Origin of the sequence: Oceaniferula marina, from assembly GCF_013391475.1 — a bacterium.
In the GTDB taxonomy this organism is placed as follows: domain Bacteria; phylum Verrucomicrobiota; class Verrucomicrobiia; order Verrucomicrobiales; family Akkermansiaceae; genus Oceaniferula; species Oceaniferula marina.
In genome coordinates, this window is sequence record NZ_JACBAZ010000003.1 from 57,672 (window position 1) to 115,342 (window position 57,671).

At 48.6% G+C, this 57,671-nt stretch carries 47 protein-coding genes and 1 tRNA gene (2 of these 48 cut by a window edge); 30 read left to right on the forward strand and 18 right to left on the reverse strand.

The genetic code is table 11. The features are described 5' to 3' along the window. Positions 1–436, reverse strand: partial view of an HzsA-related protein gene (locus HW115_RS08435; protein ID WP_178932183.1) — the 5' portion only. Its footprint begins 2,087 nt before the window's first position; 436 of the gene's 2,523 nt are visible here — the first part of the coding sequence; the start codon lies at positions 434–436; its stop codon lies off the left edge, out of view. 180 nt (positions 437–616) lie between these two features. Further along, entirely contained in the window at positions 617–5,122 is a 4,506-nt protein-coding gene (locus tag HW115_RS08440) for a lamin tail domain-containing protein (protein ID WP_178932184.1), read from the reverse strand. Between the two features lie 486 nt (positions 5,123–5,608). Between HW115_RS08440 and HW115_RS08445 the strand changes: the two genes are divergently transcribed. From HW115_RS08445 to HW115_RS08480, 8 genes are all read left to right on the forward strand, one after another. Next, the gene (locus tag HW115_RS08445; RefSeq protein WP_178932185.1) at positions 5,609–8,116 is read left to right on the forward strand and encodes an alpha-amylase family protein; all 2,508 of its coding nucleotides are present in this window, start codon (positions 5,609–5,611) and stop codon (positions 8,114–8,116) included. Positions 8,117–8,427: 311 nt separating this feature from the next. Beyond that, on the forward strand, positions 8,428–9,660 hold the full coding sequence (locus tag HW115_RS08450; RefSeq protein ID WP_178932186.1) for a GDSL-type esterase/lipase family protein: 1,233 nt from the start codon (positions 8,428–8,430) through the stop codon (positions 9,658–9,660). 33 nt (positions 9,661–9,693) lie between these two features. Beyond that, on the forward strand, positions 9,694–10,791 hold the full coding sequence (locus HW115_RS08455) for a sialidase family protein (RefSeq protein WP_178932187.1): 1,098 nt from the start codon (positions 9,694–9,696) through the stop codon (positions 10,789–10,791). A gap of 400 nt (positions 10,792–11,191) precedes the next feature. Continuing rightward, positions 11,192–11,689, forward strand: a complete 498-nt coding sequence (locus HW115_RS08460; RefSeq protein WP_178932188.1) for a hypothetical protein — start codon at positions 11,192–11,194, stop codon at positions 11,687–11,689. Next, entirely contained in the window at positions 11,686–12,510 is an 825-nt protein-coding gene (locus HW115_RS08465; RefSeq protein WP_178932189.1) for a RecB family exonuclease, read from the forward strand. Before HW115_RS08460 ends, HW115_RS08465 begins: the two co-directional genes overlap by 4 nt. Then, positions 12,507–12,707, forward strand: a complete 201-nt coding sequence (locus HW115_RS08470; protein ID WP_178932190.1) for a hypothetical protein — start codon at positions 12,507–12,509, stop codon at positions 12,705–12,707. The genes HW115_RS08465 and HW115_RS08470 overlap by 4 nt, the downstream gene beginning before the upstream one ends. A gap of 245 nt (positions 12,708–12,952) precedes the next feature. Further along, positions 12,953–13,795 (forward strand): DUF932 domain-containing protein, encoded by an 843-nt coding sequence (locus HW115_RS08475; protein ID WP_178932191.1) that lies wholly within the window; start codon positions 12,953–12,955, stop codon positions 13,793–13,795. A 50-nt stretch (positions 13,796–13,845) separates the two neighbouring features. Next, positions 13,846–14,571 (forward strand): AAA family ATPase, encoded by a 726-nt coding sequence (locus HW115_RS08480; RefSeq protein ID WP_178932192.1) that lies wholly within the window; start codon positions 13,846–13,848, stop codon positions 14,569–14,571. A 134-nt stretch (positions 14,572–14,705) separates the two neighbouring features. On the opposite strand, the gene HW115_RS08485 is transcribed toward HW115_RS08480, so the two are convergent. Continuing rightward, entirely contained in the window at positions 14,706–16,466 is a 1,761-nt protein-coding gene (locus HW115_RS08485; RefSeq protein WP_178932193.1) for a DUF5131 family protein, read from the reverse strand. A 224-nt stretch (positions 16,467–16,690) separates the two neighbouring features. Between HW115_RS08485 and HW115_RS19940 the strand changes: the two genes are divergently transcribed. Then, positions 16,691–16,813 carry a hypothetical protein gene (locus HW115_RS19940; RefSeq protein ID WP_264373137.1) on the forward strand — a complete coding sequence of 41 codons (123 nt, stop codon included), beginning with the start codon at positions 16,691–16,693 and terminating at the stop codon, positions 16,811–16,813. Between the two features lie 586 nt (positions 16,814–17,399). Here HW115_RS19940 and HW115_RS08490 read toward each other — a convergent pair. From HW115_RS08490 to HW115_RS08500, 3 genes are all read right to left on the reverse strand, one after another. Continuing rightward, positions 17,400–18,413: a hypothetical protein gene (locus tag HW115_RS08490; protein WP_178932194.1), complete on the reverse strand. Its 1,014-nt coding sequence runs from the start codon at positions 18,411–18,413 to the stop codon at positions 17,400–17,402. A 206-nt stretch (positions 18,414–18,619) separates the two neighbouring features. Beyond that, complete coding sequence (locus HW115_RS08495) at positions 18,620–19,480, reverse strand: hypothetical protein (RefSeq protein WP_178932195.1); 861 nt, start codon at positions 19,478–19,480, stop codon at positions 18,620–18,622. Between the two features lie 1,015 nt (positions 19,481–20,495). Continuing rightward, complete coding sequence (locus HW115_RS08500) at positions 20,496–20,705, reverse strand: helix-turn-helix domain-containing protein (protein WP_178932196.1); 210 nt, start codon at positions 20,703–20,705, stop codon at positions 20,496–20,498. 796 nt (positions 20,706–21,501) lie between these two features. Here HW115_RS08500 and HW115_RS08505 point away from each other — a divergent pair. The 6 genes from HW115_RS08505 to HW115_RS08530 all read left to right on the forward strand — a co-directional run bounded on the left by HW115_RS08505 (position 21,502) and on the right by HW115_RS08530 (position 26,894). After that, positions 21,502–22,599: a tyrosine-type recombinase/integrase gene (locus HW115_RS08505; RefSeq protein ID WP_178932197.1), complete on the forward strand. Its 1,098-nt coding sequence runs from the start codon at positions 21,502–21,504 to the stop codon at positions 22,597–22,599. 4 nt (positions 22,600–22,603) lie between these two features. After that, positions 22,604–23,221, forward strand: a complete 618-nt coding sequence (locus HW115_RS08510; protein WP_178932198.1) for a hypothetical protein — start codon at positions 22,604–22,606, stop codon at positions 23,219–23,221. A gap of 83 nt (positions 23,222–23,304) precedes the next feature. Further along, positions 23,305–23,529, forward strand: a complete 225-nt coding sequence (locus HW115_RS20340) for a helix-turn-helix domain-containing protein (protein ID WP_178932199.1) — start codon at positions 23,305–23,307, stop codon at positions 23,527–23,529. Between the two features lie 114 nt (positions 23,530–23,643). Further along, positions 23,644–24,714, forward strand: coding sequence for a CHC2 zinc finger domain-containing protein (locus HW115_RS08520; protein ID WP_178932200.1), 1,071 nt, complete (start codon positions 23,644–23,646; stop codon positions 24,712–24,714). Positions 24,715–24,719: 5 nt separating this feature from the next. Next, the gene (locus tag HW115_RS08525) at positions 24,720–26,243 is read left to right on the forward strand and encodes a DUF3987 domain-containing protein (RefSeq protein WP_178932201.1); all 1,524 of its coding nucleotides are present in this window, start codon (positions 24,720–24,722) and stop codon (positions 26,241–26,243) included. A gap of 252 nt (positions 26,244–26,495) precedes the next feature. Next, the gene (locus tag HW115_RS08530; RefSeq protein WP_178932202.1) at positions 26,496–26,894 is read left to right on the forward strand and encodes a hypothetical protein; all 399 of its coding nucleotides are present in this window, start codon (positions 26,496–26,498) and stop codon (positions 26,892–26,894) included. A gap of 48 nt (positions 26,895–26,942) precedes the next feature. Here HW115_RS08530 and HW115_RS08535 read toward each other — a convergent pair whose 3' ends face one another. From HW115_RS08535 to HW115_RS08565, 7 genes are read right to left on the reverse strand one after another with little or no spacing between them, the layout of a single operon-like run. Beyond that, the gene (locus tag HW115_RS08535) at positions 26,943–30,008 is read right to left on the reverse strand and encodes a type I restriction endonuclease subunit R (RefSeq protein ID WP_178932203.1); all 3,066 of its coding nucleotides are present in this window, start codon (positions 30,006–30,008) and stop codon (positions 26,943–26,945) included. After that, a complete protein-coding gene (locus HW115_RS08540; protein ID WP_178932204.1) occupies positions 30,005–30,958 on the reverse strand; it encodes a hypothetical protein in 954 nt (317 codons plus the stop codon). Before HW115_RS08540 ends, HW115_RS08535 begins: the two co-directional genes overlap by 4 nt. After that, entirely contained in the window at positions 30,951–32,084 is a 1,134-nt protein-coding gene (locus HW115_RS08545) for an AAA family ATPase (protein WP_178932205.1), read from the reverse strand. The genes HW115_RS08540 and HW115_RS08545 overlap by 8 nt, the downstream gene beginning before the upstream one ends. Continuing rightward, positions 32,074–33,219 carry a DUF262 domain-containing protein gene (locus HW115_RS08550; RefSeq protein WP_178932206.1) on the reverse strand — a complete coding sequence of 382 codons (1,146 nt, stop codon included), beginning with the start codon at positions 33,217–33,219 and terminating at the stop codon, positions 32,074–32,076. Before HW115_RS08550 ends, HW115_RS08545 begins: the two co-directional genes overlap by 11 nt. Before the next feature lie 38 nt (positions 33,220–33,257). Next, positions 33,258–33,863: a hypothetical protein gene (locus HW115_RS08555; protein ID WP_178932207.1), complete on the reverse strand. Its 606-nt coding sequence runs from the start codon at positions 33,861–33,863 to the stop codon at positions 33,258–33,260. Positions 33,864–33,865: 2 nt separating this feature from the next. Beyond that, positions 33,866–35,221, reverse strand: a complete 1,356-nt coding sequence (locus tag HW115_RS08560; protein ID WP_178932208.1) for a restriction endonuclease subunit S — start codon at positions 35,219–35,221, stop codon at positions 33,866–33,868. An 8-nt stretch (positions 35,222–35,229) separates the two neighbouring features. After that, positions 35,230–37,500 (reverse strand): type I restriction-modification system subunit M, encoded by a 2,271-nt coding sequence (locus tag HW115_RS08565; protein WP_178932209.1) that lies wholly within the window; start codon positions 37,498–37,500, stop codon positions 35,230–35,232. Positions 37,501–38,315: 815 nt separating this feature from the next. On the opposite strand from HW115_RS08565, the gene HW115_RS08570 reads away from it, so the two are divergent. Then, positions 38,316–38,633 (forward strand): hypothetical protein, encoded by a 318-nt coding sequence (locus tag HW115_RS08570; RefSeq protein ID WP_178932210.1) that lies wholly within the window; start codon positions 38,316–38,318, stop codon positions 38,631–38,633. A gap of 302 nt (positions 38,634–38,935) precedes the next feature. On the opposite strand, the gene HW115_RS08575 is transcribed toward HW115_RS08570, so the two are convergent. Further along, positions 38,936–39,010: transfer RNA gene (locus HW115_RS08575), tRNA-Cys, on the reverse strand. A gap of 254 nt (positions 39,011–39,264) precedes the next feature. Here HW115_RS08575 and HW115_RS08580 point away from each other — a divergent pair. Then, positions 39,265–40,227, forward strand: a complete 963-nt coding sequence (locus tag HW115_RS08580) for a 6-phosphofructokinase (protein WP_178932211.1) — start codon at positions 39,265–39,267, stop codon at positions 40,225–40,227. A 279-nt stretch (positions 40,228–40,506) separates the two neighbouring features. Here HW115_RS08580 and HW115_RS08585 read toward each other — a convergent pair whose 3' ends face one another. Together HW115_RS08585 and HW115_RS08590 are read right to left on the reverse strand one after the other, a co-directional pair. Continuing rightward, a complete protein-coding gene (locus HW115_RS08585; protein WP_178932212.1) occupies positions 40,507–41,397 on the reverse strand; it encodes a polyprenyl synthetase family protein in 891 nt (296 codons plus the stop codon). 221 nt (positions 41,398–41,618) lie between these two features. Then, positions 41,619–42,635, reverse strand: coding sequence for an aspartate-semialdehyde dehydrogenase (locus HW115_RS08590; RefSeq protein ID WP_178932213.1), 1,017 nt, complete (start codon positions 42,633–42,635; stop codon positions 41,619–41,621). Between the two features lie 150 nt (positions 42,636–42,785). On the opposite strand from HW115_RS08590, the gene HW115_RS08595 reads away from it, so the two are divergent. The 6 genes from HW115_RS08595 to HW115_RS08620 all read left to right on the forward strand — a co-directional run bounded on the left by HW115_RS08595 (position 42,786) and on the right by HW115_RS08620 (position 46,575). Then, positions 42,786–43,091: a hypothetical protein gene (locus tag HW115_RS08595; RefSeq protein ID WP_227021382.1), complete on the forward strand. Its 306-nt coding sequence runs from the start codon at positions 42,786–42,788 to the stop codon at positions 43,089–43,091. Positions 43,092–43,329: 238 nt separating this feature from the next. Beyond that, complete coding sequence (locus HW115_RS08600; RefSeq protein WP_178932214.1) at positions 43,330–43,701, forward strand: NADH-quinone oxidoreductase subunit A; 372 nt, start codon at positions 43,330–43,332, stop codon at positions 43,699–43,701. Between the two features lie 132 nt (positions 43,702–43,833). Continuing rightward, entirely contained in the window at positions 43,834–44,163 is a 330-nt protein-coding gene (gene rbp, locus HW115_RS08605; protein ID WP_178932215.1) for an RNA-binding regulator, read from the forward strand. 158 nt (positions 44,164–44,321) lie between these two features. After that, complete coding sequence (locus tag HW115_RS08610) at positions 44,322–44,732, forward strand: Minf_1886 family protein (RefSeq protein WP_178932216.1); 411 nt, start codon at positions 44,322–44,324, stop codon at positions 44,730–44,732. A gap of 170 nt (positions 44,733–44,902) precedes the next feature. After that, positions 44,903–45,658: a platelet-activating factor acetylhydrolase IB subunit gene (locus HW115_RS08615; RefSeq protein WP_178932217.1), complete on the forward strand. Its 756-nt coding sequence runs from the start codon at positions 44,903–44,905 to the stop codon at positions 45,656–45,658. A 92-nt stretch (positions 45,659–45,750) separates the two neighbouring features. Beyond that, positions 45,751–46,575, forward strand: coding sequence for an alpha/beta hydrolase (locus HW115_RS08620; protein ID WP_178932218.1), 825 nt, complete (start codon positions 45,751–45,753; stop codon positions 46,573–46,575). 88 nt (positions 46,576–46,663) lie between these two features. On the opposite strand, the gene alaS is transcribed toward HW115_RS08620, so the two are convergent. Next, positions 46,664–49,474, reverse strand: a complete 2,811-nt coding sequence (gene alaS, locus HW115_RS08625; protein WP_178932219.1) for an alanine--tRNA ligase — start codon at positions 49,472–49,474, stop codon at positions 46,664–46,666. Between the two features lie 331 nt (positions 49,475–49,805). Here alaS and HW115_RS08630 point away from each other — a divergent pair, with 331 nt between their 5' ends. The 5 genes from HW115_RS08630 (at position 49,806) to HW115_RS08650 (ending at position 55,339) form a co-directional block, all read left to right on the forward strand. Beyond that, a complete protein-coding gene (locus tag HW115_RS08630; RefSeq protein WP_178932220.1) occupies positions 49,806–51,341 on the forward strand; it encodes a phosphodiester glycosidase family protein in 1,536 nt (511 codons plus the stop codon). 115 nt (positions 51,342–51,456) lie between these two features. After that, positions 51,457–52,071, forward strand: a complete 615-nt coding sequence (locus HW115_RS08635) for a PEP-CTERM sorting domain-containing protein (protein WP_178932221.1) — start codon at positions 51,457–51,459, stop codon at positions 52,069–52,071. A 308-nt stretch (positions 52,072–52,379) separates the two neighbouring features. Beyond that, on the forward strand, positions 52,380–53,039 hold the full coding sequence (locus tag HW115_RS08640; protein ID WP_178932222.1) for a PEP-CTERM sorting domain-containing protein: 660 nt from the start codon (positions 52,380–52,382) through the stop codon (positions 53,037–53,039). A gap of 177 nt (positions 53,040–53,216) precedes the next feature. Next, positions 53,217–53,792: a sigma-70 family RNA polymerase sigma factor gene (locus HW115_RS08645; RefSeq protein WP_178932223.1), complete on the forward strand. Its 576-nt coding sequence runs from the start codon at positions 53,217–53,219 to the stop codon at positions 53,790–53,792. A gap of 59 nt (positions 53,793–53,851) precedes the next feature. Continuing rightward, positions 53,852–55,339, forward strand: a complete 1,488-nt coding sequence (locus tag HW115_RS08650; RefSeq protein ID WP_227021383.1) for a hypothetical protein — start codon at positions 53,852–53,854, stop codon at positions 55,337–55,339. 79 nt (positions 55,340–55,418) lie between these two features. Here the strand turns inward: HW115_RS08650 and HW115_RS08655 are convergent, their stop codons facing one another. Continuing rightward, the gene (locus HW115_RS08655; RefSeq protein ID WP_178932225.1) at positions 55,419–56,378 is read right to left on the reverse strand and encodes a glycosyltransferase family 4 protein; all 960 of its coding nucleotides are present in this window, start codon (positions 56,376–56,378) and stop codon (positions 55,419–55,421) included. A gap of 209 nt (positions 56,379–56,587) precedes the next feature. On the opposite strand from HW115_RS08655, the gene HW115_RS08660 reads away from it, so the two are divergent. Both HW115_RS08660 and HW115_RS08665 read left to right on the forward strand, forming a co-directional pair. After that, positions 56,588–57,352: an IclR family transcriptional regulator gene (locus HW115_RS08660; RefSeq protein WP_178932226.1), complete on the forward strand. Its 765-nt coding sequence runs from the start codon at positions 56,588–56,590 to the stop codon at positions 57,350–57,352. A gap of 212 nt (positions 57,353–57,564) precedes the next feature. Continuing rightward, on the forward strand, positions 57,565–57,671 hold the beginning of the coding sequence (locus HW115_RS08665) for an alpha-2-macroglobulin family protein (protein WP_178932227.1). The gene runs 6,004 nt beyond the window's last position; the window shows 107 of its 6,111 coding nt (coding positions 1–107); the start codon lies at positions 57,565–57,567; the stop codon falls past the right edge of the window.

The following is a 57,671-nucleotide window of genomic DNA, read 5'->3' on the forward strand; positions in this document are numbered from 1 at the left end:
GGTTGGAAAGGGCCACCTTTCTGGTGCTCTTCTTAAGTTCACTGTAGCTCTCCAGACCAGCCTTTTTACCCTTGGCCACAGAGAGAAGCCTCTCTGCTTCAGCAAGATCGGGCGCGTTATCCATGCTTTTCAGCTTCTTGATTAGAGCATCCAAGCGGCGAATACCCACATCATTTGGATTCTTATCCGACGCCAGTTTCATGGCCTGAATATTGAAAGCCTGTTCAGGCGGGAACGAATATTTAGCGGCATTTATTTTTGCGATCTCGTTGTACTGAGAGTTCCAGTCTGCATGTATAACGTCCGACTTGCCGCATTCAACATCCTTAGTATAATCTACTAATGCGCCATCTTTTCCGTTTTCAACGGCGGAGAAGCTCCACACAGGGATACATGTCATAGCTGCGATGACAGCGGTAAGTTTCGGTCTCTTCATGGTAAGAATTTACTTTTTAGGTGAGATGATCGAGAGCATCGCGTAAGAGCGACATTGCGTTACCTCAAATAACATTGAGCGTTATCTGTAATACGTCTAAAATATCGACTCTTACTTTATTTTGAGATTGATGCAACTTTACAGTAAATCCAAGAGCACGACAACACAGGTTAGCACAATTTAGTTCACTGAGATTCTGAGGCGAAGAAACTTGTTGCCCTCTGTCATTGGCTGAACAAGACGGATGGTGACCTCTTCAGTACCATCACCATTATTTATGACAGCTCCTAATGTCGTGACGGAATCGTCCCCTGGATCAATATCCCAATCTTCGAGATTGTCACTGACTTCAATCTGATAGCTCGCATCCGTAGCCTCAATGCGCCGATTAAACGAAATCGCAGAATATTGATCTGAGTCGATTTCAACGATCTTAGCCCGCGTCATACTACTTGACGCGGGAACTACAATGTCCAGACCGAGGGCATAAGATACAATATTAGGTATGTCTGATATGTAGGTATCTCCAAGAGGGTTTATGAGATGATGTGTCGCCATCCAGGAGGCAAAAGGGCCCTCGGTTTCAAGAAATCCCGGAGTTCCCATCGTAGCGTGACTAGCTCTCCAATTGCTTGAAAGAGTGTGATCAGGTGCTGTCTCTGGCCTAATGAGTGTCAGGGATGAGCCATCTCCATCAGGAGAAGTTGGCCAGGGGGCATTGTCACTGTAAATAAAATCATGAATGGCCGTGCCTGAGCCAAAAGAGAGCTTGATCTGCTCACCTCCATTACTCAGTCTTTGATCAGAATCCCACTCGCCAGCAATGGGAAACTCGCTGCCGTAGCGGAAGGTGAAAGCAGCTGTGTTTTTCACAACCAACACAAACTCCTTGGGCCCTAAACTCGTCACACTCCCTGAAGAGAAATCAAAATCTACCCCCTTGGTGAATCGAACATCCATGAGATCCAGTGAAAGTGTCTCACTAATGTTGTGAAGTTCAATATACTCGAAATCTGAGTTGGAAAAACCTGCCGCCGTTTCAGGTCCACTCGCATCAGCAGGGTGATACATGAACTCAGAGACCATCAAATTATCTTTAAGAGTTCCGTAAGCCAGTGGTAATCCTGCCGTGAATTCAACGGGTAAAGACCAGTGCCCCCAACGGCCACTGGAGTCCTTATGACGAACACGGGCACGGTACGTATGCCCTACTTTCAATGCTCCATTGGGGATATCGATCAAACTATTAAACGACGTCAGTTCGCCAGAGCCCCAAATTAAATCATTTTCCAAAATAAATTCCTTAGCCGCTTCCCAACTGGGAGCCAAAGGGTCCTCTATTTCACCTATTCTCCATTCCATGGCGGAGAAAGTTCCATTTCCCTGAGGGTCACTAAATGCGCTACTCTGAAACTCTAAGGCGTCTGTAGGAAATCCGGCAGCGCCAGTGTAAGTAATCGATGGAGTAACGGGAAGTTTCCCCGCGTCTAGAGCGTCTGAAATTGAATCCAAAAAAGAAGCTCGACCACCATCCCCCACTCCTGGGCCGCTTCCTTCATTCCAGCCAGTAAAAGCAAAGCCCTTCATGCTTGTTACCTTTTCGGACAACGGGTCATCATTCGCAGTCCCTTCGCTACTAGGAGCATTGCGCCAACGATCCTGATCAGCCTTTGATAGCTCTGATAAAAAAACCTCAAAATGATCAAGCAAATTATTGATCTGATCAGGCTGCCAAACTAGATCTCGAAACGAACGTAACACATTACGGTGCGCAATTTTCATATCTGATTTATCAATATAGGGTTGCCCATCTATTTGAACGTGCCCGTATAGCCCATTGTTTGCATGATCCCATCCCTCGTTAAAGCTTGGCCCCCATGAGGCATCATAGTCATAGGGAAGCTGCCAGAGCTGACCGCGCGTAGGATCATTACCTACAGGGTCAAAGTACCATACTACATTCTTCAGGCGGTGCCGACCTGTTGGTTCAGGGAAAATATCGTAATGACGAATCGCTTCGCCAACCGCCGAGTAGCGATACCATTGGTCATAATTAACATGCTCATTCAGCCAGTTGGCAGTCTGTCCACCGTGCAAATTAAAGCGTATATTATCAAATTCCGATCCATCGCTAACCATATCAGAAGACTGGTAACGGCGTTGCCGATCAGCATCGAATATGAAATCTGATAGTTTATACAAATTTCCTTTGGTCATATCTCGCGACTCAAGAAACCTAACATCATAGCGTTCTTGCGCGATTTGAATCCCCCAAAAATCCCCACCATACTGATCAGGAGCCTCGGAGGCATCATCAACGACTCGGAACTGGAACCAGTGAGTCTTCTGAACAGGCACTCCCATGGTGCGGTACAGCCGCTCACCCATTTTTTCGGTCAATCCCCAAGCATTCCCACCCTTGGTACCATACATCCGGCTGACGTTCAAAACACTCCACTTGCGCTTGTAAGGTTTCCCCTCATTGTTATGAGCCGCAAAATAATATCCCTTATTAAATTTGAACTTATAGTGCCGTTTCCCCTGATGAAAACGCCCATCAAAATCACCGTAGCGACTATTCCCTCCACGTAGTCTGACCCGGACATGATCATAAACAACACCATCATAAACCATCGCTCCTTCCCAATCATAGGCACGCCGGGCGGCGAGTTCAGCATCGGTACCATTATTAGTAAACTGCTGACTCCCTTCGTATGCTTGTAAGGTCTGCATATCCTGAGGCCTAATCAGCCAATGATAAACTGGCACGCGGCTAATGGCTTCTTTAGGCCATACATGACCAGCTCCATCAGGATGAACAGAGGCCGTAGAGGCGGTGTAATCAGGAACGCCATTATAGACAAAGTACGCAAAATTTAATGAAGCATCATCTTCATAGGGCACTAGTGCAGAGGTCCCTTCACTATCAGTAATCTGAATTCGGTATCTTACCAGAGTCCGATGAGCTTGTGCTGGCAGCGAAACGGTATAAACATTGTCTCCAGCCACTGCGTCTCCGTTTGTCCCGTTATCAACCATGACTAAATGAGTCCAGTTGGCCGGATTTTCGAACTCATCATTTAGCGGCGGAGCATCTTCTGGGTTTGCTAGAATCTCCGACACGGAGCGTGGAGTACGGGACGGAACAAAAGCTCCCGGCATCACGGTTTGATAGCGAAGCTCAACACCATCAACACCTTCAGGATCAGTTACTTTAGCGGTAATAACCACAGATTCACTACTAATAGGAGCTTGAGGAGAGTGGTCAACCTGCCGAATATTGGGGGCTACACTACTCGTAAACACTCTATTCTGCTGCCCAGGAGAAGGGCCTGTTTCTGCAGTCAATGGTTGAGCTGGACGAACAACTTCAATATCAAACCCAAGGTCACTACTATCCAGCTGAGTATTAAAAACTTGGACTGTGATTGTATTGTTTCCTGCGACAAGAAACTCTGCGGCATTTTGAATCGTCACAGCTTCATAAGTACCTTCATTGAACTGGTTGGTGGCGAGCCCCCCGATCAAAGCATCTCCATCGAAACGCTTTCGCTCGACCTCAACGCCATTAATCCAAATAACCATTCCATCGTCTGAGGTGGAATTAATCCTAATAGTAGAAGGAATCTCACCTTCTGCGATAGCAAAAGTATTGCGAAGAAAAATACACCCATAATTATATCGCATCCCTGTGATCGTGGTATTTAAAGTGACCCCTGTGACATCACCGTAACCAATCGGCAATTGTTGGTTTGCAGCCCAAGAGCCATCCTCAACGAAATTAGGTTGTCGCCACTCTGATACCGGCATTGACGCCTCAGTATCGCCTGCACGCCAACTCCACCCAGTGGACTGAAACCCAAGTAATGTCGATTCACTAACTTCGGAGAACAACGGAGAAGCTCGCCAAGAACTGCCCAGATCATTATCTAACAAATGATGAAGAAGCTCCATGGAGGAGCCTTCACCTGATGACGCCACAGGCCAGGGAAAACCCACTTTATAGTCAACCTGATCAACAGTCTCCCCCAACCCGTTGAGCAACCTAACTCCTTCACCGTCACCGTTCAGATTGCCTGACCATGGCCCGTGCGCGATGACGCCAAACGCGGCCTGAATGGTCGCTGGGCTCTTCGCAAGAACTATGTAGGCCCCTGGCGCGAGTCTCGCGCCATTGGGGAACGTATAATCAATTCCCTTATCGAATCGCCAGCCCGCGAGGTTAACCGAACTTACCCCCGAATTGTAGATTTCAATAAATTCGCCATTCAGCAGGTTGTCATCAGGATCATAATGAATTTCGTTGATGACGATACTTGTCGAAGCCGTGATCACATTAAGCGTAAAGGATCTCTCAAACGATAAACCATCGCTGTCTGTGACACGGATACGGATGGAAAAGTCGTTACCAACCTCTGATGAAAAATTAGCTTGGGCCAGTAATTCATCGCCGCTAATGCTAAACAACGAATTGTGAGTGGCCCCTGATCCTGGAACCAGTGCGTAATGATGGGTATCACCGCTGTCGGTATCTTCAGCCACTATTTTAGCAACAAATGAACCTGTTCTCGTCGTCGTCGGAATTTCAATAGAGCCTAACGAAATATTTGCCGGTGCCTCCGCCGCCGCGAGATGATGAGACGTCACCCCAACGATCAGTAATATAAACAGGATAGCTACTTTCATGCGATGGTGGTGCGAGAATAAGCTGGTTTCAGCGACTACTAGCTCAAAACTAATTTGACGTCATAAGAATACGGCGGCCCCCCATCCCTAGAACATATTTGTGGAATAGAGCTCATGAGGTGAAGTATTATCACACGCATGATTAATGAAACATGACGAAGATCAACAACCTAAAACCTTTACAGTAAATCTTGCAATCATCCATGCAAACATACCTTCCCTGTCTCAGGGATTAGCCAGATCACATGCTAAGAGGTCAAGGATGAAATTTACTGTAAAGCTAGGCTTCTCATTATTGCTTTGCGCTTAATAACACCTCCTATAAAAAACATTTGAGAGATAAAATCTTTGGGGAAAATTCTCCCGCAACCCAAGAAAGCACACAAATAATCCAAAAGCTAAGCTATGATAACAACCAACAAACCGGAGCTTGCACCACCCAGAACAATGCGCTCAACCACCTCACTCAAAAACCCAAGATCTAACATGAACGAAGGCAATCTATTTATTAAATCAGCCGCAGTTTTGATGTGCTCAGTCACATTATTAGATAGTGCTCTATGTGAAGAAATGATCAACGTGCAGGCCAACACAAAAACCATTGCATCTAAGCTTTCATCAATTAATGCTACAGAAGAAAATGGAATTATTGTTTTTGAGAATCAACATAACCAAGTTTTAGTGAATCTAAACAATGGGAAGTGGTCGGTAAAAAACAGGACCGATAACTCATGGTGCTTTAAAGATGCCGACTTTCGAGTTGATCAAACAGCCTATAACTGGCAGGAACCACAGATTAAAATAGAGTGGGGAGTTAAAGCCTATCATTCAAAATTTGGCGAAGGCAAAGAGCTCACAGTGACATACACTCCGGAGCAGGGATACGATCCGTGCAGAAAATTGATTCTGAGACTTTATCAGAAGCAATCTTTTATTGAAGTCGCATGGGGAATTAAGAACCGTTTTGAATATCCAGTTAAAGTTGCCAATATCGATCTCGTTTCAAGAGGTCAGTTGTTTGAAGGGCAAACGGTTGAAAAACCGATGGTGCTACGTAGTGGCTCTGGTGCCGAAATGAACAGAATAGAAAATAAGTGGGAAATCAACGCTCTCAATGGTGCTATGCTAACATATTTGGATAGTGGCAAGCGAAGAACGATGGTAGTGGCGGGTCTTAAGTATAATGAATTTGGACGAAAGGTAGAATTAAAGAACCATCGCGGGTTTAAACACATGAACCTACAAGTGTGGGACCCACAGGGGAAACAGATTGACCCCGGCAAGACATACATTTCGCAAGATAGTGTGTATCTAGATTTTACAACAAAAGACCCTTTTAAGTCATTAGAGAGTTATGGCTTAGCGATGCGCGAAGCAAATGCGGCTAACCCCAATGTTTACAATTTCCCATCACTTTGTGGTTGGATGATTTCTACAACGCGCTTCGGAGAAGGGCTAGCGATCAACAACTCTGTTGACATGATCGGTCAGGCAAAATTGGCGAAAGATAGAGGGTTCACCAAATATGCACCACTTGCGGTCCGTCTAGAGCCTGATTTTTATGGACCTGGAGACTTTGGAAACACTCAACAAGGCTGGTGGGATGATGAACATTGGCGTAAATATGGTCCTGGAGGAATGCGCGGCCCAGAGAAACGATCGATGATCGGAACTGGTAAAGGCTCATTACGAAAGCCTTACGACACCTTTGCAAAATTTAGTAAAGGGGTCCATGACCTAGGCTGCACGGTATTAACCTATTTTCAATGCAATATCCCATCACTTGATTTCTGCCGGGCTCACCCAGAATGGATGCTCAATAATGATATTAGCCGGCTTCACCTAGACCACAGACTAAACTTATCTTATGTGAAGTATGATTACAGCGACCCTGGATTTCGTGAGTATATGCTCAAGACCTGGAAGCGTTTAAAAAATGAGGGGCTAGATGGAGTTAAATTTGACTATCCTGAGAGTTCTTGGATTGCCACTGGTGGGTTTGAAGATAAGACATTCACCACATCATCCGTTTACCGTGAACTTTTTCGACTTTGTCGAGAAGGGCTCGGAGAAAAGGCCTATATTCATGAAAGACAGTTGGGCGTAGGTGGAATACCTCAGCAGGACCTATCTGCCGGCATTGTGGATTTACAACGTGTTTGGTATGATGCAAATCACTTTGAGCCTGAAATGGCTACACGTATGGGACTACGTTGGTATAAAAGCCGCAGTGTCTTTCTCTACTATCCTGATGGTAAAACTTTCCACAATCGAGGTAAAGAGATCCCACAATATATGCAAAGAGCCTTTTTAACAGCCATTGGATTCATTGCTGGTCGTCTTGAAATTGGAACCTCCGTTGGAAAGATGACTGATGAAATGTTACATGACACTTCTCGACTCTACCCTATGTTTGGCGGGACTCAATCTCCACGTCCTGTCGATATGCTACTTGGGAAAACTCATCCGGAAACCTATGTTTATCAGGTCGATAAAAATTGGCATCAGGTCATGTTAGCAAACTATAATTCCAAAAAATCAGAGACCATTTCTGCCCCCCTTTCAGGAGACACCATTTCTACGGGATCTCTTGGGCTAGATGCCGATGCAGAATATCACGCCTTTGACTTCTGGAGTCAGAAATACCTTGGCAAGCTACAGGGCACTGACAAGCTTTCAATGGAATTACGTGTAGGAGAAGTAGCCATGATCTCTGTTCGCAAGGTCGCTACCCATCCGCAGATGGTTTCAACCAACCGTCACTTCATGCAGGGAATGATGGAGTGTCATGATATCAAATGGGCTGGCAGCACCCTTTCAGGCAAGGTCGATGTGATTGAAGGTGATGAATTTGTTCTGACAGTAGCAGGTAATGGGCTCACTCCAAAATCATGCGAAGGCGCAACAATTCGCCCACGAACTGATGGATTGATCGACCTCGTCTTCAAAACAACTAAAAGCGAGACTAAAGCGTTTAAAGTTATTTTTAAGTAATTACCTCCTCAGAAAATGGCAGCACGGACTGCCATTTTCTGAGGTCATTCTCACTGGAGGTCGACCAATTGCAGATTGGCCTGGATCGGTATCCCATCCAAAATCAGAGCTTATCTCAGCAAATCATCACAAACATGATATTTACTGTAAAGCTGCTTTCTCCAGTTGTCGTTTGTATTGCTTAACGTTTGACATAAACGATTCGAGGCAGAGTTGCCAAATCCAAGATAATCTTACAGGATTCTCTGTTACTCCCAATGACTTAGAAGAATCACAACTCAACGAGTTCCAATCAACCACCAATGCAATCAATGAAGCACACTATCCTTTTCATCCTTTTAATTGTCTTCAATCCCGTTGCCCTCATAGCAAACGAAGCCTTGCCCTCTGATTACAAATTCATAGAAAACGGCAAAGCCATCAAAATCAATCAATGTGGGAAATTTTTCGGTAAAATTACGGAGACACAAAATACACTCATCTACAAAAGAGGAGTTAGCTCCTGCGCTCTAATCGGCGGAAGACATCTCAATGGTGGATCTTACCGTATCACGGCAGAGCTGAAACAAGACTGTTCAGCTAGAATGTTTGTGGGAGGATCCTACGTCAAAGGCTTTATGGTCAACTACGGGAACTTTATCCAGTTTCACGAAGGGCTGATCAGTAGTAAGGGCTCGTTTAAATTCAAATCTTTCGAGATTTCCGGCGATGTTACTCTAGAAATTACAAGTGATCGCCGCGAAGCTCAGCTTCTGGTGAATGGCAAAAAAATAGCAACGAGCAATGACCCTGATGTGCTTAAAGGTGGCTATTTTGGTATTACTCCTGTCGGCAAAGAAGAGGTCAAACTTGTCAACTTCAAGCTCCAGGCCACATCAAGTGCTGACACCCTACCTCAGGCATACCGCCCAATGAATAGACTTCATCAATCCTACTGGACTGAGGTCTATGAAAACACCTCTAAAGCAGAACCCTGTGACGTTCTTTTTCTTGGGGATTCCATAACAGATGCTTTTGACGGTACTTGCAGCTTTACCAAAGACCCTAAACGTCTAGGAACAGCTTCCTGGGAGCGCCTTTCTAAGGACCGAGTAATCGTTAACGCAGGCATTGGCAGCGACCGCACACAGCATTTGCTCTGGCGCGTCAAGAAGATGCCTCTTGAGGTCATGAAGCCGAAAAACATCGTCTTGCTGATTGGCATCAATAATCTAGGTAGTGGGCACCACCCTGACGATGTCGCTGAAGGTATTCGTCAAATTGTTCACGAACTTGAAAAACGTAGCCCAGAGAGCCAAATTATCGTTCATGGCGTCTTCCCTCTACGTAGGACTAAAGACGTCACTACAAACAAAAACCGACTCATCGTTAATCAGAAACTTGCTGAAATGAAGTGGGGAAAAAATGTTGAACTGATGAACCTTGATACGGTCATGCTAGACGACAAGGGCTTACTCAAAGATGGATACTCCTACGACGGTTGTCATCTCTCCGAGACTGGCTTTAGAGTATGGGAGGAAGCTATTTCCAAAGAATTAAACTAAGCTCCCTATTATCAATCACACTTAAATAAAGACATGAAAACAATCATCTTCAGCTTACTTGCCACCCTCACTGTATTTTCAACGGTAACCGCCGAAACAATCACTCTCACCGAGAGCAACCCTAGAATCTGGCAAAGCACACGCGATGGAAAACCCGACCAATTTGGGGTAAGCCAATACAGAATTCCTCACCTCTTCGTTAAACCGAATGGTGATATTGTCGCCTGCTGCGTAGGGCGTCTTTCAAAACCCAGTGACCATGGAATCTCGGCCTGTTTTTTCGCATTATCCAAAGACCAAGGTAAAACATGGAAAAAGTTCAATGCTCCCTACGTGAATTGGAAAGAAAACAAACCACCCAAAGGAGTTCTACCTTTGACCAAAATAACCAACGAGGTCAATGTAGTATGGAGCCAAATTGAGAAAAAATACATCTGCATCTACATGCACGAACTACGCGTTTACGTTTCAAAAAGCCCCGATCTTGAAAAGTGGTCTGACCCACAAAAACTCGACATCGCAAAATTGGCCGATGGCTCGACCGCCAACCTCTGGCAATGCCCAACCTCCATGCTTATCGACCAAAAAACAGGAGAAGTGGGCTTTGCCATCTGTGGCATCAATAACAAACGTTGGGTCGTCCGCCTCATTTGGACCAAAGATTTTAAAACATTCGAAGAATCTCCTAACATTCCAAAAGGGAGCTGCAATGAAACCAACTTTGTCAAAATCAAAGACGGTCGATATTTCGTATCTAGTCGTGCAGGGAAAAAGCGCATTAACTGGTACTACGACCGAGTTAACAAAAAATGGAGTATCCCTCACCCGGTTACAGTACCCCACCGCGGATCGTGCCAAGCTGATGTTATCTACGACAGCAACGGCCACCTGTTTCTGTCCATGCCAAGTAATCCAGGATCAAGACTGAACGGATGTATTTATCGCAGTAAAGACCAAGGGAAAACATGGGAGAATATCAAACTCCTCAATGAAGGTTATTTCGGCTATTCCTCACTGGTTATTCTAAACGATGGGTCCAAGGCTATTCTCAGTGAACAAGAACGCTGTGACGGACCAAGTAAAGGAACCAGCCTTCATTTTAAGAACCTAGGTAAGCTTCAGGGTAAGTGATTGAGCCTCGATTGGTTTAAGCTCACCATTTTTTTAGCCCGTTCCCTTTGATGTGGAGCGGGCTTTTTCGTCAAAAGTTATTCTTGCCTTGCCGAAACTTCAGCCATTTCAAGAGTCCAAGCACTTGTAGCTCGGCAAAAAACACCATTCAAACATCTGTCCAACCGGTATAGTTAGAATCTTGATCACAACCCAGATTCAGGATGGCAGATAAATGACAGTTAGGACTATCCATGTCCAGAATCATTTATGAAAACTCGGGATCTTTCGCCACGCAATCCACAGCCATTCTGGGTTATATAATGATGAATAGCTCCGTTTATCCGGGAGCTGTTTAACCCGTCACGGAGATTCTGTGATGGTTTTTTTATTAACCATAACCAGAAAGGAACCAACTACCATGGCAGTTAAACTAATTGCAAACTACAGTAAACGACTCGGACTCCCGGGCTATTCGTCACACCAGTTCAGTGTCTCTGTAGAAACTGAGCTGAACACCACCGATGATATAGCCTATGAAGCCGAGCGCCTGTACCACAACCTCCAGACGAACGTCGACGGCCAGATCCAGCAAACAGGATTTGTGCCGCCACAAGACTACGGCATGGAGACCCCGGCCACACAGGCCGCACCACCCAACGTCCTGCCAATAGTATCAGAGGCTCATTGGCAATGTTCCCCGAAGCAACAGGAGCTTATCCTGAAGCTGATCTCGGAGAACTCGCTGGATAAGGGTGAAATCGAACAGCAAAGCCGCCAGCGATTCCGAAAGGGGGTCAAGCAACTCAACAAACTGGAAGCATCCGGCCTGATTGAGGAGCTCTTCGAGATGACTGGTGCCAATAACAACAGGAGCCGAAAACCACGGCGTAATGCCTATGGAAAGGGGGGAGCATGATTGCTGTAGCTGATCCCCCCACCAAGGTACCGGATAAGGTTCACGCCTTACCTGACCACATCAGCCCGACAGCGGCTAAAGATTACCTGGGCTGCTCGCTCAGGTTTTTCTTTGGCAGGGTACTGGCAATACCACAAGCCACCAGTCCAGCACTACACCTTGGCAAGTGCGTGCATGCGGCATTGCAACATTATCACCTCGCTGTCTGGCGTGGTGGAGATGCTTCGCCAGAAGCCGTGACCCAAGCCTACGAAGACATCTTCATGACCATGGAGAGAGACGAAGGACCAGTGTCATGGAAGGATGAGAAGGCACGGAACAAAGCGCATGCGGATGGATTAAGAGTGGTTGCCGCCTACCTCGATTCACCCGGGGTATTAAAGGAATCACCCAAGGCTGTCGAAGTCTTCCTGCGTGAAGAGATCGATGGCTTATCGGTACCGCTCACTGGTGCGATTGACCTTGTTCGCCAGGATCTGGTACCTGTGGATTTTAAAACATCCGCAAGTAAACCAGATCCGGCGACGGCCGCATTTGATCATGAGCTGCAGCTTGTCTGTTACCAACTCATGATTGAGAAGGCGACGGGTAAAACACCACCCGCACTTGACCTGTTGTTTCTGGTGAAGACCAAGACGCCCCAGGTCATCCCTGTCTCCATTGCTCCTGCCGACGAACATCGAAAGCAGCGGGCAGTGAAGATGCTGGAAACAGCCGTGCAAGGAATTGCTGAGGAGCGGTTCCATCCCCAACCCGGGATGCATTGCAGCTGGTGCTCGTTTCGTAACGAGTGTGGCAAGTGGAAGGGAGATGCTGCATGAGGTTTCTACCCTACACCCTACTGCCGTTGCTGCTCGTCAGTTGTGGCAGCAGCGCCAAAAGCCATACAACAAAACCAGTGGATCTGAAGCCCGTGGGTAATGCCGTGGAGTTCTTCAGCATCTGCATGGTTGTGGCCGTGATCGTGGTCGCGTTGACAGCGATCATTCTAGCTGCCCGGGGAGGAGACGACCGATGAACGCTGAATCATCATTTGATATGGTGATTTGGGTCGTGATAGGAACGCTTATCTTCCTCGCCCTGAGTTCACGGATACCGCTGCTGCTACTGGCTGTGGCGTTTATCTGTTTGCCCTGTGCATGGCTTTATCTGAAGTCACGCGCCCGAAAATAACAACCCCCACCCCCAAACCATTGGCCGGTTCCTCATCCCGAGGTTCCGGCCATTTTTATTAATACCCAACATTAGAAAGAACCCATAATTATGAATAACGTAATTGCATTAAGACAAGGAAACCTCGTGCAGGAAGCGGCACGTCCCATCCCGTTTGAGGTAGTCGAGAACCCACCTGAGTTAAACACTGATGTGCGCCCCAAAGGGTTGCTTTGTCACTGTGGTGCCCAGGTCGTTGACCGACAGGATCTCTTCGAGGTCATCACACCCAACGGTACTGACACATGGTATCCGATACCACATCGCAACCTACTTGCCGAGGTTGAGAACCAACTGCGTGAAACAGGCTTCATCATACAAGGTGAAACCCATGCACTGACACACGACGGGGCCCGATACTTCGGTGTCATCCAAGTGAGCTTGCCTACCCGGAATGAAGGTGACTTCAACTGGGTGGTGGGCTTGCGGAACTCGCACGATAAGTCGTTACCAGCAGGTCTCGTAGCCGGGACACAAGTCTTGGTTTGCGATAACTTGTGCTTTAACGGCGAGGTCAAACTGAGTCGTAAACACACGCGTTTTGCCATGCGTGATTTGCGGCAACTGACGGCACGTGCTGTAGGTCAGCTTGGTGACAAGTTCCGGGACCTGGATCAGAGAGTTGCTCGCTATAAGCAGCACTACCTTCCTGATAGATCTGCCCATGATCTCGTCATCCGGGCAGTTGATTGTGGAGCAGTCACCACAAGTCAGGTTCCTGCCGTGCTTCAGGAATGGCGCAAACCCCAGCATGAAGCATTCCTTCCTCGGAATGGTTGGTCACTGTTTAACGCCTTTACCGAGGTTTATAAAACAGTGAACCCGCAGACCGCAGTGAAACGTGGTCAGGCGCTGCATGGGCTGTTCGATAGTCAGGTGGCACTCGCCAGCTAGTGAACCCGGGAGGCGTGGAAATTCTGCGCCTCCCATAACCACATACCCATATGAACCTACAAAAAATAGAACATGAAGTGAGCTTCGATCAGCTCGCGGGATTCGACAACTACCGTCAGTGGATCGAACCACTGGTGCCGTTGCTCGAATCCGGTGATCCGCTCGCACCCCGTGGCGCATTACTCGCCGGTATGCCCGGGACCGGGAAGGCAAGTTGTGTGCTGGCAACAGCCAAGTTGATTGGCAGACCAGTAATTCGTTACCATCCGAAAGGGACCAAGGTCTCAGCTATCATCAGTGAGCTACCCGACGAACCCATCATCTTGTGGCTTGATGAACCGGATGAAAGCTGCATCGAACTACTACGATTCCTGGCATTACAACCAGATATCGGGGACAAGGTGCTGGTGATGACCACGACAAGTAAACCACACATGCTGCCAGCGACGTTCACGGGTGCCGCGATCTTCGATCGAATCTGGCATCTTGATCTACCTGATGTCAGTGCCCGGGCGTTCCTATGGGACTGTCTCATAGGATGCGTGGGCGGGAATCCGGGGAAATATGACAACGTGAAATTGGCTCAGGTCTCGGCACTGTTCACGCCCGCCGAGATCGAGGCCGTCGTGAGGCAAGCTCATGCCGGGGTCGAGAAGCCTCCGAGTGAGAAAAAGATACTTGCCGAAATCGTACGGAAAACGCCTTGTGCTGCGTTGCAGGACGAGGAGACTGCCAGCGTCCGATATTGGGCACGGCGTACTGCTGAGAGCGTGTGAGGGCCATTACGGGTACACTGGCGAATTAGAGGCCCGCACTCCCTGTCACCGGGGAGTGTGGGCGCTCCTTTTTTACTTACCGGGTCATTTGTATTTCTTACTCCGCATAATGGGATCAATTCGGACTGAAACCATCACAGCAAGGCTTCAAGTTCGTCCAGCATTTCCTCCACCTGCTTCCACGACCTCTTCTTCCGAGTCGCCTCCTTGAGGCGGGAGAACAGCTGGATCCGTTGTTCGGATCTTGATCTGGGTTTTTCGGGAAGCCCATCAGGATGTAAAATATCAAAGACAACTGTTTTCACTTCCTTCGCGGAGGGTTGGTCACCACCAGCCTGTTCGACGGCAGTTCCCCATGCACTCACCTGTTTTTCAGGATCTGGCAACTGCAGAAGTGGTCGCACCTGAGCTTCGTTCACCGGAAAAACGTCTCCAATTGGTGACGTTTTGAATGTCTCCATAAAACTTGCAGCACCAATAAGCCGGTGAGCGTGTGCCCGGGACATGCCTGCAACCGACTGGCAATATGCGTTCCAACTTTTGTGACCTGCCGCCCTCCAAAGCTTGCCCGATTTGATTACGGAAAGCGCCTGCCCTAAATCCCAGAATGCCTGCACACCCTTGACAACGATCTTATGCTGTTGCCTGAACTCGACCTCTTCTTCCTTGGTGATTGAGGAGCCTATCGATTTTCCCTTGGACTTCTTCTCTACTGGTCTCGGACTGCTGGACTTTATCATCTCGTCTTTCCTGTGGTCATGGAAGGCCTGGGGGAACTCACGCACGCGCAGGGATTCATCCCACTCGGCCCAGTCGCCTCCGTGACCATCCTTTAGTCTGATAAGCTCCCCGTCACGGGTGGGCTTCGCACCCAGTTGTTTGAGAAAAAAGGCAACTCCGCTTTTTTCGCAATGCCGGCGCATTTCATCAACCCACTCTAGCTTGAACGGGCGAGTCAGATTCCCGGAACCGGACTCACCACCGAGTATGACCCAGTCGATCCCCTCAAGGTCGAGTTGCTCCGGTGGTATGCGCTCCCAGAGCGGTTCAATGGAAAGTCCTTTGATAGATGCCTTGACCTTCTTCAAATCAGCCAGACGTTTCAGACTGGTTCGGTCCGGGCCTGTCAGAGTGGTCATGGCGCAGACATTCGGAGGGAAGCCCCCTATTTCCTCAGCGAACTTGGCCATGATACTTGGACACTTGGTCAGCCATAACCAGAGATGACGTTCACCATCTTCGGATTGAATGGCAGGCATGAGATCGGCTTTCAGAAAGGGAAAATCGGCAACCCTGCTGAGTGCATCACCCATGTCGGAAACGAAGATCATCCGGGGCAATCGATGTTTCCATGAGGTCTTCTTGTTGTATGTGCCAAGCAAATCCTTCTTCCCGGCTATGGTCGCTGCCCGCCCTCCAAAAGAGGTAATTTCCTCAAAGACAGGAGCGTAACCTGCCTTGACCTGCCGGGGTTTGACTTGGTTCCCCCTGAGACCCTCACGGTCGAGTATGTTAGCCCCCTTATTGAGATGCAGGATCGCCGCATAGCAGGTGATGGATTTCCGGATGGCGTCTTTAGCCTCGTCCGCAACGCTCTTGCCGTGTTGTTTCTCGACACTATCCAGGAACCTCTCGCGCAAGTGCCATATATTGCTAGTGGTGACCTTCTGAGTGTGCCCGGGGTTCGGGTTCTCTGAATGAAGGAAGACATCATCAATAAGCTGCTTGTAGATCGCCTTGATCTTCTTCTCAGTGGTATCGGCCCCCGCATGATTCATTGCATCGGCAATCGTTTTGAGGACTTCGGCTGGCTTCGGGAACAGCTCGCAGCCATGACAGCCCATGATCGGATTTACGGTACTGTCGCACCATTGTATTTTTGTTTTATCAGACATTTGTGTTAAATTTATTAGTGTTAGAATTAACTACTCCAATCATTCCCTTCCCATTCCGACAACGGCGCTGGCGACGTGCTATGGTCCACACCGAATAGGGCACACTCATTTAGCGTTTCGGTTTGATGCCGAGCAGTGGCATTGATTATGTCCATGTGCGTCACACCCCATATTTCCAGACACTTGTTCTCGTCCATAACTAATGCCGGGTGCCGAAGAATCACGTGCCTAGCAAACTCGGTGAGGAACCGGTTACGGCACTGATCCCGGATCTCTATCCTGTTGGGACGATTGCCTTCATACCAAGACTGGGCTTGAGGAACCAGCAGATGGTTATCGTCGAATAGCACCGTCGTGGAAATGGGACTATTTCGATCATGGGTAAGTCGATCAAAATAAAGTTTCTCCCAATTCAATCTATCCACTTCATCCTGACGTAGCTCACTTTGTTTTTCAGAGTTCCTCAGTGTCCCAAAATTCCCTGTCACCAAATCCCTAGTACCCTGATCAGGATACCTCTGAATGCAGCACCTGTAATTGTGCTCTTTATTGCCCACCGCTTCCAGGACATTGTGAATGCCTGTGGCCGTCAGGCGTTCATCAATACACGCACAATACGCGAGCTGCAAGATCAAGCTCGATGGTATCTTGCCATTACGATGTTCACGGACAAACTTTCTACGGCTTTTGTCGTCCCATTCTGATGACCCTGCAGCAGCCTCCATATACCGTGCTATGGGAGCTTGCTCGCAGAATGCTTTAACAGGTTCTCTTCTACATGTTCCCGGGACAAGCGTCTCAAGGAGGTATGCTGACTGGTCAATCACCTCGGCCACGGACCCTCGGTCGAAGCTGAGATCTTGGGCGTCACCAATTGGTGACGTAACCAATGTATCTGGTGATGTCTGAGTAGTTTTTATATCATTCATTTTCTTATTTTATTTGAGGATTTGTTTTTATTTTATCAGCTCTCTCAATGCCCGTGGCTGTCTTGATTAGATCAATGGGCTCAGGCATAGGATCGTTGGGCACCAGATCCCTAAGGGATAGCTCCCGCATATGGAGCACTGCCATAGCTTTCTTTATCCGGGAGGCCCGGTCAGGGGACACCTTACTCAAATACAGGTCCACAGGATGAGCCCCATTCATCAGGAGATCTGGATGCTGCTTCATTGCCGCAAGCATCTGGACGAAGTTGTCATCAACAAGAGGTACCTTACCAGTGTCGTCCGGGTCGAGGCTATAGAGGATTTTGAAAAAACACTCGACCCAGTTATCATAAACTAACTCAGTTACATTGTCTCCATCCCCTATGTGATCCTTAAGCTTATCCGCCGAGAGTTTCAGCTCAATACGGGTCCACTTCTCACGGAAGCTCTTACCAGCCATCTGCTGACCTTTGTCGTAGATGTGAAGGCATAGAGGAGGGCGCTTTGCTGCACCAAACTGAATACTTTCACCCGACCTTAAGAGAGGGGCTTTATGTAAGCCTGGGAGGTTCCTGTCTTTGACGAGCAACTCTAGTTGGCTATATGGAGTTGCTATTACACCGCCAAACTCTACCGACGTGAACTTGCAGGTCCTAGGCCCATTACTAATCAGATCTAGTGCGTCCCACATGACATCCAAAGCCTTATCGATCTGCTCTTGGCTACAAACGATGATGCCATTGTGATCATTGCCAGTGAGTAACCTAGAAAGGTTGGCTTGGACACTGCTGATTGTATTACCAGTTATGCCGATACTCATCCCGGTGGTCTTATCATACCATCGTTCAGAAATGTCAGTTCCACACCTGTTCTCCGATTGGGTATTGGATAACCTTTCCCACGAAGTTTGACCAGACCTGAGGTCACTGGGACTTGGCAGGTTGATTTTTCTATGCGGTGGGGATTCCCCCCCGCGCCCCCCCTTATCTTTCTCGATATTTGAGGAGGAGGGTTTCATATATCGGCTATCCGGCTTAATGCGAATTGTGTCTGGTCCTAGCATTGGTTCGGTACGTTTGGGGTTATATTGACCTTAGGTAAGGCACATGACGACCCGATGCTAGCGCCCATAGACTTCGCACCGATTGATTTCTTAATAATAATCATATATTTATTGGGTTATAGAGGAGCCCCACTACAGAAGTGGGGCTCCCCTGGTTTCTCTTAAGCAGCATTACCGCCACCACCGCCTTCCTCCAGACCTCCGAGTTTCCTCATTAGTCCCGACACTTCCCGAAGTCGTGATGCAAAGACCTTGGCTTCAGACTCGCTATAGTCAGAGGGATAGACTGCACTGACGTAGTCCATGAACGCATCATCCGAGCTCAGGTAACCCTGGTCGGACTCCTCTCGTATTCTACTCGTCAGGATCTCGACTAACTCCATGCTAATACCGTCAAACTCAAACAACTCTTCGAAGCTTGCATCAGGCGCACACTCCATGACCATCCAGAGTTTAAGCAGCAAGTGGGCAGGCAAAGGCTTCCCCTCAACCACTGAACCCGGATCCTTCACTTCCTTCCAGATGACCTCCAAAAGAGGTTGAGGTATAAGGGCTGCTGCCTGAATAAATTCATACAGCATCCGCTCACAGTTAAGGGCAACTAGGTTCGCTATACATCGGCAAAAGCCGCACTCGAACGAGATCTCCTCAAGAATCACATATACTGCGGATTCGATCGCACCCCAATTATCCAGCAGTTCTTCAAGACAACTAGGAACTATCACCCCGAGAGGGTGTGGCATAGTATCGCTGGGGTGATACAATATGGCGGTATCATTTTCATGCGGTATATTGCTATAACCTTCGATCACCTTCCCAGGGTCAAAGTCGTTATATTTTTGACGTATAACTGCTATCGCTTTTGGCAATGCGCTATTTATTTCTCCCTTGGAGAATTTGTCCCGAACTCGTTGAGTCAAGGATTCTGGCAAAGGCCCATATAAACACTCCAAGCTGGAGGTTATTTCATTGAACAGGATCTCATCCTTGTTCTTAATATTTGTATTAGTTCTAATAATCATTATTATTTTTTAGTATTGTTTTGAGAGCACTCATCTCCCGATTTTATATAGAGTGTATTATTATGCGGCATCTTGCCGCTTTGTCATTGTCGGGCTCTCAGCCTCAACAAAAATCTAACCACCCCATAAAAACTGGGGGCACCCAACGTTCCTCATTTATTGATGGTGACGTCAGGCTGGTTAAATTATTTTTATTTCTGCATGAGGTTTATTGACCTCGCAGTTGCACTGATTTTTTTCAGTGCTCCCAAATAACAATTTCCGCATTCTGCGAATTTCTAGTAAATGGGGTGACGGTCGTGCACTTCTAGTTTTTTGTGCTTCCGCAAAAATGTTGGCACTCTGCCTAACTTCTCTGCTTGTCAGGCCGTTGTCACGTTAGCCTGCAGACGAACGATTGCCTTTTAACACCGTCGAATCAAGCTGTATTTTTACCCTCTGCAACACTTTTTTGTTAGACACCAATCGTTTACAAAACACAATAAACAAGAACGAACAGCATGAACACATTTCACGTTTAGATCATGTGCTGATTACAAGAGTAAAAAAATATTCAAATTCTTCACAAAGACCTCCGGACGGCCAAAAAATGCAGATTATAACCATTACTTCTCTTTCTTCCGTTCGAAACTCTAATCAAGTAGGCAGCGGGATCGCTCCCGCCACCTCTCACACCACCGGACGTACGGCTCCGTATCACGGCGGTTCAAAACAACCCTATCTTTTCAGCCTATACCACAGCATAAACTGCAACTTTGTTTTGCTATATTGATCCAGTGTTGATGCCTCGTATGCGATTTCTGTTCGTCAGGGCAGTGTTTTGCTTCCAGCTTCCTTCAGCCAACACCTCGCGATGTTAACCTTGCCTTCCGCTAGCGGTTCTCTCTGCCGAGCCCGCAGGGGACTTTAACCCCCAAGTCAGTGCGCCCTACCGGGCACACCCAAAAATTAATGCACCCGGATATCTTTCCGGGTGCATTGTTGTACAAAACGTCCTTGGTTTGAATAAGCTTAACTATTCAGGGAGACCTTCAATATAGTCTGAAATACTGTCGTAGTTGATGAGGCGAGTTGCTGCTCGTTGTCCAGGCTCCTTCAGGGACTTGTTCACGATCACACCTTTTTTCATCAGAGCATACAAAGTAGTTCTTCCTATACCAAAAATCTCACGCACCTCTGCTGGACGAATCCATTCTCGGCGCATGGAAAAACCATTGTTTTTCATTTGATATTTTAGTATTCTGATTATCCCCTGCCAGTAAATGACAAGAGTTATTGAGAGCACCATAGATAGGCTCTCACTATATTGTTTCCCTTTTCGGGACGGCCAATACTTACCGTTTACAAATGACTACCGAGCATTCTTTTGCTATACTCATCATTCTCAATGCTGAGCGATCAACAGCGCCATTCACACCGTCAATTTAACAGCAGACTATCATAACAGCTACATGACGCAAGTAAAAAATCATCATGCACACTATAAACATTACATATTGTTACTACTCATGGTGACGACACGCAAGCCCCGGAAGCACCTATCACCACTAATCACTCAACTCAAAAATGGCCTGCACACAAACTATGATATAGCCCCAAAGGACCGCCTATCCGGATACAAAATGAACAGTAAAATCAGAACAAACAGAATCCAATTTATTACCAGTATGTTAGCAGTCAACCAATCTCCAGACAACCAGACACGAAAAAACCCTTATAAAATAAGGGTTTAAAACAATGGAGGCGGGAGCGGGAATCGAACCCGCGATTCGTTATCGGGGATATTATAGACAATATAGAACGTTTTTATAGGGTTTGAGGACACAATAAACACTATGAAACTTGACAGACTGCTTCCCTATAGCTTCCCTATTACTACCATGGCAAGCATCTACAAACCTAGTGATAAAAAGCATTACTATACCTCCTTCCATGTCCCAACGGTGCACGGAACTATGAAAAAGTTAACCAGATCGACAGGGGAAACGAATAGGCGAATTGCCCAAAATGCCGCAAATGCCATGGAAAAAGTGGCTCTGGCAGAGGCGGGGGCAGGAGAAGACAAAGGAAGCAGAATCGCCGCCATCGTGGCACAAGTGGCAGAAGAGGCGCGCAAAGGAATCCTCAACGCAGTAAGTGCCAGAAAAGCGGTCTCTGAAATCCTCAAAATATCAACGGGGGAAGATATGCCCGAATATACGATTCGAACATGGACTGCGGAATGGCTGAAAAGAAAGGAGGGCAAAACAGAATCTACCATGCGAGCTTACAGAACTCATACAGCTCATTTCCTCAAGTGGCTCGAAGATAGAGCCGATAACACACTAGAGAGCCTCACCGTAGCTGACATGAGAAAATACCGACAATGGCTACTCAACGGAGCCGGAGGGAAGAACAAAGCCAGTAACACTACCACAAAGCAAAAAATGAAGGTGGTTTCATCCATCTACATTAAGGCCATGGCCGAGGGGCTCACCAACTTTAATCCGACAGCCGCCCTGGAGCCACTTGAAGAAACCGAAAAACTAGAACGCAAGCCGTTCAGCCCAAAAGAAGTCGATTTACTTACCCACGCAGCACCATCTGAAGAATGGAAAGGTATCATCATTATGGGAGCATTCACGGGCTTACGCCTGACCGATTGTGCACTACTCACCTGGCAAGATATTAAACTCAACAAAGGCGTGATCGTCACAACACCCAGAAAAACCAAACGCAAAAAAACGATTGTAACTATTCCCATTCACCCCACCCTTTTGGAGTTCCTACAAAACCAGCCTACGCCGATCGATTCAACAACCCACGTATTCCCGACTCTGGCAAAGTCCACAGGAGCCGGTCGAAATGGCTTGAGTGTTCAATTCACCAACATCATGAAAAAAGCAGGGGTTAGTCGCGGCAAATCGATAAACACTGGAGGGCGTACTATGTATGAACGAAGCTTCCACAGCCTCAGGCATACACTGACAAGTTGGCTTGCCGATTCGAACGTTTCCCCAGAAATCAGAATGCAGATTCTCGGGCACAAGTCCGAAGATGTTCACGCTATCTACACGCATCTAGACGACGTCACGCTCAAAACGGCCATGAATAGCATCCCCGAACTTAAAGCAAATTAAATCAATGGGATTAGATCACACCTGTCCTGAGGAAACTCCCTCTCAAGCATGGAAAGCACTGCGTGCAATGCCTCGTCTAACTGCTATTTCTACACTCCGTTACGAACATTACTGGCCTGCTTTTCTTCCGCACATTGTTCCAAATGATAAAAAGCGCGAGAACTTTGCCGAATCTTTTTTTTCAGAAGAATCTTCAAAAAAAAGGAATAATCATATCTTCGGGGCCATCAATGTCAGAAGAAAAAAAGCTCTTCACGTTAAATTGATGGCAGAACTTGCAGCTCAAGGGCCAGTATACCATGAGTTATATGATGATATAGGTAAGGTGATTACATGTGCTATATCTGAGGGAGATCACATTCTATTTGGAGATCTACAAAAAATACTTAAAGACGGAGCTATGGAGGACTATAAATCCTCAGCATCAGACAGATGGAGACTATTCAGCATATATGTTCTCGATCATGGGAAGTTGCCGACTAAAAAAGAAACCAAAACTATCTGGAAAAAATATGGTTCCCCGCAGAGGTCACCCTCGACTGGAAAGAAAGAACTAATTGTCAGTGACAAACAATCCAACAAATGGCGATCTGAGCTTGGTCTACAAGGACTCCCCATCTAACGTAGATTTTTGAGGGAGTCCCAAATAAACAATAATGTGTCATATAATCGATGTCGAACGAAACAACTGGCCGACATCAAACCATGAATACAGCAAAAAAGAATCAATCTACCACTCACAAGCCGGAGTGGCTTCGTCTTGCCCAAGCAACCGCAATATTTGGCGTAGGCCGCTCCAAGCTTTATGAGCTTATTAAGGACGGGAAAGTTAAGTCAACGTCTCTCCGGACACGTGGACAAGTAAAAGGAACCCGTCTAATCTCATACGACTCACTCTCGGATTATATCGAAAAATCAGCATCCCAATAACGACTACGCGCCACCAACCATGGGCCGGTGACGCGCGTATGATCGTTTGGAAGACGATTCATATTACCTCATTTATCCCATTCAGCAAGCGCGTATTCGGCAACGAATACAAAAATGAACATACATATCGAAGCTCTCAAAGAGCACTTACCAACCTATCTAGAAAGACGGCTGCCAGATCGGATCAAAAACAGACACAGCCGAGGAATTCAATTTCAATGCCCGTTTCACGGTGAGGATAAACACCCATCGTGTTGCGCAAACAACGCAAAAGGCACATGGCTCTGGCATTGTTTTACCTGCCATAAAAACGGCTCTATTTTTGACCTTCACGGACACCTTGAAGGGATTGCCCCCATGAGTCAAAAATCCATTCAAGGAGTCGCTAATCAAGTGGGCTACGATCTCCCCGATCTAGCACCTCTTACGACACCTGAGAAACTTGAAGTGATTGCCCAAAAGCGCAAATCAGAAGTCATCTTCAGACGAAGGAATCTAGCTACTCAAAAGCAAACATCCATTAATGCTGCCTTGAGGTCATGCCGTGACTCACTTTTCGCCCGGTATCTATCTCCACAATGGCGATATAATCTATGGGACAACTCCCCCATCACACTCCATGACCCGTTAGTATCCCCCTTCGAATTCGTTCGAAACTTATTCGAACCCGATGATATCATATGGATGGGTGCACCTTTCGACTCGGGGAGATCAAAACATAAAAGCCATTTCAAACCCTCCTCTGAATGGCTCAAATTGGAAATATTACCACCAAGAATCGCAGCCGGAGTATTTTCGCCTAATTGTATCTCTCGATCGCTAGAAAACGTAGCGAAACAAAAATTTATCGTAATCGAAAGCGACGAACTAATTGGTCACAAGCCAACCACTGAGCTAGAAAGGTTAAAGAATAAAGAGATGTCCTGCGCACTCATTATCTACATGCGGGATATTTTAGGCTTCAACCTCCGCGCTGTAATAGACACCAGTCACCGATCTCTTCATGGCTGGTTTGATCGGCCTGGAGCTGGTGAAATGGAAGCTCTTACACAGCTTGCTCAAGGTCTTGGCATTGATACAAGTGTCCTCACAAAGGCTGACTCGTTACCATTAAGACTGCCAGGAGCCATTCATGAGAAAACCAACCAACGAGCCACCTTACTTTGGCTTAACCTCAAAAAATAGAAGCTATGCGAGATTCAACAGTAAGCAGACCGTTATCGCCGGTCCAGCAGCTCGCTCAGGAGATTGAAAAATCTGCAGGGACCTTGGATGAATATAGCGAGCCTCCTCTTCGGCCATTCCCCACCGGCAAATTACCCCGAATTATGCGGGACATGGTCAGAGAAACCAGCAAAGCATCCCTCACTCCGGAGTGCCTAGCTGCCATAAACGTAATAGGTGCAGTTTCCGCATCAATTGGTGCAGGGTATCTAATCAATTCCGGAGGAGATCGAACAACTTCAGCGAATTTATTTATTCTAGGAATAGCTCAAAGCGGAACAGGAAAAGGGCAAGCTTTTTCTCGAATTTTCAAACCATTCCGGGATGCTGAACAACAACATAACGATAGGTGGAGAAACCATGGCCACCCAAAAGCAGAGTCTGAAATCAACTTAATCGACGAGCAAATTAAGGAAGTCAAAAAAGAAGTCAAAAAACAAGAAAGCCAAGCCGAATTCAATCTGTTAAGGGACAAATTAACCAAGCTCCAGCGTCGTAGAGACGAGCTATCTCTGGAACTAGAAAAATCACCGTCATTTTCCGTAGCTGATGTCACACGCGAAAAACTGGCATTATCTTTATCAAACCAACCTGGCGAGGCTCTAGCCAGTTTATCACCAGAAGCTCGAGGTGTTCTCTCTGTTCTCGCTGGAAGATATTCCAGTACCGGCTCATCAGACGAGGACATCTACTTGTCCAGTTATAGTCGAGAATCCATCTTAATTGACCGCATTAGCCGACCAGCAACTCACCTTCACAATCCAACGTTAAGTATTCTATGGCTCATACAGCCCGATGCGGCAGCCAGGTTTGGGGAAAAAATCGAAATGGTCGACTCAGGATTACTCCCACGATTCCTACTAGCAAACACGCATGCCGAACTGGAAGATGAGCCTGAGTTCCCCCATAAAATCGACAATTCAATTGCTGACCAGTGGGCGAGCCTGATAACTGGGCTGCTGACCAATGTGCGAGCCAAGGGTGATCAGCCTGATCACATTCCTACTGCTAGAGGCGTCTATAATCTGATGAGGGACTTCACCAACCAGGGACGACACCAAGGCCGAAAGAATGGAGACAAAGCCGACATCGCCCCGTTTGTAGCACGGTGGGGTGAAAACTGCTGGAGATTAGTTCTCGTGATTCATGCCGGAAAATATGGCCCAAAAGCCCACCGCCACCCAGTATCTGAGGAAACAGCATCTAGCGCCATCGTCATCATGCAGTGGTTCATCACTGAGCAAATCACCTTCCTCGGAGAACAGCGCCGACTTCGACGTAAAACGAGGATGAAAAAGCTAGCTGAAATACTACGCGACGCAGGGGGAGACAAAACGTTGCGAACTCTAAAAAAGGATAACGGCTTCGAGCCTGGGGAGGTTAAAAAAATAGCTTCGCAATTTTCACACTGCATTAGAGTTGAAAAAATAAAAACCAAAGGACGTCCATCCGAGGTTGCCATATTACAGCAAAACTCAAACCGACAATAATAAAAGTCCGACGAACAGTAACACCCAAAAACCCCAAAATCATAACTTTTGACCGTTTTGGGGCTTTTGGTGAAACCGATATAATCAAGCAACATCAAGAACTCCCTAATTTCATCCTACTACCCTGCCCAAAATGACGGTGCAAATTTGCACCGCCATAGAAAACAAAAAAAATACAAATGATAAACGCATATGAAAACCACAGCTCTCACGAAAACAAACCGAGGCCGAAAATGTAAACTCACTCGACACATGATCGAGGTTATCGAAAAAAGTCTATTAAACCACAACACCAAACGAACGACCTGCCAAATGGCAGGGATCTCAACAAGCACTCTATATCACTGGCTTTCAGTAGGAGAAACGGCTAAGAGTGGCCTCAAACGAGAATTATGGGTCACTGTAAACAAAGCGCAGAGCATAAGCAAAACGATTTTGGTGAACCAAATAGCCAAAGATTCAAGCTGGCAAAGTAAAGCATGGTTATTAGAGCGCATGTATCCCAATGAATTTGGACGACAGCAAAAAGTAAACCACACAACAGGTGCGGATGGAGAGAGCCTTAACACTATGCCTCCACCGATCATTAATATCATCATGCAAGACACCGACGAAGAATCGCCATGGATCTACGATGTCGACCCAACCTAAAACAGCCAACAGAATTAACTACTGCCACACCCCCCCTCGGCCCAGTCGTCATACACGCTTTTTAAGAGACCCGTATACCTTAGATAGTAAGTGCTCTACTGCGATTTCTCGGAAATCCCCATCAGCCATGAGCTTCCCGAAAATCTCTTCATTACCTTCCATTCGGTCAATAACAAGTCCTTCAAAGGCTTTTTCGAATACGTAGCGAAAATCTTCCTTGGAATTCGAGGATGCCGCCTTTTGTAAATCTTCGTTCTCAACTGCCTCTTCCTGGATTTGATCAAAGAAAAGTTGATCCGCCTGAGTAAACTCTGTGCCGAAGCGTTCATTTAAAATATCGATCAATTCTGAAAGGCGGATTTCTTGGTCCTCTTGTCCAGTGCCGACATCCGAAGGACCTTTCAGAGGATTCCCTTCACCCGCGTTCAGGTCGATCTGACCTTCACTAATTTTCTGCAAACGGTAATATTGCAACTCGACTTCCTCATCGAGGTGGTATGCAGGCCCAGTTTCCCGCTTGGGCAATTTGGTGAGAAGAAAACGTAGGTAAGTGTATAGTTTTTCTAGATCAGAGTCTTGATACGGAATTACCTGCGATAGGAAGGCATACATATTCCGAAAATTGACTAGCAGTGTCTTGACCTGCTCCGCTTCTTCTCTAGGCCGCTCTTTAAAGCGCTCAACAGCTTGGTCCAAGATGCCGTTCATTTGGGAGTGGTCGTGCACAGTCTCCTTACGGCGGGGTTTGAAATAAACGGAACAAAAGTCACTAACCTCCTCTTCATAAATCAAGCCAGTTTCCTCAATCTGATGTTGCAAGCGATAAAGGTGCTGAGCATCGGTCAATTCCTCGGCAGGTGTTTCTTCATAGTAAGGCTTAAATGCATTGAAGATCTCTTCGGGCTTATTACGAAAATCGAGGACAAAAGTATCCTCTTTACCCAAGCAGGTGCGGTTCAACCGTGATAAAGTCTGAACAGCTTGAAGTCCGGACAGTTTCTTATCAACATACATTGTATGAAGAAAAGGCTGGTCGAAGCCTGTCTGGTATTTTTCCGCGACTAGTAACACTTGATACTCTGGAGTATCAAATTTTTCCGGAAGTTCACTTTCTTTAACTCCTCCATTCATGGATACTTCGCTCCAGGTCTTACCTGGAGCGTCAGGATCTTCAACGATACCCGAGAAAGCGACGAGAGACTTCACATCGGTGTATCCCTTATCCGTAATATATTTATCAAAGGCTTGTTTATAGCGAACGGCATGAAGTCTTGAATCTGTAACAACCATTGCCTTGGCTCGCCCTCCAATCTTGTGCTTAACATGTGTCCGGAAGTGCTCAACGATGACCTTCGTCTTTTCCGCAAGATTGTGCGGATGCAAAGTGAGAATACGCGCCAACGCCCGAGCTGCCTTCTTTCGCTCGACGTTCTTATCATTCTCAGTTGCCAAAACGATCCGGTAATAGGCTTCGTAGTTTACGTAGTTCTTCAACACGTCTAAGATAAAACGCTCTTCGATTGCCTGCCTCATCGTATATAAATGAAAGGGCGATTCACCACTGGGTCCAGGCTCATCAAAAACTTTCTTAGTCTTGTATTTCGGGGTTGCGGTAAAGGCGAAGAAACTGAGATTTGACTGCTTGCCTCGTTTCATCATTTCCCTGACGACACCGGCAAGGTGATCAGCATCATCATCTTCATCCAACCCGTGATCAGCGGCATAAGTAGCAGCCTCTTCTTGGATCCGGTCGGCATTCAGAACCCCCTTTAACTCCATCGCACTTTCACCGGATTGAGAACTGTGGGCTTCGTCAACGATGACGGCGAAATTCTTCTCCCTTGTAGAAATCTCAATACCGGGGTGATCCTCCTCGCGCAACTTCTCCAGAGTCTCGGAGACGAACGGAAACTTCTGAAGAGTGGTGATGACAATGGGGGTTCCGCTCGCCAGGGCTTTTACCAGCTGGCGGGTATCTTCCTCGATTTTTTCTACAACTCCCTTCTTATGATCAAATTGGGAGATTGTATTCTGGAGCTGTTGGTCGAGAACGCGGCGGTCAGTTACGACAATGACTGAATCAAATATCCTCTTGTCGTTCACATCATGCAGTGACGATAGGCGGTGCGCCAGCCAGGCGATCGAATTAGATTTACCCGAGCCAGCTGAGTGCTGAATAAGGTAGTTGCGGCCAGGTCCATTATTACGGGCACTGGAGACAAGCTTGCGCACACTGTCCAGTTGGTGATAGCGCGGAAAGATCATGGTTTCCTTGGTGATCTTCTTGATGGCGCCACTGTCGGTGAGGATACGCTTCTCCTTCACCTCCAAATGCATGAAACGACCGAAAATATCAAGCAGACTATCCCGCTGCCATACTTCACACCACAGGTATGCTGTACGGTATCCCCCGTCCCTTGCGACAGGATTTCCTGCATGGCCAGAATTGCCCAGGTTAAAGGGCAGGAAGTAAGTTTTGCTCTCACTCAGGCGAGTCGCCATAAAGACAGAGTCTTGATCAACGGCAAAATGCACGAGGGTACGCTTCTTAAACTTAAAAATCAGTTCACGCGGGTCGCGATCGCGCTTGTATTGCTTCTTGGCATGCTCAACGGTTTGGCCGGAGAGCGGATTCTTCAACTCGGCGGTAATGACAGGCAGGCCGTTAATAAAAAGAACGAGGTCGAGAGAATTGGAATTTTCTTCGCTATAATACAGTTGGCGAGTGACGCTGAGAACGTTGGCATCGTAAAGAGCGAGAGTATCCGGATTCATAGCATTATTAGGGGCAAAAATGGCCACCCGTAGCTTTTTTCCATAGCACTTGAATCCTTGGCGCAGGACTTTGAGAATCCCTTTGGTATCCAGCTCCTTGCAAAGATGATCGAGGACGACTTTTCCCGCCTCCTCGTCGTGAATCCCTCGCAAACTTTTCCAGGCTTTTTCTTGGGTCTTCTGGATGAAATCCAAAACCATGACCGGATCAAGGGCGCGTGCTTTGTCGTAGCGGCCCTTGGCTTCGCCATCACGGTAGTCCACATGAACATAGCCACTACCTTTACAGAGGCTGTCGATAATAGCATCTTCGAGTCGGGCTTCGGTATGTTTTTTCATGTATTCAGTTTGGGATATTTTACAGTTGGTAAATGGCCTAGAACTTTACCAACAAATACTTTCCCTTCTATGGGGCAAAAATAAATACGGTCTGTATCAGCGAGGTAAAGGTGTAAGCTGCATAAATGTTCAGCTCCATTTTCATCGTTGAAAGTGTAGTAATCAGAGCCGAATCTACTTAGTGTCTCAGGTGAAGTCGGACTACATGTGACTTTTAAGTTTTCTCGTTTGAATTGCGGAGACTCTGCAGCAACTCGTTCCAGTTCGAAGAGATTCTTAGTAACTTGAAGTATTAAATCACCACCACCTCCAAGATTCTTGATACTTTTCTCGACATTACGGTGAAAGATAAGGTGCGGAAATAAAGTATCGCGCTTTTCCCAAAGCTCAGCAGGGCAATCAACTATCGAGCATCGTCGATCTGAAATCCAATCTTCATGAATTTCGTAATGGCTATGCTCCGCAATATTAGTGAGCTCGATGCAAGAATCAACACACCCATCAATCTCATCTAGCTTGGTTAGCATGCACTCTAGCTTAGACTCAGTCCAGCGATCATGTGCAAGACTCAATGTTGGCATATCGATAAGATATGCTGCACGCAACGAATCTGAGAGCTTACCTCCCATGCTAACGTCGCATTCGCTAGCCTCTTTGATCACATCTTCACTTTGATTGACAAGGAGTGGTGATTTAGTTGCAAGATGTGTTATAAAGTCGCGAGCTTCTTTGGAGAACTCTAAGTCATACAACCAATCATTAATGGTATAATTTTCTGCTATATCAAGGACGTAGAATGCGACATCGGTTCGCAAGCCTGCCCCTAACCCTTTACCTGGAGCTTCCAATAGTACGCTTGCGAATCCCTCCATTCGCTCTGAAGCATCATACTTATCGGCAGCCAATGGTTTGCACGATAAGTCATTAAAGACGGGATCTATATCAATCATGTTTTGTTTTAGGACGAAGAAGTTCTCGCAGTGCCTTTTCGCTTTCATCAAAGAAACCATCAGGCCAAAAATCGATACGCCCATTTTCATCAATTTTGGGTGAGCTAACCTTTGCCCTGATTGCATATTCCGTATGCTCACGTTCAAAGAAATGCAAGGCCACTTCTTCAGGCTCAACTGCTCCCGAATGAACCGATAGCCTCAGACCATTCAGAAAATGATCACTATGAGTTTCAACAATAATCTGAACTCCCATTTTTGAAGCCTTTGCTAAAAGCTCAGCAATTTTACGCTGACCTCGAGGATGTAAGTGAGCCTCTGGATTTTCTATTAATAACATGCTTCCTTCTGGTGCCGAAAGTGCAGCAACGATAATAGGCAAAATATAGGAAATACCAAATCCGACATTTGTGGCCCGATAGTGATTTGTTTCCCCGGCTCCCCCAGTGAATGCATATTGTAAACTAACCAGATCCAAATCTTCATGAGAATTCGTATACAACCTCGTGCCTGGACTGATCTCTCCCAGCCAAGCTTCAGTTTGATGAATTAAAGAAGGCGAACTGGCTTCTGGATGATACAGACTTGTATTCCTTACCTTCTCGGAGCCGAACACTTCAAGAAAATAAGGGGTATACTCTCCATCGCGCCCTAGCTGTCGATGCATCCGCACATCTTCATTAGAAACAGGAAAAGATACACGTGGACCTAGTCGCTCTGCTCGTAGATAATGAAACTGATCAGTAAAAATCCCATGTCGCCTGTCTAATGATCCTGAGTAATCCTCTTCCGCAATAAATTCACGCGTCTCTTTATTAAGAGTAAACCGATACCCCCCAGGATACATTTCACCGTCATCTGACGTTAAGTTAAATTTAATCGTTTCAGAATCGCCCCCCTCACACAACACATCACTTTCAACACCTAGATCTGCCCAACGCCCCTTACACTCCAGATGAGACATGGGGTGTAGCACATCCGTAACAGATTGATGAAGGATTAGAAGGCTCTGCATCAAGGTCGATTTTCCCATACCGTTCATTCCAGCCAGAACGGTCATGCTGGAGAAAGGAAGTGATAGATCTTCCAAGCATTTAAAATTAGAAATATTGATTTTAGTTATCATTAGCAATTACTCTTTTAAAAACTTCTTTCATCATACCAAAGCGGGTACGAATTTTTGCCGGAGATCCTGTGCCTTGCGAAATCGCTGATAGGAATTCATCATTGTAGTGCAACGATTGAATCTCCCTCATCACCTTTTCTTTTCTATTTTCAAGCACCTTGATTTGATCATCATTCAATTTAGCGAGATTTGTAGAGACTACTTCAAAAAGAGCCTTGTTAATTGGTGACCGTCTATAATTTTTCCCAAAATATTTTCGGAAGGCAAATCTGCCGAAAATATGATGCGCTGCACCCATCGCGCTCATGAATCGTTCCTCTATTACCTTTAAATCTGTATCTGTTGAAATTTCAGGGTCATTTAAACCACCCATGATTTTATTTAAGAACCCATCAAAATCACTGCCCTGGTATTCATTGGGGTCAATAAGATAAAAAGCCGCAAATCGAACTACGCACTCTCGATCAGCCATTCGCTTATCACTAAGCGCATGTTGCGTGGCAGTTTTGAACTCATCGGAGTTTGCAAGCCGGAGGATAAAATTTCTGACGCGTTCACCATTAATAGCATTACGGATTTCCTGGGCTGAGAGGGGCAAGCCTCCTGTATTAATCCTTTTGAAAATATTGAACTTAACTTCTTCTGGCGTACCCGGCTGGATCTGAAAAACTGTCACCTCTGTCTCCTCAATGCGCCGTTGAAGATTACGTGGGATTTGCTCAAATTTTTTACCCTCTAAGTGTTTTAAAAACTCAAGCCCTTCTAGAGTCAAATGACCGTCTATAACAAATCTTCTGAGTGTCGTCAGACGCTGTAAGCCATCCACAACTAGCCATTCATCTTCATCGGTCGCATCAACGTAAAAAGCTGGTAATGGGATACGTATCAAAATTGATTCTATCAAACGGCTTTGAGCCCCATTATTCCAAATCCCCCCTTTCCGTTGAAAATCGGGAGCTAAATTTATTTCTCCTCGGTCAATGCGTCGCATAAGCAAATCAATTGTTGGAGTTGATTTATCTACTCGAATCGCGGTCGGGTCAAAAGGGTCTGTTATTGTATCTTCCCCATCAATAACTTCGCGCTCCACGCCGATATCCACCTCTTCAAATTGTTTTGTTTTTTTTAAATTCATACTTCGATTTCTAAATACTCGCCCAATTAATTGGCAGCCTAGCCTATGGTCTCCACATGAGAATTATCAAGATCCAGCAAAGACATCCCATCTATATCATTATAGTGGTAATGGCGGATAGTGTGATCTTTTTTAAGATATTTATTGTCGTTGTCGAGGAAACGCTCGGGAGATAGATGACAGGATAGGACGTATTTGGTAATGCGGAGACGCTTAGACTTACCAGTGTAATGTTTGATTATACTATAAAGGGAGCGACACCACGCAGAGCCAGCTTTCATCTGGTCGGGCAGGCTTTCAGGGAATGATCCTGATTTGAACTCTATGCAGATGGCTGAAATCTGACTGCGGTGAAGGTGGAAAATGACGAAGTCACAGCGCTTAGCCCATGGTTTTGATTCATCTTCAAGAAAATGAAACATTGGGTCCGAGTTGCCTCGGTTGTTTTTCTTGTCAAGATTGATAACAAGAGCCTCGCCCGGCACGATCAGCCTAACTTTTTGGGGCTTGGTCTTTGTTTGCCCTGGCCAATATACTTTATCTTTGATGACTATTTTTTCACCTTCTACTTCGGTAACCTCATAGCCATCCGTATTGAGATAGTCCCGTAAGGCTGCAAAATAACTCTGGGAAGTGATAGCCATAATTACACAGAAGTAGGAAGTTTGACCTTACGGACATCAATCTTGCCAGTGGTGGCGGCGGTAATGATGGCGGCGCGATACTCGGTGAGTTTCTCGATCGCAGATTGGCAGCACAGTGTAATCCGGTCCATCTTCCCACACTTGAGATCCAGGTAGTCCACAATCTCCGTCTGCTCGTCCATTTCCGGCAGCCATGCGGAGCAGCTTTTGAGAAGGCCTTGCGTAATGCTGAAAACCTTTACGCCGCTAATGTTCTTCCTGATTTGGTGCCTAAATGCGGGTGAGTCGAAAAGATAGGCCAGGTAGCGGGGGTTGTATTCTTCTAATGGCTTTGCTGTGACTGTATGGTAACCAGCGAACGTTGGGGTTTCGCTATTTAGGTAGGAGAAATTCCCGGACCCTTCAACATCTTCAGAAGTGTCTGCAAAGACAAAGTCGCCGTATGAGAGGAGACTCTTGGCACCAGATTCTAGGTAGTCTTCAGATACAAACTTTAGATCGTGTGTTTCAGGAATGACCTCAAATCCATACTTCGAATGGATCTCACCGTAATTTATACATGGTATCCCTGAGTCGAGCAGGTTTGCCTTAGTTATCCCTAGACCGCGACCGAACTCGAACATGAAGCGAAGCTTCGTAAGATTCCAAGCTTCAGGCACGCTATCTAGCCAGGGGATGCCGGAGTCGCGCATGGGGGCGTCGGGGTTGAGGCCTTTGGTGACGGCTTGGGTGATGACCGCGCTGCGTTGCTCCTGGAGCTTCTCAATGAGCTGCTTTTTCTTCGCAATCAGCGCATCAATCTGCCCCGTCTTCCAGTCGAGGAAGTCGGCGATTTGTTTTTGTTCGTTGGGAGGAGGCAGCGTTATCCGCATCTTCCCCAAGTGCTCGGGGCCATAGTGCTGCATCGCCGCTCCAGTCTGGAGGATAGATATTTGGGTTAAGAATTGATCCGAAACCACGATCCAACGAATATACTCGGGAATAATCTCGGATCGTTGAGGCCAGAGACGGATCAGCCCCGTATAGGCGATCGAATCCCTCGCCGAATCGGTTACTTCAGAAACTAGACCAGTTGATGCGCTGCAGCTGATAAGGAGGTCTCCAGGTTGGCACGCATACTTCGCCCATCGATCTTGAACCATTTCTGGATCTAGAAAATTACTCCCCTCGGGATCAACGAATCTTCCCTGAACATTCCTGATTCTTAAGAGCGGAACTCCTTCATCCCTAAAATCCACAGCCATGATTCCAGGGCCTTCCTGAAAACTGACGAAGAAGGAGAAACGAACGACTTCCCAATGATTTGGGATTTCAGGAAGCCACTCGTGGGGAGTGGGCTCGCATGGAGAGTAAGGCATGTAACTCATCACACCACCTCCTTCAACATGTTCATGATCTCCTTCTCCAAGCCTTCGATGTCTTTCTCGATCTCCTCCAAGCAACGGGGTGGTTCGTATTCATAGAAGTGGCGATTGAAGGGAATTTCGTAGCCTATCTTGATTTTGCTGTGGTCGATCCAGGCATCGGGGCGATACGGAAGGACTTCGGCTGTAAGATAGTCCTCGCAATGCTGCCCCACGAGTTCGAGCAGGGCCTCCACTTTGGGCTTTTTCTCATAGCCAACGGGGAGCGGAAGGCTAATGCCGTCTGGGAGGGACACATTTTCGGTATCACGGAGATCAGGATCGGGTTCGGGGCAGCCCTTCGAGTCGTAACAGATTTCGGCTGTGGGGTCTTTCTCTCCTAGGCTGCCAGGGGCGAGGATCGTTTTTTTCAGAGCAGCATCAAGAATGATCTCAGCCTCTTCGAAGGCGTCGATGAGTTGCTTTTCAAAATCCTTGCGGTCTTTGACGAGCTGTCCGTCGGCGAAACTAGGTTTCATGCCGTCAAGGGCTCCGAGGATTGCGTCCTGAGCAGCTCTACCTTCGAGCTCCTCTTTCTTGATTTTTTCTTTGTCCTTACGCTTACGGGAGATGGCGAGGTTGATAAAGGTTTTTGTCTCTTTGAAGCGTTCGATGCGTTCGTCGGTGACAGTGAAATTGAGGCGTAGTGGACGTTCGACCGTGATCTTGAGGTAGCCGAATTCCCGATTTTCGAAAATTTTACTGACGAAGAGGCTTTTCGTCTGGTCACGCTCGGGGTCAATGTTGGTCTGAATGTCGCCCACGGCCATGCGGATCTCGTCCTGGAAATCTCCATAAAGCTTGGTCAGGGTGGCGATATGGTCAGGTGACCCTTCGGTTGTGTCGCCGAGCCGCTTACGTTTATCGCCGAGACTCTTCTTCATCTTCCAGGCAAAGTCGGTGCCGTTGATGAGCTGAACTTTGCCGGATCGCTCGCTTTGCTTGCGGTTAGTCACGATCCAGATGTAGGTGTAGATGCCGGTATTATAGAAGAGCTGGTCGGGGAGACCGATGATGGCCTCAAGCATGTCGTTCTCAATAATCCAACGGCGGATATTGCTCTCGCCACCTCCTGCGTCGCCGGTAAAAAGAGGAGAACCATTAAAAACAACAGCGATCCGCGACCCCTCGCCGCCGTCGTCAGGAGCCGTCTCCATTTTTGAGATCATATGCAACAGGAAAAGGAGAGCCCCATCATTGATGCGAGGCAGGCCGGGACCGAAGCGCCCGGAGAAACCGAACTCTTTGTGCTCCTTCGTGACGTGACTTTTCTCGGGTTTCCACTCCACGCCGAAGGGAGGGTTGGCTAACATATAGTGGAATTTTTCATCGGGGTGGCCATCCCCATCGACGAAGCCTTCCTTGGATTTGCCGGTGCCTAGGGTGTTACCGAAGATGATGTTTTTCACATCCTCGCCCTTGATCATGAGGTCAGAGCCGCAGATGGCGTAGGACTCGGGATTGTATTCCTGCCCGAAGAGTTCGAGATTGGCGCCGGGGTTGAGCCCTACCTCGGGGTCAACAATAAGTTTCTCTGCTTCAGAGAGCATCCCTCCCGTGCCACAAGTGGGATCGTAGATTTTAATGACCTTGCCATCTTTATAGACGAGGTCATCGTGGGTGAAGAGCAGGTTGACCATGAGACCAATGACCTCGCGCGGGGTGAAGTGGTCTCCGGCTTCTTCATTGGCCTGCTCGTTAAAACGGCGGACGAGGTCCTCGAAGACATAGCCCATGGCGATATTCGGAATACCATCAGGTCTTTTTTTTGTCTGAGGATGAAGATCAACGGCTGCGATTTCCTTGATGATTTCAAAGAGCCGGTTGGCCTCATCAAGCTTCTCAATTTCCTCCTCAAATTTAAATTTTTCGATGATGATGCGGGCACGAGAAGAAAATCCAGCGATGAAGTTAACCAGGTTGGCTGCCAGTTTATCAGGATCGCCGAGGAGCTTCTGGAACGTGAACTCACTGATGTTATGAAAGGTCAGATCAAACTTCCGGTTGATCATCTTTTCGATCGTTTCAGCGTTATATTTCCCCTCGGCCATCAGCTTCTGGTGCATAGCGACAACTTCGTCCTTCGAGTCTTCGAGAACGCAGTCGAGGCGACGTAAGACGGTGAGTGGAATCATTACCCGCCTGTATTGCGGTGGCCGGTAAGGGCCGCGGAGAAGATTGGCGATGTTCCATATAACATCACCTTGTTCTTTAAATGCGTCGAGATTACTCATATGTCGTGGCTTATAAAACAGCTTAAATTTAATAGCATTAAAGCATTCTACGTGGTCGAGAAAGATGTTCACGCGTTTGCCTTGCGAGCACATCTATCAACAAACATGAGCACTGCCTAGGATGAAATCAGGCAATAAAAAGAGTTTTTGGACATATAAAAACAGATTGTGCTATAAATAATACACTTTGAGACAGGTTCACACGCGCCTGGGGATCTACTTCCGAGCGCAACCTTGCGCTCAACACCCCGGTTTTGATCCAAATTTTTGTAGGCCCATATATGCACCAGGGTTTATAAATAGGAAAACTATTCACTTATACCGGAGCGCCTCAGGGCGCTCCAAATCTCTCAAGATATACCTAGTCCCGACCTGACAGAATGTCACAAAGGTCACACTCCTACACGCGCGAGGCAATCTACCAGGTGTAAATAATCCGTTTGATGCCGTTGGCGATATGCTATCGCCCAACCTCGATTCGATCAAACCGTTGTAATCAAGGGCCTTGTAGACTTTTTAGCTCGAATAAGGATGCTCTTTAAGCTAGGCTCAACTCGATTAGATCGACTCCCCCCCCTAGCGGCATACGATGCCGGTCATGTTAATTACGTGGGAAACCCTCTACCCCTTGATTTATAACGATTTCCTGCGGTTTTGTACAAGCAATTGTAACGGGAACGACACGCTATCTAATTTCTACCCTTTAATCGGAGCTGCATTTTATGCTCATACAAAGGGTTAACCTCGCTGGCCGAGCCCGAATTCGGGCTCGAAAGGCAAAAACTGAAACCAAATAAAAAAGGAAAATAAATAAAATGTGGATATACACCCGTAACGAATTTGTCTCCGCCGTCCAGCATCGGGACAGACCGGATCATTTAATGATCAGATACCGCAATATCGAACAAGCCAAGGCCTGCTCCTTACCAGCGGATATCAGTATTACCCCAGATGCTGACTACATCGCACGAAAGGTTATCAGCAAAGACGACTTCAAACAGTGGATGCTGAAACAAATCGATCTACTTGACTATGACAACTACAAGAGAGCGACCCACGCTACATCAATGCATCAAGCTCCGCTGATGGACGTTTGGAGCAGCATGTATCAATGGCAGGAATCTGAACAGTGAACCAGCCAAGGTGAAAACGAATCACCAATCAGACACAGCCAATCCAAAACGCTCAATTATTCGAGCCCAAATTTGGGCTCCAAGTCTAATCGCTTTGGTGTGACCTGGCACCAGCGTCAAGAATCAGAGCACCGCCCCATATAATAAGGCGAACTCAAATAGTCGCAGACCAAGTATCGAACCACTCCGAACACAATACGCAGAATAAACAAAAACGGAAACTGCTTCCTTATAGCTTCCCTTGATAGGAATTTTACGCCTAGAAACAACAAAACCCATTGATATACAATGGGTTAAAAAGATGGAGGCGGGAGCGGGAATCGAACCCGCGAATATCGGTTTTGCAAACCGATGCCTTACCACTTGGCCATCCCGCCTCTTTATTATTGTGTTCGCCTTGCAGGAATCCCGGCAGGCGGGACGTAATTAGTAGCTGCCGAGGCCGATGTCAACAGCTCTTTTCAGAGAAATTTTCATGCTCCGGCACCTGACAAGCAGAGAAATACCCACCAGAAAAATGATCGGCGGGACTTGCCAACTTGCAAGTTTGGCCGTATGTGACATGCATCACAGGCAGGGAATGCCTGCATAACTCGCTTTTTATCAACATCCAACACCAAGAACCAGGATCATGGAAGGACTTGCCATTATGACTTCAGGCGGCGACGCCGCTGGAATGAACCCCGCCGTCAAATACTCTGTCGAATACGCACGCTCGCTCGGGTACAAACCTTACCTGATCTACGATGGCTTGCGGGGCATGATCGACGGCAATATCAAAGAGGCTAAACCAGACGCCGTTTCCGGTATCATCCACCGCGGAGGAACCATCCTTCGATCATCGCGCTCGAAACGCTTTTTCGAATACGATTACCGCAAACAGGCCTATGACAATCTGAAAAAACTCGGCATCACCAAGCTGATCGTCATCGGTGGAGACGGCTCGTTCCGCGCCCTGAATGATTTTTATCACGACTTCAAGGTGCCCTTCGCCGGTATCCCGGCCACCATCGATAACGATATCAATGGCACCGACTACTGCCTGGGGGTAGACACCGCACTCAATATGATCCGGGGCAACGTCGATAGCATCCGCGATACCGCCAACTCGTTCAGCCGGGCGTTTGTTGTCGAAGTCATGGGTCGCGATTGCGGCTATCTCGCCATGACCACCGCCGTCACCAGTGGAGCGGAAATTTGCCTGGTTCCCGAACTGGAATACGATCTGGATCGAATTGGCAACCGCCTGCGCCCCGAGCTGGAAAACGGTCGGAACTTTTTAATCGCCATCGTTGCCGAAGGCTGCAACATGGGTGACTATCTCACCCGCTGGATCAACGATACCTTGAACATTGAGGCCCGACTCACCATTCTGGGACATATCCAGCGTGGAGGATCCCCCACCGTACGCGACCGCCTGATGGCATCAAAATTTGCTGTGGCAGCCGTGGATTCACTCCACCGCGGAGAGACCTGCAATATCATGGTTTACCGTTCCGGCGACTTCGGCACGCTGCCAATCAACCGTGTGGCCGACTCTCCAACGCCAGTGGACCCGGATTTGATTCGCCTGTGCAAGCCTCTGAGCCGCTAGCGGCAACACAAAAACCGGCTTACAAAACAGCTTACAATTTACAAACCTCGGACCTGCCAGTGCGCGTCCGGGGTTTTTGTTGTACATGGAGCGACATCGCTCTCTTTTTGACCACGGAAGACAACGAAAACACGGAAAGAGCATGACGCTCGCGTTCAAGACAGCTCATCTGCGGTTGATTGGGGCCAATCAGCCCAAGCGGCGATCGCGACCACATTAGCCTTCGGTCACATTGCGATCAGAAAGCACCCTGCAATGCTTTTTCAACGGGTTACTCTCTCAATACTCCCGCTCCAGTAGGTAGCGGGCGATTTGCTCGAGTCGGGAGCCTTTTTTACCGAAAACTTCGAGCGATTTCAGCGCCTTGCGCGTCAAACGGGCCGCCTCCTTGCGCGATTTATCCAAACCAAGAATCGCGGGGTAGGTTGATTTATCAACCGCTTCGTCCTTGCCAGCCGTCTTTCCAAGCATTTCGGTGGTCTGGGTGACGTCAAGAATGTCGTCGATCACCTGAAAGGCGAGTCCGAGGTTGTAGCCGAATTCCGTCAGTGCCTCGAGTTTACGAGGGGTGGAATTGGCCGTCATGGCTCCGAGGCGCACCGAACAGGTTAGCAAGGCTGCGGTTTTTGCCTCGTGAATACGGATCAGCTGGGCTTTGTTTAATTGTTTCCCCTCGCCTTCAAGATCGAGGACCTGCCCCCCGATCAATTTCCGGCTGCCCCCGGTTTCGGCAAACTCCCGAACGTAATCACCCACCGAATAACGTTTGGTCGCCGGGGTGCGTGCGAGAATAGCGAAAGCCTCAGTCAAGAGGGCGTCACCGGTGAGCACCGCCATGCCCTCACCAAACACCTTGTGACTGGTCGGACGACCACGCCGAAGGTCATCGTCGTCCATGCAGGGCAAATCATCGTGCACCAGCGAGTAGGTGTGCATTACCTCCACCGCACAGGCTGGCGCGAGTGCCTCACTCACATCACCTCCGCAAGCCTCGGCAGCCGCCAGACAGAGCACCGGCCGAAGACGCTTACCTCCGGCAAAAATGCTGTAGCGCATGGCTTTGTGAATGGTTTTAGGTGCTGCATTTTCACGAGGAAGAAAGCTGCGCAGTGCAGCATCAACTTGTTCTTGAGTCGATTTCAACCATGGCTTGAGGTCTGTAGCAGGCATGGGCAGCAGTGTAATCCGGGCCCGTCAGGTGGCAAGCCGGAAGCTTGGGGAAGTCCTGTAAAATACGGAGGCACAACAAAGCCGACGGCCCGGAAGTATCACTCCGGGAGCCGTCGGCTTGTCAAAAGCTTGATTAAATGGCAGCCGTTCGGACAGCAGCCGTTCAAGGGATGGCATCGGCGGCGGATTGAGGCCAATCCGCCCTACCGACTAACAATAAGCTACACCAGTTCGGCAATTTGCACGGCGTTCAGCGCGGCACCTTTGCGGACCTGATCACCCACCACCCAGAGGGCGAGGGCATTGTTGAATACCATGTCCTTGCGAATCCGGCCGATCAGGCAGTCATCCTTTTGGGTGGTATCCAGAGGCACCGGGTACAATTGCTCGTCAGGGTTATCCTTGGCGTTGATACCTGGATAGTCAGCAAACGTGGCGCGAGCCTCGGCTACATCCACCGGCTTTTCAAACTGAGCCGTAACAGAAACCGAATGCGAACGGTGAACCGGCACACGCACGCAGGTGCAGGTGACCTTGAGCTCAGGCAAGGCGAGAATCTTACGGCTCTCATTGAGCATCTTCAGCTCTTCCTTGGTGTATCCATTCTCAGTAAAGGCGTCCACATGCGGAATGACATTGGAAGCAATCTGCACAGGGTAAACATTCATCATGTCGGGAGTGACCTCGCCACCGGCCCCCAGGGCCTTGATTTGGTCATCGAGCTCGATGATCCCCTGGGCACCACTGCCGGAAACAGCCTGGTAGCTTGAGGCGATGATGCTCTTGAGCCCATACAGTTTGTGCAGCGGATAAAGGGCCATCAGGGTGATGATGGTCGTGCAGTTCGGGTTGGCAATGATGCCTTTGGGGCGGTCCTGAACCGCCTCCGGGTTGACTTCAGGCACCACAAGGGGAACATCTTCGTCCATCCGGAAAGCGGATGAGTTATCAATGACAACAGCACCTGCGGCCGCTGCGCTGGGCGCAAACTCAAGAGAAAGGCCGCCACCGGCGCTAAATAGAGCAATATCGACCCCCTCGAAGCTGTCGTGTGTGAGTTCTTTAACTTTAATTAACTTCCCACGGAAAGAAATTTCTTTACCGGCCGAACGGGCGGAGGCGAGAAGAGTTAATTCACTGATCGGGAAGTCTCGGGCTTCCAAACAATCAAGCATTTCCTGGCCTACGGCTCCCGTAGCCCCTACAACTGCTACATGTTTTGGATTGGTCGTGTTCATAGCGGGACGGGGACAATGACTGCTTCATCGGGGCTGTCAACCCTGCCATTTGTCAAAATGATCAAAAAAAGAAGGGCAAAAAAGTTGAAATTTATGCTTTTTTTAATTTTTCAGATCGCCTTAAATGATTAATTGCAGTATGGTATGGCCATGGCTATTACGAAAAAGACTCGTTTCTCTCGCCGTGTGCCCGATCACGTGACCGATGAAATTGTCAATGTCCTTGGAGAGGAAGACCATTTCTTTGCGTTCAACGACCTCTTTGAGGCGGTCTACGCACGCTTGAAGGAGCGCAATGCCGTGAGTGGTGGAGAAGAAATGCTCCGCTTACGTGCTTACGAGAAGCTTCAAAACCTCGTGACACGCGGCATGATTGAGAAGGAAAACAAGGAATACAAAGGGTTACCGAAGCTCTCCGAAGCCCACAGCGACTTCCTCGCCGCCCAAGAAGCCTAGGAAACCCACCGAATCATTTAACAAAACCATTTCATTTCGTGCTGGTTTTACTGGTGCGAATCGTTTTAAAAACCCGCGTCGCAAATAAGTGGCGCGGGTTTTTTCTCCCCACATCCACTCAAACGCATCTTAGCAATGAGTGAACGAGGGGTAAAAACACCAGCATCAACCAGGTCAGAACCAACGACCACCTGATGCCACCCGTCATCCGGCACACAAGCTTCATCCATTTCCCATCATGCTTCAGAACTACCTTCCCGTTATCATGCAGACCTGTGTTGCGCTTGGTTTTTGCGCCATCATGCTTGGCATGAGTGTCCTCCTCGGACAAAAAGGACAGAAGAACGCAACCAAAGACTCGGCCTACGAGTGTGGTATGCTTCCTGTAGGGGATGGAGCGCCGAGGATGAGTATCAAATTTTATGTATTGGCCATGCTCTTTGTCATTTTTGACATCGAGGTGGTTTTTCTTTACCCATGGGCAGTGCAATTCCGCGAGCTGACAGCTGAGAGTGCGATGGCATTCTGGAGCATCTGCGGATTTGTCGGCATTCTGGGTGTGGCTTATATTTACGCATTAAAAAAAGGAGCCTTGAGCTGGGGCGACTAATACGGTAAGTCAGAATAACAATTTGCCGGTTCACGCCGGTATCGCCACGAATTGGCGAACCCCTATCGATTGGTATGTGCGTACGCTCAGTCTTTAGTAACGATAAGAAGAACGCACACACCAAAAGAACATATGAACATCTATGTAGGAAACCTGTCCTGGGGACTCTCCCAGCATGACCTCCAGCAGCTTTTTGCTGAATACGGCCCCGTGGTCAATGCCAACCTGATCGAAGACCGGGAGACCGGCCGTTCCAAGGGCTTCGGCTTTGTTGAAATGGAAAACACTGAAGACGGCGAACGCGCCATCGAGGCCCTCAATGGCCACGAAGTAGACGGTCGTGCACTGACCGTCAACGTGGCCCGTCCACGTGAAGAGCGTCCACCACGCCGTAATTTCGACCGTCAGGACAACCGCCGCGGCAATGACCGCCGTGGAAACGACCGTCGCAACAACTGGTAATCACTGATCAGCCAGGGTTCCTTACGGATCCGAATGATTTCAGAAACCTCCCGTGTCCGGTCATCTTTGGCCTATACGCGGGAGGTTTCTTTTTTTGAACCGAGGCCACCTGGCCTATCATCCTTGACACTTGAAAGTTCCAACTTGAGACTTCCGGCATGCAACCCACCCAGTTCATGGATGCTGTACAGGCAGTGATCACCCGCGACGCACGTTACGATGTCGGAGCCTATTACTTTCTCAAAGACGCACTGGATTTTACGGTCAAGCGGGCGATGGACGAAAGCGCCAGCGGCGAGCACCGCCACGTTTCGGCCAGCGAACTCATTCACGGGTTTCGTGATTTGGCGGTGCAGCAATTTGGTCCGATGGCCAGCACCATGATGAGTGAGTGGAGGATCAAGACCTGCAGCGACATCGGAGTCATGGTATTTCAACTGATCGATGAAGGAGCGTTCGGCAAACAAGACTCCGACACCGAGGAGGATTTTTCCAACATTTTCAATTTGATCGAAACGCTCGACGCCCCGTATCTACCGCGTGGCCAAAAATCGGCACATGCGGAATAAGATTTGAGAGATCCGATATCCCAGGCGTCAGAATACCTCGATTTAAGATAACACAACGACGGCTGATTGAGGCCAATCAGCCCTACCGCTCTCATATTCCCGTCTACTCACTTATCCTATGGCTGGTATATCACAGCAAAGGAATATGCCAACCGACCCATACTCGACCCATGATGAAACCACTACTTTATCTCAGCGCCCTCCTTGTCTCTCCTCTGATCACGCCAACAGTCTCTGCCCAGGCCGCGCCAACAACCGCGGACAAAGCAAAGTCCGGGCATTCCGCCATCATTCCGGCTGACCGGCTAAGCTCCGTCTGGTGGAGAAAACGCCACGAACAAAAAGTGGCCTCCGCCCAGAATGCAGAGTGCGAACTCCTCTTCATTGGTGACTCCATCACCCATGGATGGGAAGGTCAGGGAAAAAAGATTTGGGCACAGTATTATGCCCCGCGCAAGGCCTTCAACATTGGCTTCTCCGGAGACCGGACGCAGCATGTTCTTTGGCGCTTTGATCACGGTGAATTGGCAGCCTTCCAGCCCAAAGTGGCCGTCATCATGATCGGAACCAACAACACCGGCCACTCGATGCAAAAGGCAGAAGAAACTGCCGAAGGCATCAAGGCTATCATCAGCAAACTCCACGCCCACAGCCCGAAGACCAAGGTGCTCCTGCTCGGCGTCTTTCCCCGCGGAGCCAAGGCAAACGACCCAAAACGCGTTCTCAACGACCAGATCAACGCCATTATCAAAGGCTACGACAATGGCAAAACCGTTCACTACCTCGATATCTCAGGAGCGTTTCTCGATGACGACGGCACGCTTCCAAAATCGGTCATGCCAGACCTGCTCCATCCCAAAGCCCACGGCTACCAACTCTGGGCCGATGCCATGGAGCCGAAGCTCAAAAAGCTGCTTGGCGAATAAGCCCGGTCACCTTATTGCCCTTTTGCCATATGCTCTCTTTTCTAACCACCTCGCACCGCAGCCTACTTGCCCTCCTCTTGGTTTCGCTGTCTATGCCACCCATCCTCCTAGCAAAAGAACGCCAGGTGATCTCGCTATGGCCCGACACGGTACCGGGACAAAAAGAGAGTAAATCAGCCCCGGTTGTTTCAAAAAACAACCATGGCAATGTCACCCGTATTGCCAAGGTGACCACCCCAACACTCACCGTCTTCCCTGCAAAACCAGATATGCACAATGGGGCCGCGGTGATTATTTGCCCCGGTGGTGGTTACAATATTCTAGCCATCGATAAGGAAGGATACGAAGTGGCAGAGTGGTTGAGCCAACTCGGTTACACCGCCTTTGTCCTACATTATCGGGTTCCCAAGAATCAAGTCGGCGCACTGCAGGATGCCCAACGTGCCATCCGAACCGTCAGGTCATCCGCAGCTCGGTGGCAGATCAAAACCGACCAGATCGGCATCCTCGGGTTTTCAGCCGGCGGTAGCCTGAGTGCCCGCGCCAGCACCCGTTTTACCGAAGAGCTCTATCCGACAAGCGATGCCATTGATCAACTCTCCGCCCGCCCGGATTTTGCGGTTCTCATCTACCCGGCCTATCTTGACCAAGGCAAAAACCGCACCCTCACGCCAGAGTTAAAGATCACGGCAAACACCCCTCCCTTGTTTCTTTTTGTCGCCGGAGACGACCCCTTTACCAACAGTAGCTTGGTGATGGGAGCGGCATTAACCCGGGCTAAAATCCCCTACGAGCTACATGTCCACCCCAAAGGAGGTCATGGCTTTGGTATGCGGCCAGGCAACCTCGCCGCCACCACATGGCCGGACTTATGTGCCCAATGGCTGAAGCGCACCATTTTCACAGATAAAAAATAACCCCACACCCAGTGACTACGGGTGCGGGGTTATATAAAACAGATGATGAGGCGTGCTTCTTGACGCACCCCATCTATTGAGAACTACCTTATAGTTTATCTTCAGCTGCGGACTTCAAAGCATCCAGCTGATCGCGCTCTGGTGCGGCACCACGAGCCTGGTCAGGACGTCCCCCGCCCTTGCCTCCTGCGAGCGGTGCGAGTTCCTGGATCAGCTTACCGGCCATCAAGCCCTTGGCTTTGGCATCCTCACCGCAGAAGGCTCCGAGGTGAAGCTTTTCTCCGTCGTCCACGATCAGGAAGGCAGCGCCAGCGAACTGCTTTTTCTTTAAGCCATTCATCAGCTCTTGCAGCAAATTTGCAGGACCTGCAAACGATTCCACAATCGGCCCATCAGAAAGTAACACATCGGCAAGTGCGGCATCAGCCATCTTGGCAGCAGCTCCTGACTGGGCCTTTTTCAGCTTTTTACCAGCTTCGATCACCACATCGCGCAACCCCTGCATGTGCTCGACAGATTTCTTGAGCACCCGGTTCTTTTGCCGGAATGTCCCTTCCATCAACAAGCTTACCATGATCCTCGGGAAATCCGGATATCTTACCGTAGCTTGATCAAGCTCTTCAAGCTGCTGGTTGATCGTGCCGAGTTTGGACCTCAATTCCTCTTCCTCGACCTTGTTTTTCTCCGATTCTTTACGCAGCCAGCTGTAGGCAGCCTCGCCGCACACAGCTTCGATCCGGCGGATGCCCGAGGCAATCGCCCCTTCCGATCTGATTTTGAAAAAACCAACCTCCTTGGTGTTGCGAACGTGGGTTCCACCGCAAAGTTCCATCGAGTAGCCATCCAGCGATTGCTCTTCCCCCCCGATCTGAACGACACGGACCAGCTCACCATACTTGTCTCCGAAAAACTGCTGAATGTCCTTTCTGCCTTTCACCTCCTCGTGTGGCACCTCGATCCAGGACACTGGATCTCCTGCTTCAATGCAGTCGTTCACCTTGAGCTCAATGGCATCGATCTGATCCTGGGTCAAAGCCCCGGAATTAAAGTCAAATCGCAGACGTGTCCGGGTCACCAAAGACCCTTGCTGGGCGGCATCTTCCGAAACTTCTTCGTGCAGAGCCCAATGCAAAAGGTGCGTGGCCGTGTGATGGGCTTCGATCCGGCGACGGCGCATGGTTTCCAAGCTAAGTGTCACCTCGTCTCCGACGGCTACATCGGCCTCCAGAGGCAAGGCGTGGGCGCGTGACAAGCCAAGCTGCTGGACTGAGGCCACCGGCCAGATCACACCATTGCAGCGCATCTCTCCCTGGTCACCTAACTGGCCACCCATTTCTACATAAAACGGAGTCTTGTCAGTGATCACGAGCAAGCTGTCATCCTGAGGATGGACCTCAAGGACCTTGGTGACCACCTCGTCCTGCTCGAACCCGACAAATTCGGTGACGGCGTCAGTAGCAATATCAGCGGCGCGAACCAGTGCCTGCGTGCGGGCCTGGCGACCCAACTCACGTTGCTGTTCCATCAATTCCTCGAACTTGCTCATATCCACTTTCAGGCCGCGCTCGGCACAAAGCAGTTGGGTGAGGTCAATCGGGAATCCAAAGGTATCGTAAAGTTTAAAGGCAAACTCACCGCCGACCACTTGTTGGTAGTTCCCAACTTCGGATTCAAACATGGCCAATCCGCGGTCGAGGGTTTCATTAAAGCTGGCTTCTTCACGTTGAAGGTTTTCTTTGACCGCCTTCCTGCGCTCGACCAACTCGGGGAAGATCCCACCCATTTGATCAACCAGGGTATCGACCAGTTCCGGGAGGAACGTCGTTTCACCAGTGAAGCCGAGGGTGCGCCCATAACGCACCGCGCGACGAAGGATCCGCCGCAAGACATAGTTGCGTCCGGTATTTCCAAGCAGAATGCCATCGGCAAGCGAAAAGGAAAGGGTGCGGATGTGGTCGGCAATCACGCGGAAGGCAATCGCCTCCTTCATTTCAGGCGAAATTTGTGATTTATCGGCATCGACCGACTCCGGGTAGATGTCCTGGTATGTCTTGCCGCTAAGTTGCTCCAACTTGCGGAAGATCGGCTGAAAAACATCCGTGGCGTAGTTCGTCGGCTTTTGCGAAAAATCTGTGAAATTTTTGGTTCCTTGCATAATCGAGCAAGCGCGCTCGAATCCCATACCGGTATCGACATGCCTGGCTGGAAGATCACGGAACGATCCATCCGCCTCGGCATTGTATTGAATGAACACCAGGTTCCAAATCTCAATGCAGAGATCCGAATCCATATTCACCAACTTGCCGTCGGTATCACCCTCCGGGGTGAGATCCACATGAAGTTCGGAACACGGACCACAGGGGCCCGTTTCCCCCATCATCCAAAAGTTGTCTTTGACATTGCCGTTGACGATCTGCCGCTTGGGGTCCAACCCCGCACCCTCAAACAACTTCGCCCAGATATCGTATGCTTCCTGATCGAAATGTCCCGGGTCTCCTTCAGAGGGCATGTAGACGGTGGCGTAAAGCCGGTCCGCAGGAAAGCCCCAGCGTTCTACCACAAGATCCCAGGACCATTGAATAGCCTGCTCTTTAAAGTAATCACCAAAGGACCAGTTGCCCAACATCTCAAACATCGTGTGATGATAGCTGTCGTATCCGACATCCTCGAGATCGTTGTGCTTACCTCCGGCGCGAATACACTTCTGGGTATCGGCGGCTCGGGCCGGGTCATACGGAGCTTTATCGGTTCCCAGGAAGTAGGGAACAAACTGATTCATTCCCGCGTTGGTGAAAAGCAGTCCGGGGCTCTGCGGCATCAAAGAGGCCGACGGCACGATAGTGTGTTGCTTTTCCTTGAAAAAATCGAAAAAGCTCTGGCGAATTTCGTTAGCGGTCATGGATTCGGAATGAGTGAATAATTCAACGGGGGAGCGCTGAAATAGAGGAAATCAAGACGTTGCGCAAGCTTCTAGTCCTCGGATAACACGCATCTAGCCCAACAGGTCACTTGTTTACCCGTGGCGCGCTCAGCCCCTTTATCCAGCGGCGAATAACTCCGAGTCACCCTCGTTCGCATCCGGGGCACAGGCTCTCAACTTATGAAAATAATAATCCAGAATCAGCCTCATTTGGGAATCATATAGCAGCCCGAGCCTTTTTTAGCGCCCGCTTTAACATCCGCCTTAACATCCGTTTTTGGCTAGGCCACGATCACCTCGATTCCCAGACATGAAAACATACCATCTTCTCACGTTCATTACCCTTTTAACATCCTCCTGCCTGATGGGCGGTGACATCCACTATACAGATCAAGCCCCAACGCCAGAACGAAGCCGGCAACACCCATTGATCTGCTGGACAGAAACCCGGGAAACCCCACTCAAAATCCATTACTTACAAATCGATTTACAGTCGAAAAATTATCAATTGGCCGTCATAACCAGCCGGGATATCGATGGTGATGGTCCTGCAGAAGGTTCATTGGAAAAACCGGAAATCTTACTGCGTCGACACAATGCCCTCATCGCAGTCAATGCCAATGCATTTCAAAACCCGTCCGAAGCCAAAGACCACCATTGGTTCGAGAATAAGGCCGTCGATATCTGCGGCTCCGTCGTTTCGGATTCCACCACTGTCAGCCCGCCGGAAACAAGTCGAGCCACATTTTGGATCGACCAAAAAGGATTACCGCACATAGGAACCGCCGAATCTGCCAGCCATCAGGTTCTGGCAGTAGCGGGATGGAACCACCGCAATCCAAAAACCCAAGGTCAATTGCTCAGGGACGGAGAAATCGTCATTCAAGATGGAGGCAGCCGTCACCCTAGAACAGCCATTGGATTCGATTCCAGTAAACGCTGGCTGACGCTGGCTGTGGTCGATGGCAGAAGAAAAAATGCCAGCATCGGCGTGACGCTCTATGAACTTGCCCAAATCATGCAACAACGAGGCTGTAGTCACGCTCTCAATTTTGACGGAGGTGGCAGCAGTATCATGATTGCCAACGAAGGTCCGACCACCAACATCATCAATCGTCCCTCAGGATCAAAGAGCCGTCCAGTGCCCGTCATGATCGGCGTAAAAAAAGCAATACCATCAGAAACAACAGCCTTGGAAAACGGTCTTTTAGGTTGGTGGCCACTCCACGAAACCTCCGGCACCATTGCTCACGACCTCGGCAGCAACAAGCAGCATGGTCAGCTCACCCGCGAACTTGCTTTTAAACCAAGTAAAAACACCTCCCACCCGTCACTGACATTCGATGGCGTCGGCGATGGCATTTCGCTGCCCAAAATCAGCGTGCAAAACCAATTAACCGTATCCGCCTGGGCGCAAATTTCCGGAGCCCTCGACTCCGGTCATGTGGTCAGCCAACACCCGGCATGGTTTCTCTCAGGTCACCGAGGCAAAGAAATGCGCTTTGCCGTCGACACCGGCAAAAAAACGGTCTCTGTGCCATTTGCCAAACCCGACACCTTAAGCTCAGGATGGCATCATTATGTAGGAGTTTACAACGGACATTCCGTATCGACCTATCTGGATGGCATATTGGTCAACCAAGACACACTTCAAGGAAACCTCCGACAAGAAGGAGAAATGCGCATCGGCCGCTACTGGGCAGACAACTCTCCACAGCGCTATTTCTGGAAAGGGGGCATTCGCGATGTCCGCATTTACAATCGGGCTCTTTCTAACCATGAGATCGCTACATTGTTCAAACAAGGTGAAGCCAAAACGCCAAGCAAAACATCACCTGAAAAATAACCACAAAAAAAGTAAATAAATTGTCCAGAACGACACAAGGATCGGAATTTTAAGATATTCCGAGTCATCAACTGATCAACTGATTTGGAAATCCACAGCTTAATAATAAACACAGATGAAAAAAGCATATATCAACACTCTCTTGCTTCTTGCTTTTGCCGGCACTTCGCACGCCGCTTTGGTTACGGGATTAGATGGAATAGCAGATAGCAGCACCATGGTCTCCGTAGCCAACTGGACTGCCGAATCAGGCAGCATTCGTAGCTACACGAATGTAGGCGGGTCAACAGGCATGATTCATACCAATAACTCCGGTGCTGTTTTCACAGCACAATACGAATCCATTGACCTTTTGCTAGCCAACACAGAATACACCATGGAAACACGTGTCGGGCACTGGTCTAGCACCGATGGTTCCGGTGCCACCTTCACAATCGACATCGGTTATGTTGACGGCGGAACTTGGACAAGCCTCGGTCAAAAAAGCCTCCAAGCTCCAGGGACGGGGGAAATCTCCCCAACAGCCAACGGCGTAACCGACACCCTGACCTTCACCACGGGTGACACTGTTACTGGCAATGTTGCGGTCCGTGTGGCACGCACAAACACCGAAGGAAGATGGGCAGGCTTTGACTACGTCACTCTTGATGCGGCCGCCGTTCCAGAACCATCCTCAGCAACTCTTCTCGGTCTTGGTGGACTGGCACTCATCCTGCGCCGCAGGAAGTAGGCATGGTCTCACGTTTTTCACTTACCTTATCCAGAATACAACTGGATAAGGTCTTTTTGTTTCTCCACCCAACATGCATTTTGGCAACAAACACTAAAACCTAGGGTATCCTGATCGAGCTAAAAGTAAGTGTCATAGTTTACATTGGCTTCTCATAGACCCCCATGAAAAAATGCCTCCTCAACCACAACGAAAAAAAAACGTAAAAAAATGTCCAGCACCGGGAGAGAGAGGGAATTGTATATTAACCTCTTCTATTTGCCGCTCGAATTAGGGGATCAAATGACAAACCAATAAACAACATCACGATGCGATTAAAAACGATCATAGCAGCAACCGCAGTCTCTCTCGGAACCTCTATAGCTAGCCAAGCCGCGGTTACCCTTACCAATGGTGACTTTGAAACAGGAGGCAATTGGAATTCCGACCATAGTACCATCGCTACAGGCTGGACCGACGCCCTTTCAGGATCAGGCACTCAGGGTAACTACGGAGAATCGATCACAGGGTATGGAACTGGCCGCGTAGCTGCAATGAAAGGGGTCAGCAACGCCTACCACCAACAAATTCTTGGCGGAGTTGATGCTGGGACAAACGGTTCATATGTCATCAACTACGATGGAGGAATACGGTACCACAGTTCTTACAGTTCGGCAGCACGCACCGTCACCCTGCGCGTTGCGCTTTGGGATGCAACAACCAACACGGAACTCGCCTTTGTCGATGTTGGCACAGCATATTCCAACGCAGAGACAACTTTGCATGCACGTGAGCACACTCTGACCTACGACCCTACCGGTCTCGACGGTAACGACTTAGCTTTACGATTCTCCAACGCCACAGCCACAGGAGTCAATATTAACACAGTGCTAGTAGACAACATCACCATCACCGCCGTTCCAGAACCATCCTCAGCAGCCCTTCTCGGTCTTGGTGGACTTACACTCATCCTGCGCCGCAGGAAGTAAACATTATCTTAATTTTCTCCACTCACCTTATCCAGTATACAACTGGATAAGGTCTTTTTGTTTCTCCTCCCAACATGAATCTTGGCAACAGACAGTATAACCTCTAGTATCCTGCTCGGGGTAAAAAAGGTAATGGTTTGCATTGGCTTTTCATCGCAATCCCCCCCGCATGACAAGATGCCTCAACAACAACAACCTCAAAGCTCACACCGGGATCCCGACCCCTTGGCTGCATGGGCTTACAGCGATGAGCTCGCGCAGTTGCAAGCCGAGTTACGAGCCTATGCCGCCTCAGTGACCGGCGATGCTTCAGCCGCTGATGATATTGTCCAAGAAGCCAACCTCGCTATCTGGCATAAACGGGAACAATTCGAGGAAGTAAGAGAAGGAGGCTTCCGGGCATGGGCATTCCGAATCACCTATTTTAAAGCCCTCTCCCATCGAAGAGACCAATCCCGCCGGGGTTGGTTGGTTTTTAATGATGACCTGGCGCAGCAAATTGCAGAGAAAGCAGAACAGATGAGCCAGGGGCAAAATCTCCGAATGGAAGCCTTACAAACATGTATGGAGCATATCAAACCCGAACAAAGACACTTATTGATACACATCTACGGGTCCGGAGAATCTGTAGCTCAGTATTCAAAGAGACATCAAAAAAACACCGAAGCCATGTACAAAACATTACAACGGCTTAAGAAAAAACTTCAAGACTGTGTCACCCGGAAAATGATCCCATCCCCGATTAACGAATGAAGCCTGAACCTACATCAAGCCGTCTCGACGATCTCGTTCACCTCATGCAACACCATACCATGAGCGAATCCGACCTCCGTGAATTGGAATCTCTGCTCGAAGACGAACCACAGATGGAGCGCTATATTCAACTCATGAGCATGGAAAGTATGCTGCATGCCTCTCTCCAACCTAACAACCAAGAAGCAGAACAACTCCAAAACCCAACTCTCGCAGATCTGCACACAACCAATGCCCCCCCAAGCCCAACACTCGTCGCGCTGCCATCACTCAATCAAACCTCAAGCAACCACAGCAACACCGCAAGGTTCTGGTTGGGGCTCGCCGCCTGCATCACGGTGGGGCTCACCGGATATTGGCTGATGACACCTCTCCAAAACAAACAACCTACGGTTGTCAGCCAGCCAAAACCAACGACATCATCGACAGATATCGCACGAGTTTCAGGATCCATCGGACTTACTGAAATCGAAAAAAACATCTTCAAAACAGGATCTTTTCTGGAAGATGAAGGACTCACTCTTGAGACAGGATTACTTGAAATAACCACGCCCAACGGAAGCCGCCTGATGATCGAGGCCCCTGCGGATTTGAGCATCAACCAAGCGAACAAAGTCAATTTGAATGCCGGGAAAATCGCGGTGTTTTCACCCAATCAAAATGATCACATCAATGTTGACTGTGCCGATTTATTTATTGTGCAAGGATCCAAAGCCTTCGCTATCTCACTACCTAACAATAACTTTTCACAACCTGAAATATCGGCGATCGATGGGGCCTTACAAATTGAAAATGTTGAAAACCAAGGCAAACCAGTCCTGACCCTTCCTGAAAAACAATCAGCTCAATATACAAACAACAACCTCAAATCCGTCCCCTATCAAGGCGACTCATTTTTCAAAGAAATTCCGAATCAGGACCCATTATGGAGCATCGATTACGATCAATCCGGTAAAGGTGTGATTGAATTGGATATCAGCGCTCTGATCTGGAGACCGGGTAAACACCGGGCTGTCTTCAAATGGCTAAGCGGTAAAGACGCCATGCACATTGATCAACTTCAGCTCTACCAAGGAGATCGCCTTATTTCAGAAGACATTCACCCTGGCGTCACAGGGAAACATCACATCACCCAAAATCATATTTATGATTTGTATATCCCCAGTACTGATTTTCATACAGGCCAATGGAAGTTAATCGCCCATGTTCACGGTGCAGAAAGGCCTGACGGTTCCAAACCAAAACACAGCCAAGGCATCATCTATTTCGACCATCGAAACTCCCTCAAAGCCGACAAAACCGATTGGATCGGATCATGGGAATACACCAACCACGGAAAACGCTACACTCGGAAAATCAATGCCGACGGCACCATGGAAATCTTTGGAGGCATAGCGAATAACACAGGGCGATGGTGGGTGAAAGACGATGTCATGTTTATTACAATGGACCGCCGCAAACTAACAGAACACCACATTCTGCGCGACAAAAGAACGTTGATTTTTATTGATCAGCCATACCAGCCAGCCATTCAAAAAGAAGATTAAGCATCAGGACATCCCCAATCCTCCTACCACTGAAGGAGCCATTTTGATCGAGACGAAACAAAGCACCACCCGGTTAGCATCAACAGGAGATCAATTGAGTCCACAACTCGGATTCCTTTTGATACATAAATTGATCCGATCTGGCGCACACCTGTAATTTCAGCCGCTGATAAAAAACTGCATTTTCAGCGCAACGGCTCAACATTTCAGCCAAGTCACCGGCATCCTCCGATGGAAACAAACCTTCGTAATCGTCACCCAACATCCCCACATTGCCAGAAATCCGGCTCGCCAACACCGGCAGTCCCATCCCAAGGGCTTCACAGATGGCATTGGCTCCACCTTCCTGGGTGGACGTGTTCAATAAAAGGTCCGAAGTCGCCATTAGCTCCATCAATGACGTATGGTCAGTTTTCCCTCTCCATTGAAACGGCAAAGGACCGGCCGTCGCCTCCATCAAGCGATTGGCCAAATCCCCCTCGGCATCGCCATACACTCTGACGACGATACCCGCATCTTGCGGTAGCAGCCGACAGGCCTCAATCGCTAAGGGCAGATTTTTCTCGCGTCGGATATTACCAACCATCAGCACCTCAAAAAGCTCTCCACGCCGGGGCTTGTGTTGCAGCCCATGAGGAAGCTGAACACTGGGGTGGATCACCACACACTTATCCCGAAAATCTTTGGGGACCGCAGCAAGGGAAGCCTCATGCAACACCACCAGGCGATCCGCCAGCTTCATCGTCCTGCAAGTGTCCGATTCCGGATCCTGCACTTCAGGATGATTGATATCGGTACCTGTCAATACCACCACAACCCTGCCACGAGGACATGCATCCATAAACTCCGCCACGGCACCCGCACTGCGCCGGGCATTCAAAGCCACCATCCAGCGCGCTTCCACCCCACTGTACCAGACATCCTCCAACGCTACCTCCATACCGGATTCCATCAACATGCGCTGCAAGCGCAGTGCCGAAGTCGTATTCCCCTGACTATCCTGTCGAGGAAAAGGAGAGTGAATCAAAACGTCCGTCATGACCCATACAGCATTCACGCCAATGCTCGCTTTGACAAGAACACGTTTTGACAAGTAGACGGCATCACTCCCGGGCAAATAAACTCAAAAACAAGCAGCTTTCATCGCCCCATCATCCAAATACAAATTTATTTCTCCATATATGAATAAATCTTCTTCCCCCCGGCGTATCTTCTGTCAACCTCCTAACTCAATTAACCCGACCATCTATGAGCAGCTACCGTATTCCAAGCATCGCCAACACCTGTTCCATCTTCCAACTGCTGACATCCACCCGCAAGGCGATGACAGCCAGTGAAATTGCCAAGGAGCTGGAACTACCGCGCACCTCGGTATTCCGCATCCTGAAAACGCTCGAAGAAGAAGGCATGGTTGTCGCCATGGGCAAAAACTACTCAGTCGGTCACCGCCTGATCAATCTCGGCCTGCAGATGATTTCCCATATCCCGGAACGCCAACTCTGTGTCCCCGTACTGCAGGAACTGACCCACCGCACTCAGGAATCTTCTCACTTTGCGATTCTCTCCGGAACCCACGCCCTGTTCATCGAAGTCTGTGACAGCCCACATGCGCTCCGAGTGGCGCGCAGGACCGGTTCTCTCATTGATATCCATTGCTCTGCCTCGGGCAAGGTCCTGCTGGCCCACTCATCACCCCAAGCCTGTGAACACCTGCTGAATCGGATCGAGTTCACCCCGCGAACGCCCAACACCCATAAAAGCAAGGAATCCCTGCTCCCGGAGCTCGAACAGGTCCGAAGCCAAGGTTTCGCTATCGATGATATCGAATATCACGATAACGTCCGCTGCATCAGCGTGCCGGCCTACAACTCGCTGGGGCAAGTCATTGGAGCCCTTGGGATTTCCTCCGCCGACTCCCGTTTCCCCAAATCCCGCATCCCCGAACTGGCCAAACAACTGAAAAAAGCTTCTCAGCAACTTTCCTCTCAGCTAGGGTACCAGGGCAAGGTCTAACATATAAATCAAACAAGGCGGTAGACCTCAATCAGACATTCGAAAAGGCGATCCCTCAGGGTCGTCTTTTTTCTTACCCCCATGTTTCATATGCCCCTTCCCCAGAACCGTAGAAGCACACCGGCTGACGGCTGTAACATTGTAGAAACTTCATCTTTTTTGCTAAGAAAAGCCCCCTTCATGTGTCATAAATAGAAACCACTCTATTCATCATGACCATCCATATCACTGCCAGCCTGGCTATTCTCTTCGGTCTTTTGTGCTTGCCGACCCATGCGGTAACTCAGCATCAGGTCACACGAAACCAGGCCCAAAAGCT

Bases quoted from the DNA above. Each gene is read 5' to 3' on its own strand.
- HW115_RS08440 (WP_178932184.1), bottom strand. From the start codon at position 5,122: ATGAAAGTAGCTATCCTGTTTATATTACTGATCGTTGGGGTGACGTCT.
- HW115_RS08445 (WP_178932185.1), top strand. From the start codon at position 5,609: ATGAACGAAGGCAATCTATTTATTAAATCAGCCGCAGTTTTGATGTGC.
- HW115_RS08450 (WP_178932186.1), top strand. From the start codon at position 8,428: ATGAAGCACACTATCCTTTTCATCCTTTTAATTGTCTTCAATCCCGTT.
- HW115_RS08455 (WP_178932187.1), top strand. From the start codon at position 9,694: ATGAAAACAATCATCTTCAGCTTACTTGCCACCCTCACTGTATTTTCA.
- HW115_RS08460 (WP_178932188.1), top strand. From the start codon at position 11,192: ATGGCAGTTAAACTAATTGCAAACTACAGTAAACGACTCGGACTCCCG.
- HW115_RS08465 (WP_178932189.1), top strand. From the start codon at position 11,686: ATGATTGCTGTAGCTGATCCCCCCACCAAGGTACCGGATAAGGTTCAC.
- HW115_RS08470 (WP_178932190.1), top strand. From the start codon at position 12,507: ATGAGGTTTCTACCCTACACCCTACTGCCGTTGCTGCTCGTCAGTTGT.
- HW115_RS08475 (WP_178932191.1), top strand. From the start codon at position 12,953: ATGAATAACGTAATTGCATTAAGACAAGGAAACCTCGTGCAGGAAGCG.
- HW115_RS08480 (WP_178932192.1), top strand. From the start codon at position 13,846: ATGAACCTACAAAAAATAGAACATGAAGTGAGCTTCGATCAGCTCGCG.
- HW115_RS08485 (WP_178932193.1), bottom strand. From the start codon at position 16,466: ATGTCTGATAAAACAAAAATACAATGGTGCGACAGTACCGTAAATCCG.
- HW115_RS08490 (WP_178932194.1), bottom strand. From the start codon at position 18,413: ATGAAACCCTCCTCCTCAAATATCGAGAAAGATAAGGGGGGGCGCGGG.
- HW115_RS08495 (WP_178932195.1), bottom strand. From the start codon at position 19,480: ATGATTATTAGAACTAATACAAATATTAAGAACAAGGATGAGATCCTG.
- HW115_RS08500 (WP_178932196.1), bottom strand. From the start codon at position 20,705: ATGAAAAACAATGGTTTTTCCATGCGCCGAGAATGGATTCGTCCAGCA.
- HW115_RS08505 (WP_178932197.1), top strand. From the start codon at position 21,502: ATGGAAAAAGTGGCTCTGGCAGAGGCGGGGGCAGGAGAAGACAAAGGA.
- HW115_RS08510 (WP_178932198.1), top strand. From the start codon at position 22,604: ATGGGATTAGATCACACCTGTCCTGAGGAAACTCCCTCTCAAGCATGG.
- HW115_RS20340 (WP_178932199.1), top strand. From the start codon at position 23,305: ATGAATACAGCAAAAAAGAATCAATCTACCACTCACAAGCCGGAGTGG.
- HW115_RS08520 (WP_178932200.1), top strand. From the start codon at position 23,644: ATGAACATACATATCGAAGCTCTCAAAGAGCACTTACCAACCTATCTA.
- HW115_RS08525 (WP_178932201.1), top strand. From the start codon at position 24,720: ATGCGAGATTCAACAGTAAGCAGACCGTTATCGCCGGTCCAGCAGCTC.
- HW115_RS08530 (WP_178932202.1), top strand. From the start codon at position 26,496: ATGATCGAGGTTATCGAAAAAAGTCTATTAAACCACAACACCAAACGA.
- HW115_RS08535 (WP_178932203.1), bottom strand. From the start codon at position 30,008: ATGAAAAAACATACCGAAGCCCGACTCGAAGATGCTATTATCGACAGC.
- HW115_RS08540 (WP_178932204.1), bottom strand. From the start codon at position 30,958: ATGATTGATATAGATCCCGTCTTTAATGACTTATCGTGCAAACCATTG.
- HW115_RS08545 (WP_178932205.1), bottom strand. From the start codon at position 32,084: ATGATAACTAAAATCAATATTTCTAATTTTAAATGCTTGGAAGATCTA.
- HW115_RS08550 (WP_178932206.1), bottom strand. From the start codon at position 33,219: ATGAATTTAAAAAAAACAAAACAATTTGAAGAGGTGGATATCGGCGTG.
- HW115_RS08555 (WP_178932207.1), bottom strand. From the start codon at position 33,863: ATGGCTATCACTTCCCAGAGTTATTTTGCAGCCTTACGGGACTATCTC.
- HW115_RS08560 (WP_178932208.1), bottom strand. From the start codon at position 35,221: ATGCCTTACTCTCCATGCGAGCCCACTCCCCACGAGTGGCTTCCTGAA.
- HW115_RS08565 (WP_178932209.1), bottom strand. From the start codon at position 37,500: ATGAGTAATCTCGACGCATTTAAAGAACAAGGTGATGTTATATGGAAC.
- HW115_RS08570 (WP_178932210.1), top strand. From the start codon at position 38,316: ATGTGGATATACACCCGTAACGAATTTGTCTCCGCCGTCCAGCATCGG.
- HW115_RS08580 (WP_178932211.1), top strand. From the start codon at position 39,265: ATGGAAGGACTTGCCATTATGACTTCAGGCGGCGACGCCGCTGGAATG.
- HW115_RS08585 (WP_178932212.1), bottom strand. From the start codon at position 41,397: ATGCCTGCTACAGACCTCAAGCCATGGTTGAAATCGACTCAAGAACAA.
- HW115_RS08590 (WP_178932213.1), bottom strand. From the start codon at position 42,635: ATGAACACGACCAATCCAAAACATGTAGCAGTTGTAGGGGCTACGGGA.
- HW115_RS08595 (WP_227021382.1), top strand. From the start codon at position 42,786: ATGGCTATTACGAAAAAGACTCGTTTCTCTCGCCGTGTGCCCGATCAC.
- HW115_RS08600 (WP_178932214.1), top strand. From the start codon at position 43,330: ATGCTTCAGAACTACCTTCCCGTTATCATGCAGACCTGTGTTGCGCTT.
- rbp (WP_178932215.1), top strand. From the start codon at position 43,834: ATGAACATCTATGTAGGAAACCTGTCCTGGGGACTCTCCCAGCATGAC.
- HW115_RS08610 (WP_178932216.1), top strand. From the start codon at position 44,322: ATGCAACCCACCCAGTTCATGGATGCTGTACAGGCAGTGATCACCCGC.
- HW115_RS08615 (WP_178932217.1), top strand. From the start codon at position 44,903: ATGATGAAACCACTACTTTATCTCAGCGCCCTCCTTGTCTCTCCTCTG.
- HW115_RS08620 (WP_178932218.1), top strand. From the start codon at position 45,751: ATGCCACCCATCCTCCTAGCAAAAGAACGCCAGGTGATCTCGCTATGG.
- alaS (WP_178932219.1), bottom strand. From the start codon at position 49,474: ATGACCGCTAACGAAATTCGCCAGAGCTTTTTCGATTTTTTCAAGGAA.
- HW115_RS08630 (WP_178932220.1), top strand. From the start codon at position 49,806: ATGAAAACATACCATCTTCTCACGTTCATTACCCTTTTAACATCCTCC.
- HW115_RS08635 (WP_178932221.1), top strand. From the start codon at position 51,457: ATGAAAAAAGCATATATCAACACTCTCTTGCTTCTTGCTTTTGCCGGC.
- HW115_RS08640 (WP_178932222.1), top strand. From the start codon at position 52,380: ATGCGATTAAAAACGATCATAGCAGCAACCGCAGTCTCTCTCGGAACC.
- HW115_RS08645 (WP_178932223.1), top strand. From the start codon at position 53,217: ATGCCTCAACAACAACAACCTCAAAGCTCACACCGGGATCCCGACCCC.
- HW115_RS08650 (WP_227021383.1), top strand. From the start codon at position 53,852: ATGAGCGAATCCGACCTCCGTGAATTGGAATCTCTGCTCGAAGACGAA.
- HW115_RS08655 (WP_178932225.1), bottom strand. From the start codon at position 56,378: ATGACGGACGTTTTGATTCACTCTCCTTTTCCTCGACAGGATAGTCAG.
- HW115_RS08660 (WP_178932226.1), top strand. From the start codon at position 56,588: ATGAGCAGCTACCGTATTCCAAGCATCGCCAACACCTGTTCCATCTTC.